Raw genomic sequence first — 57,671 nt, forward strand, 5'->3', positions numbered from 1 at the left:
AATCAAGGCTAGATACGCCGAGTGGGTAGAACACAACTGATACGATTCCGAGCAACGCCCCGACGATCGACCCGGCGTGCAGCGCACGGTAGCTGGCGGCGTCTTCGTACGGCTCGGTCGAGGTTTCGGGCTCGAGGGTGAGCGTGCTCATAGCGTCAGCGGGAATCGGAGGTTGGGGTGAGGGCAGGGGATCCCCTGCGTGGGGCCTGGGCCCTCCATTATAGCCTGGCGCTGGTTGGAAGGCGCTAGGCGATAGCCGCCCTCGGCCCCGCCATTTTCCAGGGCTTCGCAGTCGCTCGCGCCCAGCCCCTGCCAACCAGCGCCCCCGCACCGCGCAAAAAAGTGGCCGCCGGGGGGTCAGTCCGGCGGCCGAAGGGGTGCTCGCAAAGGAACGAGCAACGGGTGGACACTTGGCGACGCCGCTCGGCGTCGCGGTGTGGCGGATAGGATTGGCGGCGCGCCGCTCCCAGCCCCAGGTGGGTTCCCGGGGCAGGCGAGCGAACGCCGATAGCACGCGCCCGGGAGGAAGCCCGGCGGCGCCGGATCAGCAGGCAGCCAGCGGAGAGGTCGCTCTGCCGGCCGCCGCTAGGTGGGCGCCTGGAGCACGTAGAGCCGATGGGATGACAGGGCCTCTTAGAAGAGCCAACGAACAAAGGTGAAAAGGGTACGGCCGGCAGGCCGTCTACTTAAACGGTAGCTCACAAGCGGGCGGCGGGGACGGGAGTGTGGGAACAACGCTCCGCGTCGTCTACTCGGTGGCGGTCAGATCGAACACCAGCTGGGCGGGCGGGACCTTGGCGGCGATCTGCCCGAACGCCTCGAGCATCTGCGACTCCATGTCGGCGATGGTGCTGCCGCCCGGCACGCTGATAAACACGCCGCCGCCGGCAAAGGCGATCGCCCGCATCAGGTCGCGGTCGGCCCCGGCGCCGACGGCCATCGTGTGGATGGTGATGCCGCGGTTGATCGCCTCGACCGCCTCGTAGAAGGCGTACTTCTTGTGCTGGTCGTTGGTGGTGTAGTCGGCCGAGCCGTCGCCGTCGTAGTCGGTGTAGTCGGACCAGTTGAAGTCGCCCGGCAGGCTCCAGCCCGACTTCGACCGGTTGGCCTGGCCGTCGGTCATCAGGATCATGGTCGGGCGGGCCCCGTAGCGGCCGTGCCCCTCGTCGCTTGAGTCGCCGTCGGCTCCGACCAGCAGCTCGCGGCCCTTGAGCACGCCGTCGCCGATGGCGGTGTAGACGTCGTAGTGGCCGGCCTGGTGGCGGCGCTGGATGGCGTCGACCGCGGCGTAGTCGGATGAGATCGGGTCGTCGCTCAGGTCGATCGAGACCTCGCCGTCGTAGTGCGAGTCCTCCCACACCGCGTACGAGCCGTAGCTCACGACGCCGATCTCGTCACCGAAGTCGAGGTCGTCCAGGAAGCCTAGGAACAGCGAGGCGCCGTTCTTCACCGCCGTGAACGGGTAGTGCGACGTCCGCCACAGGTCCTCCGACACGGTCCACTTCATCTGGTTGTTCTGCTGGAGGAAGTCCATCAGCGTGCGGTACCCGTACTTCTTCTTGTACGGCCCGTTGAGGTTCTTCACGTAGCTGATGTAGTCGTTCCAGTCGTTCTTGCTGGTGTTGTTGCTCGGTTCGCTCTTGGGGAGCCCCGACGAGTACCGACCGGCCTGCGGGTACTTGTGGAGGTAGTCGCCGCTGGCGTCTTTGTCGTCGAGGCCGAGCTGGGAGCGGATGGTGTTGGTGTTGTTGCTGCTGATGTACGTGCCGGCGTAGGAGTCGATGTCGCCGAAGCCGGTGGACGGGAACTTGCTCTTGGAAGTGCCGGGCCACGTGGGGTCGGCCGCCTGGAGCTCGTCCCACATCTGGTCCAGGCCGGCTTCGATGTCGGCCTGCGAGAACGAGCCGATCGAGCGGAGCTCGGTGTCGTCGCTCATCGAGCCGGAGAAGTCGAGCACGAGCACGAGGTCGCGGGCCTCGACGAAAGCGGTGGCGGTAGTCTGCAGCTCGACGCTGTCCTTGCCGACGGCCCAGCCAAAGGCGAGCGGGAATTTGCCGTCGGGCGCCTCCTGGTCGCTGCCGTCGCGGCGGGCTACCACCTTGACCACGTTGAACGGCGACTCGCCCCACTGGATCGGCCAGGAGTCGGAGGCCTCGTTGTAGCCCCGCTTGCCGAAGAACACGTCGAGGTCGGGGTCGACGAACACGCCGTTCAACTCCGCGACCTCGGCCGCCATCTGGCGGGCCGCGGCGACCGCGATGCTGTTGGCGTCGATCGTGGCCGAGCCCTGCCCCTGGCCGGCGTCGTGGATGGCGGCGGTGATCTCCTGCGAGGCCGCCAGCGCGGCGGCGTCCACCGCGTTCTGCATCTGCGTCTGGGTCAGCACGATGCGGCCCGAGTCGATCGACATCGACACAAACGCGAACACCACGCACAGCAGGAAGCCGGTCAGGACGACAATCACGCCGCGTCGTTGGGGCGGGCGTTGGCTAGCAGTTCGGGCCATGGGGTAGTGCTCCGGTTGGGAAGGGCGTGTAGGAATAGGGCGGCTGTAGGGCGGGCTAGTCGGAGATCGTGGCGCGGCCGTTGCGGAAGAACACCGAGGCGGACATCGCGTAGTCGTTGGCCGGGTCGACCGCCATGTGGCTCACCTCCGAGTAGTCGATCGAAACCCGCACCTCGAACAGCCGCAGGTCGTTGGCGGGGTCCTCGATGTCGAAATCGGTCTCGGGGTACTCGGCGTCCTTGACCTCGACCGTGATGCTGTCACGCGGCAGGCCGTTGGACTCGAGGAAGGTCTTCACGTCCGAGACCAGCTTGGCGTTGGCGTCCTCGCCCTGGCCGAGCATGCCGTCGCGGTCCATCGAGGCGAACCGGGCGCCCTCGCGGGCGGCGGTCGCTAGCAGGTTCTGCGACTCGTAGCTGCGGTTGAGTTCGATCATCGCGAAGGTGATCGACAGCAGCACCGGCGCGACCACGGCGAATTCGACCGCCACCACACCGCGGCGGCTCTTGGATTTAGTTCGGTTACTCATGGCGGCGTCCCTGGGGGTAGGTGGGGCGGGGTGGTTTACTCGTGTCGCATGAACGCCTGGCCCTGCAGCACCACGCCGTTCATAAACGGCATGGGGACCAGGGCGACGTCGTTGTATTCAATCTTGGCGCGGACCAAGAACAGCTGCCGCGGCTCGGCGTCGCCCAGGTTGACGTCCGGCAGCGACTCGAAGCCCGACTGCTCGGCCGGCACGGCGCCGCCGGCGTCGAACGAAGAACCGTCCTTGACGAACACCTGCGCGTCGTTGGGGTCCATCGCGCTGCCGATGATCTGCCGCACCTGGTTTTCGACATCCGCGGATGAGCGGCCCTGGGTCGAACCGAGCCGGGCGCCCTCGCGGCAGGCGCTGCGGAGCACGTTGTTGATCATCTGCGCGTGGCCAAACTCGATCAGCGCGAAGATGAAGAACAGGAAGACCGGCAGCACGAACGCCGTCTCGACGATCGTGGTTCCGCGGCGGGCGGCCTGGGGGGGGCGGCGTTGATGCATGGCAACGATGCTCTAGGCGGTGTCCCCGCGGCAGCGGAGCAACCTATCGAGCAGGCAGGTTTGATGAGAGCAGAGAGAAGAGGAACGAACCAACTGGCCGTCTACCCAAACCATAGGTTGCGAAACAGCCAGTAGGGCGGGTAGGTGCACCCAGGGGGTGCAAAAAGTTGTAGAAACTGTGCGGGAACCCCCGGGCCGGGCCCGCCGCCGGGCTCCCAATCTGTCGCAGCCCAACCAATCGGTCCAAGCGGCCTCTGCCGTGGTGCTCCTGCTGAGCGTTGATTGCATCGCGAACGGCGCATAAAGAAGCCGCCCGGCATTCAATGGCAGTGCCGGGCGGCTGAGGGCGCTTCTAGGCAAGAAGCTGAGGGGACCCCGTTAGGCGACGGGCTCACCTTTAAAGCCTAGGTCCCAATTCGCACTTGGCGGGTGAAAAATGCGTGAAGCCGGGGGCTACGCCGGTAGCTCGGGCCCCTCCGAAGCGTGTCCGGCCTGATCAATACACCAGGATGGCGTCGATGGCGAGGCTCGTCTCGTCGCGGTTCGGGGCGCGGTCGAAGCGGAGCTCCGGCCGCATCACCAGCCCGTCGAGCGGACGGTAGTTGAGCCCGACAGTGGTCTCGTAGAACGAGGTCCCGTCGGTCTTCCACCACTCCGCCCGGGCGCCGACTCCCCAGCAGCGGCTGATGCCGTACAGCAGGTACTGGTTGACGCCGATCTGGTCGTCCCCCAGGCCCGTTCCGGTGAGGTCGTCGTAGTCGACGTAGTCGGACTGCAGCACGTAGGTCAGCCGCGGCGTGACCGCCACGTCGGCGACAATGCTGTGGGTGTAGCCGCTCCCGCCGCCGCTGCGGGCGCCGAGGTTGCCCGCGGTGGCCAGGTAGGCGAGCGTCACGCTTTGGAGCGGCCGGACCGACAGTCCGCCAACAAAGGTGCTGCCGTCGTTGGTCTGCTCGAAACCGGTGTCCCAGCCGAGGGTGTACCCGGCGTGGACCTCGAGGTCGTTCGGGTGGTGGGTGGGCCGGTAGGTCGCCAGCGCGCCGGTGTGGGTGAACGGCTCGCTGTTGAACATCGTCAGCGAGTGGCTGTAGAAGAAGTTGTCTGGCGCGGTCACGACCTCGTAGCCGACCGGCGTGAAGAAGTGGCCGAAGATGAGCGACCAATCGCCGTCGGCGAGCTCCCCGTAGAGCTGCGGCATCGCCCAGCCGTAGTAGCCGTGGTCGAGCGAGGCGTCCCACGACCCGAAGCCGGGCGTGCCGGCGCCGGGGTTGCCGAACGCCTGGGTCTTCTGTGCGTCGGTGCCGTACATCAGGTCGAAGCGGAAGCCCAAGTCCGGCCCGCAGGAACCGTCGGCATCGCGGCCGATCCAGAACCACTGCTGCTGCAGCCGGATGCCGCCAGGGACGTCGTTGAACGCTCCGAGGTCGCCGCGCGTCACCGACAACGGCGTCTGGTCGGTGTGGTAGCCGAGCTGGGTCCAGCCGCCGAAATCGATGGGGTTGCCGTGGATGGGCTGCTGAAGCATGCCAAATGGCAGGAAGGCGCCAAGCTGCAGCAGCTCAGACAAGCTCCCCGCAAGGAAGCTCGGGCTGCTCGAATAGCCATAGGGCGCACAGGCGTCGCCGCAGTAGAACGGGCCGTCGACCGTTGGGGCGTCCAACGGTGGGGCGTCGAGCCGCATGTCGTGCCCAACCGCGCCCGGGGGCAGGGACGCGCTGGGCGCGACCAGCTCTGGTTGACCCAGGCCGCCGGGGGCGGGCTGGCCGATTGGGATTTCCTCGAGCATGATCGGCGCCGAGGGGTCGGCCGACTGGTACTGGGCCGGCGCGACCGTGGCGGATCGACCGGCGAGCGGTTTGGGGGAGATGTCGAGCTGCGTCGCGAGCAGCGTCTGGCCGGTGTCGTGCCGCACCCGCGCCACGGCCCCGACGAGGCCCCGCAGGTCGAGCGCGGTTGTCGGTTCGACATACCGGGCAACCTGCCCGGCCGCGTCCCGCAGCACGTAGGGCGAGTCGCCCGGCTGGCCGGCCCTGTTGTGGTCGATGTAGTACTCGCCCGGCCCCAGCACCGGCGGGTGCGCGGCGACTCGGGCGGGGGGAGTGAGCTGTACCGCCGGCGCGGCCGGCTCGGCGGCGGCCGGAGCCGCGTCGCCCTGCCAGCGGCTAGGCGACCATGCCAGGGCCGGATCCGCCGCCAGCACGCCGCAAGCGCACAGCGCAACGGCGGTGGCAATGCCGCAGCGGAATGTCAGATTGCGGAGCCTACGGCCCATTGCATCGCGCCGCATGCACAGCGGCGCCGCCAAGAGCGAATTGGTTCAGGGCGGCTTCTAGCAAGCAGGGCCAGACGCGGCAAGAGAGAACGTCGCGGCGCCAGCAAGGCTAAGCGAGCGGCGGGCCTGCAAGAGCGGGCGCGGCGGAAGCGTTGACAGCATTCGAAGGCCTAGCGGCCCCGCTGCTGGGCGAACGCCGGGTAGAAGTGCGAGTAGTACATAAAACCCGTGGGGTGCCCGGTGGGCGACTGATTCGGCGAGCCCTGCGGATTGAAGGCCGGCTTGGCGGAGATCGAGCGGACCCGGCGGTCGATGGCCTGCGTTTCGAGCTGCAGCGACTGGTTAATCTGCTGCTGCTGCAGCTGGGGCCGCACCAGCGTGTTGTAGTTGTCGGCGGCACCCCCGTCTGACAGGTCCTCTCGGAACAGGTTGAGGTATGGGCTCACCACGGGGCCGCGCGAGGCCGAGGAGAACGGCTTTGAATTGGAACCACCACCGCCGAACGAATTGAAGGTGGCGGCACTGCGCGTGCTCAGCACAGGTCCGGACATTGGTCCAGCGATAGTCCCCCCAGTTGCCGGGTTGAACACACGCGATTGCGAATTTGCCAGCGTAGTCCGATTGATCGTATCCCCGGAGTACTGATTGCCGACGGATGAGACCTTGATCTGGTTCATCAGATTCTGGGTCTGGCCGGACAGCGGGGCCGGGCTCTGTGCAACAGCAGCGTCCGACGCGCCCATCGAGGCCAGCAGGCAAACTGGGAGTGACCAACGGACCATCATATCGCTCGCTTTCATTGCACTAGAATCACGCATCCCTAACGACCGGCGGCTGAGCGCCGGCGTTCATACCCAATGCTAATGTGCGTGGGGGGCTTAGACAAACTTTTCCCCGCTCGCAGCGGGCAGAACGGACCGCCCGCCGCGTCCTGGTCGGCGCCGTCAGCGGGATCGCTACAACCGATCGTCCGGGTCCCGCCGGCGGCCACAATTCGGACCTCCTGGCCGCAAGCCGGTGCTCGTCTTGCCCAATCACGGGTCGATCGGGTAACGTGAACGCCTGTCCACACCTCACCGCCAGGATTCTGACGCCATGGATGTCGCCGCCCTCTTGCGCCGGATGCAGGCCCGCCCCGACTACGCCGGCCAGATTGAGCACGTCGAGGTGCTCGCCGAGCGAACCGGACAGTTCGCCACGCCGGCCCGGCGGCTGCCGGAGCTGCTGCAGCAGCTGCTCACCGGCTGCGGGGTCGATCAGCTCTACTCGCACCAGGTCGAATCGCTCGAGGCAGCCCGCACAGGTCAGGACCTGGTCGTGGTGACCGGCACCGCCAGCGGCAAGACGCTGTGCTACAACTTGCCGATCTTGGAGTCCGTCCTCGCCGACCCCGACGCGCGGGCGCTGTACCTGTTCCCGACCAAGGCGCTCGCGCAGGACCAGCTCAAGAACCTGCTCGAGCTGCTGGCGGTCGAGCCCGAGGTCGGCGCCCGCATCAAGCCGGGCGTTTACGACGGCGACACGCCGACCTCGCAGCGGCGCCGCATCCGCGACGAGGCGTCGCTCGTGCTCTCCAACCCCGACATGCTGCACGCGTCGATCCTGCCGTACCACCCGAAGTGGGCCAACTTCTTCGCCGACCTCAAGTACATCGTCATCGACGAGGTCCACTCGTACCGCGGCATCCTGGGAGCGCACGTGTCGGCCGTGCTGCGGCGGCTGATGCGGATCTGCGACCACTACGGCGCGCGGCCCACGTTCCTGGCCGCCAGCGCCACGATCGCCAACCCGGGCGAGCTCACCTCGCGGCTCATCGGCCGCGACGTGCAGGTGGTCGACAACGACGGCGCGCCGCGCGGCCGCAAGCACTTTGTGATGTGGAACCCCACGCCGCTCGGCAAGGACGCGCTCGCCCGCCGCTCAACGGCCGACGACGCGGTGAACTGGATGGTCGAGTCGCTTCAGGCGGGCGGCCAGGCGCTCTCCTTCGCCCGCACGCGGCAGGCGACCGAGCTGATCTACCGCTACACCAAGCAGCAGCTCGCCGACCAGCACTCGCCCCTGGCGAACAAAGTCCGCGCGTACCGCGGCGGCTACCTGCCGATCGAACGCCGCCAGATCGAGCAGGACCTGTTCAGCGGCGAGCTCCGCGGCGTCGCGGCGACCAACGCGCTGGAGCTCGGCATCGACATCGGCTCGCTCGACGTCGCGATCCTGGCGGGCTACCCCGGAGCCATCGCCAACTGCTGGCAGCAGGCGGGCCGCAGCGGCCGGCGGCAGGACGAGTCGCTCGCCGTCTTGATCGCCGGCAACGACCCGGTCGACCAGTACCTGCTCCGCAACCCCGACTACTTCTTCGCCCAGAGCCCCGAGCAGGCGGTGGTCGACCCCGACAACCCCTACGTGCTCGCCAAGCACCTCAAGAGCGCCGCGTTCGAGCTGCCGCTCACCCCCGAGGACCTGGCCCTGTTCGGCCCGCTCGCCCAGCCGATCGCCGAGGTGCTCAGCGACGAGCGGCAGCTCACCGAGCTCGACGGGCAGTACTACTCGCCCGGCGGCCAGAACCCGTCGGTCGGCGTCAGCCTGCGGCACATGAGCGATAACACCTTCAGCATCGTGCTGCGGCACAAGCAGACGCGGCATCGCGACGCGCTGACTACCGGCGCTCCGCCGGTCGACGAGCAGGGCCACACCGTGATCGCCAACGTCGACTCGATCAGCGCGCCCGAATTGGTCTACCCCGAGGCGATCTACCTGCACAACGGCGAGACCTACCTCGTTCGCGAGCTTGACCTCAACGGCAAGGTGGCGTACGTCGAACGCCGCGAGACCGACTACTACACCCAGGCGGTGCTCGAGAGCAACGTGCGGATCACCAACCGCCGCGAGGAGTCGGCAGAGCTGGCCGCGGCCGAGGTCGGCTACGCGGAGGTCGACGTTTCTTGGCAGACGGTGGCGTTCAAGAAGATCCGTTTCGACACGCGGGAAAACATCGGCCTCGGGCCGGTCGACATCGCCGCGCAGAACCTCGAGACCACCGCGTTCTTTGTCTCGCCGAACGACGCCACCCGCGCCAAGCTCAAGGCGGCCGGCCTCCGCGCGTCCGAAGGGGTCGCCGGCCTGCGGAACCTGGCGGTCGTGGCGCTGCCGATGGTCGCGATGTGCGACAGCCGCGACCTGGGCGGCGTGGTCGACAGCAAGAACCTCGGCCGCTCGACCGCCATCCTCTACGACCGCTACCCGGGCGGCTTGGGCTACTCCGAGCGCGGCTTCCGCAACATCCGCCCGCTGCTAGAGCTCTGCCTCGACATGGTCGGCGGCTGCCCCTGCGAGGAGGGCTGCCCGAGCTGCGTCGGCATGCCCGAGTTCCGCCCCGCGCTGCACAGCGACCCCGACCTGAGCCGCTCGGCGCCGATGCCCAACAAACGGGCGACCATCCTGCTGCTCGAGCTGCTGACCGGCGCGCCGCTGCAGTTATGTGCGCCTTTAGAGGCCGAAGCAGCAAGTTAGCCTGCTGAACGGGTGCCGGGGGCGCTCCGCCACAGCGGAAGCCCCCGAGATGTACTGCCGGCGGTTTGCTAAACATCGGGGGCTTCCCTAGCGGGAGCGCCCCCGGCACCCAATCTTAATTCGCTGCCTTGTGGTGCCCCTCCCACAAACTTTGGGCAAGCCGGCAAAAAGCGTGGAAGCGTTGTTCGCTGGCAAACGCCCGCAGGGGCAGCGCGATCGGCATATGAGACTGATAGAACAGGAACAGGTAGTCGTCGTTCCACCGGACACGTTTGATCTTCTGCCACGAGATCCGCGTCTTGACCAGCGTCGTGTCCAGAGCGACTCCCCAGGTGTCGAGCGTGATCAGCGAGGGGTCGTCATCCAGCGTGATCACGTCCTGCTTGATGAGCGTGCGGACATTCGCTTTGATCATCCGGGCGGCGACCCGCGGGAACATCAGCGCACCGAGCAAAAAGCCCAACCCAAGGAGAATGTAGACGAATGCGACCGCTGTTTCTGCCAGCATCAGCAGACCCATCGCCAACGCCAGGACGCCGACAATCGTGAACATGATCCGCGGCCTACGGTGCACGGCGTTCATTTCGGGGCTGTTGCGGGCGTTGTATGCAGCCGCCGCGAGGTGGTCCTCTTCGAGCGTGTGCACACTCACCGTCTGCGGCGGACTGAGCTCGGCGCCGGCATCGGTCAACGTCTGCTCTGACGGTGTAGCGTAAGGGTTGGGATCGCTCATTTAACGTTCACGGGGTGAGCCGGTGGTATTGCAGGTCGGATCAGCTGGCGGCGGGCAGTGCTACTGGGGTAGTCTCGTCCTCGTGGTGCTCTTCCCACAACCGCTTCGCCAGCCGGCAGTAGCCGTCGAAGTGCTCCTCGCTGGTAAACGCCTTGCCCGGGATCACGATCGGCGTGCTCGGCTGCACGTACAGCAGCAGGTGATCGGCGGTCTGCACGACCCGCACCACCTTGGGCCAGCCGATCTGCGAGCGGATCATCGGCTCCTCGGTCACGACGCCCTCGGCCGAAACTACGCACCGCTGGTACTCGTCCTGCATTGAGATCACGCCGCTCTTGATGTACGCCCTGGTGCGGGCGCGGGTTTGCCGGCGGGCAAATTGCTGGTACGTGGCGGCGCGATACAAGAAAAAGAAGCCAACCCCGGTCGGCGCTGCGATCATCGAGCTGAAGTTGTTGTTGTTGAGCCGGGCCAGCCACAATGCCAGCAGGCAGGCCACGCCGCCGATCACGAGGTACAGCAAACGCCGCTTGTGGTGCAGCGCAGCGATCTCCGGAACACGCGACGCCGTCTGCTGCATCGCCGCGATAAGGTCATCCTCGACCAGCAGGTAGCGGATCTCCTGCGGCGGCTCGAGCTCAACCGCCGGGCCGGGCGTCCGCTCGGCCGGCGACGCGTAGGGGTTGGGCTCGCTCATCGCAATTCCCGGGGGGTGCTATCGCCGCCGATTCTAGCACAGCCGCCGTAGTGCGCGAGTTGAAAACGGGGACTGGCTCGAAGCGGAGTGGGTGCTGGGCCTCTCGGTCGGCGTCCGATCCGCCGTGCCTGTCCCTGTTTTCAACGGACCAGTAGCGTCCACCACTTGAAATGGGGACAGGCACACGACCGCCGCGACGCCGAATGCAGGGCGTCGGTTCGCTCGGCGGTCGAGAGCCAGTCCCCGTTTCAAGCTCCCGACCGGATGGGGTGCTTCGTAGCCGGTATACGCTCGACTCGCCCGGGGCGGTACAATTTCGCCATGCTCAGCGACTCGCTCCGCCAACGGCTCGAAGCCCTCAACCGCGACCGGCTGCCTGCTGTGCCGGCGCGGCCAAGGCCAGTAGCTGCTCCTCCGCAACGCGCGGCGGAGCTAACGACACTTCATAGTCCTAGGGTTGAGGGCAGCGCTGCGATCGAAGCCACCGAGTTCGGCGAGCACGCGCTGTACACGCTCCCAGTGGCTGAGCTCTGGCCCAAGGGGCCCGGACTCGTTGCGGGCCGATTGGAGCACCTGAGCCAACAGCCGCTCGAAGGCGAGCTCGGCGAGCTGGTCCAGGCGATGCCGGGCCGGGTCGCGCTGCTCGACCTGGAGACCTGCGGCCTGTCTGGGGCGGCGCTGTTCCTAGTCGGCCTGCTGCGGTGGGTCGACAATGAGCCGACGGTCGAGCTGCTGTTCGCCCGTAGCTACGCGGAGGAGGCCGCGGTGCTGGCCAGCCTGTGGCGCAGACTCAACGACATCGACGTGCTGGTCACCTTCAACGGCAAGAGTTTTGACTGGCCGATGGTGGTCGACCGCTCGCGGCGTTATCTGCTGCACAAGAAGCTCGAGCTGCCGACGCCCCGGCATGTCGACATGCTGCACCACGCGCGGCGGAAGTACAAAGCGGTGCTGCCCGACTGCAAGCTGCAGACCATCGAGAGCCAGGTCTGCCGCCGGCCCCGCGGGCCCGACATCCCCGGCAGCCAGATCCCCGCGGCGTACGACAACTATGTCCGCACCGGCCGCGACGACGAGATGCGCCAAGTGCGGCAGCACAACGCGCTCGACTTAGTGACGCTGCTCGACATCACAATGCGCGTGGCAAGCTAAATACTCCCTCCCCCCATGGGGGAGGGTCGGGGTGGGGGCGCCCCGGCTATGGGAAAAGCGGTGGGGAACCTTGTACCTGGCTCACCCCCACCTTAATCCTCCCCCACAGGGGGAAGAGGCAAGACGCTACTTCCCGCGCGCCACGGCCTGGTCTTCCAACCCCAGCCGCTTCATCTTCTTGTAGAGCGTGGTGCGGTTGATGCCGAGCTCGTCGGCGGTCTGGTTGCGATTCCAGTCGTTCTTCTCGAGCACCTCGCGGATGATCTGACGCTCGGGGCCCTCGAGGGCCTCCTTGAGCGTCTTGCCGCTGAAGCTGGCGGGAGCCGACAACCCGCGGCCGACCCGCATGTCGGGCGGCAGGTCGGGGGCGTCGATGGTCTCGCTCTTGCCGAGCAGCGCCGAACGCTCGACCACGTTCTGCAGCTCACGCACGTTGCCGGGCCAGCCGTAGCTCTGCATCACGGCGATCGCGTCGTCGGTGAAGCCGGTGATGTTGCGGCCCGAGTCCTCGCAGACCTCCTTGAGGAACTTGTGGGCCAGCACCGGGATGTCGCTGACGCGGCCGCGCAAGGGCGGCAGCTCGATGTTGATCACGTTGATGCGGTAGTACAGGTCCTGGCGGAACGAACCCTCGGCGACGTTCTTCGCCAGGTCCTCGTTGGTCGCCAAAATTACCCGCACGTCGACGTTGTGGGTCTCGCTGCCGCCGACCGGCTCGAAGGCCAGCTCCTGCAGCACCCGCAGCAGCTTGACCTGCATCGCCGGTGTGGCGGTGCCGATCTCGTCGAGGAAGATCGTGCCGCCGTCGGCCTGCAGGAACTTGCCGGACTTGTTCGCGGTCGCGCCCGTGAACGCGCCGGCGACGTGGCCGAACAGCTCGCTCTCCAGCAGGTTCTCGGGCAGGGCGCCGCACGCCACCTCGACAAACGGGCCGTTCGCGCGGCCGCTGCGGCGGTGGATCGCCCGGGCGATCAGGCTCTTGCCGGTGCCGCTCTCGCCGGTCACCAGCACCGTGGCGCGGGTGTCGGCGATGCTCTCGACCATGTCGAACACCTTGACCATCCGCGGGTCCGTGCCGACGACGCCGCTGAGGCCGTACTTCTTCTCGAGCTCGGCCTTCAGCGAGTTGTTCTCTTCGACCACCTTCCGCTGCGACAACGCCCGCTCGATCGACATCAGCAGCTCGTCGTCCATGAGCGGCTTGGTGAGGTAGTCGAACGCGCCGGCGCGGACCGCCTCGATCGCGGCGTCGGGCGTGCCGTAGCCGGTCAGCAGGATGACCTGCGTCTGCGGCCAGCGGCGGAGCGACTGCTCCAAGAGATCAAAGCCATCGCCGTCCCGCAGGCGGATGTCCGACAACAGCAGGTCGTAGTGGTCGCCGCCGAGCGCCTCGAGCGCGTCGCCGTAGCCGTCGGCCGTGTCGAGGTCCAGGCCCTGGTCTCGCAGCCAGTCGGCCATCGATTCAAGGACCTGACGGTCGTCGTCAACCAGGAGCAGCTTAGGGGCAGCGGGCATAGCGGGCGCACGGGGCAGGGCGTTTCAGGCGGGGGGCAGGCACACCGTGCCCACCCGTTCGCTGCAAAAGTAGGTCACGCCTGAGCCCGTGCGATGAGAAAAAGCGACAGCGTCGCCTCGGAGCAGCGCAGTCAGGGTGCCGGTTGCGCCGGTTGTGCCGCGAGTGAACTCCCTCCCCCTCCGGGGGAGAGCCGGGGTGGGGGTGAAGTGGAGAGAGCTCCCCCCAGCAGCACCGCCCTAGCCGGCGGGCTACGCCCCGCCGGATGCCCTGGTGGGCGGTTGCACGACAAGAGCACGTTCCCTGGCGCTCCCGGCGATGCGTATCGCGCCGGCTACTGACATCGCACGCTTGTTCCCTCCGGCATCCAGTGACAAATAAACTTGACACAATGCCGTGTAAGGTTTATTTTACATTGCCGTTGACCAAACTTCAGAAACGGAGGCGCCCCATGAACGCCGGCGAAAAAATTGCTTGGGCCGAATTGGTTATCAGTCTGACCGCGTTGGTCGCTGCGTTCGCGCTCTACCCCTGGCTGGGCGACGGGGCCGCGGGGGCGTTTGGTTTGCTCGGCCTGTTGGGGGGCTGCGTGATCTTCACGCGTGGCCGCGGGACGGCGGTGGTATTCGACGAGCGGGACACCGAGATCCACCAACGCGGGCTGCGGATCGGCGTCTTCACCGGCTGGATGGTCGGCTTCATGGGGCTGGTCGCCGTGGTGCTATGGTGCGTCTCGCGCACGCTGGCCACCGCCCCAGTAGTGTGGCTAGTGTGGCTTGTCTGGCTGCAGATCTCGCTTTGTTACGCGGTGAAAGGCCTCGTCGAGGTGCGTTGCTACCGCGGGGCAGAGCATGCCTCGTAAGTCCGAGCCCCACCTGCAAAACCGCGTGCGGGAGCTCCGCAGCGACGTCGCCGCGATGACGCAGCAGCAACTGGCCGACGCGGTCGGCGTAACGCGGCAGACCATCGTCGCGCTCGAGAAGGGCGCCTACACCCCGTCGCTGGCGCTAGCGATCCGCATCGCGCGGCTGTTCAACGAGCCCACCGACACGGTGTTCTACCTGGATGAGACGTAGGCGTTGGCAAAGCGAGCAGCCGATGGATTACATCCATCGGAAGCCCCGGTGTGCGGTTGCTCGGCAGGATCGCGTCCCCCTATTGAGACACCAATGGCGGAGCAACCAGCGGGGCGCCCCCACCCCGGCCCTCCCCCAAAGGGGGAGGGAGCTTAAGCTCGCGCTCTTGGGTGCGCCTTCAGGTACGCCGCCCGCAGGTTCGCGGTGCTGACGTGCGTGTAGATCTGGGTGGTGACCAGGCTCTTGTGGCCGAGCAGCTCCTGGACGCTGCGGATGTCGGCCCCGCGGTCCAGCAGGTGCGTCGCGAAGCTGTGCCGCAGCGTGTGGGGGCTGGTCCGCGTGTCGAGGCCGCACTGCTTGATGTACTTCTCGAGCATCCGCGCGACGCTGCGGGTGGTGATGCGGCGGCCGAACTTGTTGGTGAATACCGGCGCGGTCGGGCCGGGCGGGTCCTTCGGCGAGAGCTGCCGCGCGTCGAGCCACACGCCGAGCGCGTCCAGCGCGAACGATCCCAGCGGCGCGAAGCGTTCCTTCTTCCCCTTGCCGCGGACGCGGACCACGCCCTGCTCGCGGTCGAGGTCGCCGTCGGACATGCCGACCAGCTCGCTGACACGCAGCCCGGCCGAGTAGAGGGTCTCGAGGATGGCGCGGTCGCGCTTGCCGGCGGGCGTCTCGGCCGGCGGGGCGGTCAGCAGGCGGCCGACCTCTTCGCTCGACAGGAAGTGCGGCAGCTTGCGGCTCTTGCGTGGGTTGCGGAGCGGCGTCGCCGGGTTCTTGCTGACCCACTGCTCACGCTGGCCGTAGCGGAAGAAGCTGCGGATGCTCGACAGCTTCCTGGAGATCGAGGTCTTGGCGTAGCCGGCGTCGTGCATCGCCGAGACAAACCCGCGGAGCTCGAGCGTCGTGATCGAGGCCGGCTCCGGCGTCGCGCCGCTCTCGTCGGCCAGGTACTCGGCCAGGCTCGCCAGGTCCTCCCGGTAGCCCTTGATGGTGTGCTCCGACGCGCCCCGCTCGGACTCGAGGTGCCTGAGGAATTGTCCGGTCTGGCGTCGCATGGGCGTTGGCCGCGGGGCAGAAGGGGGAGTCGGCTTCCGTTGACGGTACCTATTGAATCGTCGGCAGAGCAAGCCCGATAGCACTATCTGGAGTAGCCCGGCCGGGTGGCACGCCCTTGCCGGGGCGTGCCACCCGAGCACCTACCCGCCCCGGAAAAGAAAAAAGGCCCGCCGGGCGGACCTTTTCTCTGTCGTCGATTGTTGGCGTCGTTTCGGCGCCGGCCGGTCAGTCGACCAGCGGGTTGGCGACCCGGTTCCGCTGCTTGCCGGTGCGCGACTCGCTGCGGATCTTGCGGCTCAGGACCGCGGCGTCGTACCACGAGAAGCTCAGCTCGGGGTTCGACGCCTGGCGTCCCAGCGCACGCAGCGCGGCCGCCTGTTGGGTGTCGTCGTACAGCAGGATGTAGCGCTCTTTGCCTTTGACGAGGGCGAGCACATTCACGTCGTCGTTCATATCGGGGGCCTCCATGCAGCCGCGGGCGGGGGGAGCGAAGCGTCGCGCGGGGTGGGCGATAGCACCGCGAGCAGAGCCGTCGGCCGTTAGGCGGGGGCAGGGTCCATTGCCCCGGGCGCAGCTGCTCGCCGGCTACTGCCGGACGCATCTAGAGGGGGACTATCGGCTCTCCGACCAGCGACGCACCACTCGGCTTTCTCCTCCGCCGCCACGCGCGGTCAGCATCTCTGCGATGTGCAGGTGCGCGCAGAACCGGATGAAGTCGTCACTCCGCTGAAGATAAGCCTGCCAACCGCCGAAGCGGGCGTCGTCCCGAAAGTCGACGTAACTAGCAAGCGCGGCGGTGAACTCGGGGTCGTGCCCGTGATAAACCTTCGTGTGCGTCATAACCGGACGGTCACTCGGCACACAAGCGGGCCGCACCGGCGACGGGCAGGGCGGCATGAAGCCCCGCGCGTCGGGCCAATCCGGTGGGAACATGCCGGCGGCGCCGGCTGTGTCGGCTGTTGCAGTCGTGCCCGGCGTTAGGGTTGTAGCCCCGTCTGGCAGCGGCGCCTCGTATGCTGTCACCTTGACGTCGTCTTCTGCGGCGTCGTCTTGTTGCGCGTCGGCGGGGTCGCTGGTCGGGGCCGGCGCAGTCGGTGTGAGCGAGGGGAACAGGCCGGGCGGCATCGGCGCCAGCTCGCCGGGCGTCGGCGGGCCGTGCAGCGGCAGGCTCTCGACTGGGCAGTCGGGCGTCTGGGTGGCGAGCTGCTCACGGGCGAGCGCCATCTCGGCCTCGAACACCAGCGACTCCGGGATGTACTCCTCCTCCGGCGTGCCCCAGGGCAGGCCGTAGCCGGCGGGGATCGGGTGGAAGCCGGCGTTGGCCGAGTACCACTCTACCCGCATGCCGCACCGCGGCGGGTAGTAGGGGTCGAAGTCGGTCACCGCGCCGACCACCACGGCGTCGACGCCGAGGTGCTGGGCGAGCCGCCGCGCGTCGGCGGCCGCTTCTTCGGGGTGGCGGAACAGGCCGAGCTGGATGATCGCGTTCTCGGTCACGCCGAGCGGCACGACCTCAAACCCGCGGACCGACTGCAGCTCGGCGAAGTACGCCATGGCGAACTGCACGCCGTCGACGGTCGGCTCGTCGCTGAGGTTGATGAACGGGGTCACCGCCACGCGGCTGAGCTGCGGGAACGGGTTGTGGACCAGCGGCTGGACCGACACCTCGGGCAGCAGGAACTGGCAGCCCGACGACAGCACGCAGGTGCACGCCAGCACAAGAGAGAGCAGGATTGCCGGGCCGCGGTTCATAAGAGTCGGTGATAGCTAGCGGCCCCCCTGCTAGCAAACCAGGCGCGTTGGCGATCTGGCTTCCTCGGTGTAATCGGCGCAGGCGGCACAGTCGCTTGAGCCGAAAAAGCAATCAATCCCGAACCGCGACTGTCAGGGGGCGACCAGCGGCGCCCGCTAGCCGACCGGACGCTCCCGGACGGTCGCGGTTCTGTACCTACTCCGCGGGACGAACCGTGAGCCCGAAGAGCGGCGCCAGATCAACGAGCTGGCTGGCGTCGACGGTCGCCTTCTTGAGCATCGGAGGTTCGAGCAACGCCCCGGCCAAGTGAGTGCCGCGGAGATCGAGGCCGGTCTGCTGGCAGCCTGCGAAGCGGGCGCCCCGCAGGTCGCACCCGCGGAACGTCACATTTGTCAGCACGACCTGCTGGAAGTCGGCCTCGCGGAGGTCGCACTTGTCGAAGACGCAGCTGCGCAGCTTGGCGCCCAGCACCGCGGCCAGGTTCAGCTTGCAGCCGGTGAAGCGGACCTCGCTCAGGTTGGCGTCGATCAACTGCAGGCCGGTGGCGCGGCACTTGACCAGGTCCGACTTAGAGACGCGCGTCTTCACCCACCGGCCATTGGCCAGGTTGCAGGCGTCGAGGCGGCACTCGTGCAGCTCGACCCCCTCGAGCCGTTTCGCGGTGAGGTCGCAGCGGGCAAGCAGGCACTCCTCCAGCGAGGCCTGCTTGAGCGGAGCGGCGCCCCAAGCATCATCCTCAAACCGCGCCGCCGAGTAGTCCTCGCCGCCGGTCAGGTCGGCCAGGCTGCCTGGTGCGAGCTCGTTAAAGGATTGAGTGGCGCCGCAGGTTGGCATGGTTGGGGTAGGCCAGAGAATTGTGCTGTCGTGGTGAGCGTCCGCTAAGTGCTCCTCACTCGCCGGCGCCAGGTTTGTGCAGTTGCCGCAAGGGCAATCGGACCTATCGATGTAGGCTCCGGCGCGGGAGTGAGAATGAATCCGTGAATAGGATTGCGACGAACGTCAGAGTTTCCGAACCATCCGGACGCGAGAATCTGTCCACGGCCGTTGGAGTCGAATGCAGTTTCCAAGTGGACCCCTGTGACTCCTACGATCTCTGAGTTGAGGTCCACCAATCGGCCACTACGAAGAGCGACAGCCGCCCAGATATCGGGGCCAGACTGCGGGTCCACAAGGAACCTACTGCCAAAAGCATCGCCATTCTCACCGATCGCAAGAAAGCGCGCGTTTGGGACGAGCATGGGCGAGATGCTGCCGCCCACACTAAGAAAACCATACTCTTCGTAGAGGTACCGCTTGGAGCCAGAAGGTCGTAACTCATATTCTCCCGTATACACCTGAGTCCAACCGACCGAATCGCCGGAATTATTGATATCGATTGCGACTGAATAGTCAGCGTGATCATGGGTTACCGCAGCCGCGGCTCCCAGCTCAGCGATTTCACCAGATTTCCAGATGAATTCGCGTTGAACAGCGCTCCGCACTTCTGAAAGGCCGACAGCGACCTCCGAGTCGTTGACTGCGAAGGGAACGGAGTACAACCCTCCGAGGGTCCCCAGTTCTGCAGCGGAGCCATCGGGAAATAGGAGTCTTGCGTGGGAGTCTTGCTCTACTGCAACCACGCCGTTGTTGTTAATTGACCAAGCGTAGCTCCTGTATTCAGAGTCGTTCAGAAGGAATTGCCACCCCGCTGAGACTTCCCATAGGAATGCGTGATCGCGTCCGATCGCATCTCGGCCAGAGCCAACGACCTGCCCTAGGTTGTTGATGCCGGTGACGTAAACCGAATCAGCGTCTGGGTGAGTAATCGGCGTCTCGCCGATGTCGTCGATCAAGAACGCCTCGGTGCGACCAGTCTGATTCACTTTCTGGGCGACGACCTGTCCACCGTCATTGATGGCGACCGGATAAACTCCGGCACCCAAGTCGGTCACCCGGTACTGCGCCGCGTGTGATGCGAAGCAGCAACTGGCAACTAGGAGACAAATTGGTGAAGAGCTCATTCTCATCGAATAGATATCCTTCGATAGCAAGCTATTGATTGCCGGTAGGGGCATTGGCTTGGCAGCTTAGTAAGCGAGCTTCGCCATGGAAATGCGGATTTGCTTGAGGGTGTCTCCAGACGGACCTAGTGACCGGTGGCGACCTCATTCCCTTTCGGGAAGTGGATCTCCACCGTGAACCTTGCGCGAAGGCTCGCAGGTTGCTAGCACACGGCGGGGACTGCCATGCCACGATCTGGCGGCGCTAAATCAACGCCCCGAACCCGCTCATCCCGATCGGCTCACGGCAATGAAAAGGTTCTCCATACTTAACGCCGATCGTCTTGCCCCAGTAGGCGGCCTCGTCGCGGAGCTGGTCTAAGAACGTCGGCGGCTCGGTGGGGCGGCCGGTGATGAACTGGCTCTCGTAGGCGCGGATGCTGGCGAGCTTCTGCTCCCAGTGGTCGCTGATGTCGAGGATGAAGGCCGGCGTGGCCGCTTGCTTGAGGTGCACGCAGTAGTAGTTGTAGATCCGCTCCGGGTGGTGGCGTTCGCCCTGTAACTCGATTTGGCCCGGCTGGTCGGTCTTGGAGAGCTTGGCCCAGAAGCGGGCGTCGTCGACGAGCTTGGTAGCGGCGGTGTGGTCGGGGTGGGCGTCGACCCAGTAGGGGGCGAACAGCCACCGCGGCCGCTGCTGGCGGATCACGCCGGCGAGCTTCGCGCGGTTCTCGAGGGTCGGCTCGAGGCTGCGGTTCGGCAGCCCGAGGTTCTCCCGCCAGGTGAGGCCGAGGATCTCGGTCGCCGCGGCGGTCTCCTGCTTGCGCAGCTCGGGCGTGCCGTGCGGGGTCGGCTCGCCACTGGTGAGGTCCAGCACGCCGACCTTCCAGCCGTCGGCCAGCATCTTGAGGATGGCGCCCCCCATGCCGAGCTCGGCGTCGTCGGGGTGCGGGGCAATGACCAGGACATCCAGCATGGCGGGCTCGGTGCGATTGGGTGACGTGCGGTAGGGGTCTATTGTTGCTGGCAGGCAATCGGAAGCAAGCAACGCAGCTCTGTAGGGTGCCGGGGGCGCTCCCGGCAGGGAAGCCCCCGACAGCCCGAGGGGACGGTTTGTGGTTCAAGCCGTCGATTGCTAGCGGTCCAGTAATTCCGCTGTCGCGGAGCGCCCCGGGCACCCTTGCCCCTGGCGCCCGTTAGGCTTGGTCTGGACCCGCCGTACCGTTTCTGCAAAATTCCCCGCCCGAAGGAACCCCACTATGCCAGCACGCACTCTGCTCATTCTGTTGCCGCTCGTGTTGTTGTCGCTCGCCGTCGGCTGTTCTTCCTGGAACGCCGAGAAGTGGGACCCATCGCGGCTGCGCGACCCGCGGGCGGCCGACATCGACCACCGCCTTTCCGCGCGGCCCGCCACGCCAGTGAGGCCGCCGTTTTCCAGCGATGCGCCCACCGATTAGTGGCGGATTTCGTTGTTGAAAAGAGCCTCTCGTCGGATCTAATGAGGGGAGCACGCCGCTGCACCTCCTCCCGGTGGGCTATCCCCGGTGGGGAGCCTCCTCGCAGGGAGAAAACTGCGCCGCGGGGTTTTGTCCTCTCCGTTGGATGTTTCGGACAAAACGCCATCCGGCCTCCCCGTTTGCGGCGATTTGTAAGTCGCTGCGTAGCAGTGGGTTATGGCGTGCTCAGCAGCTGAGCGGGTAAAACCCTGCGGGAGGGCCGGGACAAAACCCCAGACAAAACCGGCCCAACAATACGACGAAACGCAGATTCCAACCTCACGGACGCAACCAACGCGATGGCCAACCCCAACGACACTTTCACCAAGCTCTGCGACCACGCCCGGCAGACCGGGCTGCTGACCTCGACCATCGGCATCCTCAACTGGGACGAGGAGACCTACCTGCCGCGCGACGGTCGGGCGCACCGGGCGGAGCAGACGGCGCTCTTGGCGGGCATGGTGCACCAGCGGCAGACGGCGGCCGAGGTGGGCGGGTGGTTGGCCGAATTGAAAGAGAGCCCGCTGGCCGCGGACCCGCACTCGACCGAGGGGTGCGTAATCCGGCAGCTCGGCCGGCAGTACGACAAGAAGACCAAGCTGCCGCAGAAGCTGGTCGAGGAGCTGACCCGCACGGCCAGCCTGGCGCAGCAGGCGTGGGTCGACGCCCGCAAGGCCGACGACTTCACCGCGTTCCAGCCGTGGCTCGAGCGGACAATCGACCTCAAGCAGCAGGAGGCGGCCGCCGTCGGCGTGACCGACGTGGCGTACGACGCGCTCTTGGACGACTACGAGCCGGGCGAGAGCACCGCGAATGTCGCGCAGGTCCTTAGCGGCCTGCGCGAGCAGCTCACTCCACTCGTCGAGCAAATCGTCGAGAGCAAGCACAAGGCCCCGCGGGAAATCCTCAGCCGCAGCTACCCGGTCGACAAGCAGGCCGAGTTCGGCAAGCAGGCGGCGGCGGCGATCGGCTTCGACTTTAACGCCGGTCGGCTGGACGTCACCGCGCACCCGTTCTGCGGCGGCGGCGGCCCGCGCGACGTGCGGCTCACGACCCGCTACGACGCCAATGAGTTCGCCGGCGGGTTCTTCAGCATCCTGCACGAGGCGGGCCACGGCATCTACGAGCAGGGCCTGCCGGCCGACCAGTTCGGGCTGCCGACCGGCGAGGCGGTGTCGCTCGGGATCCACGAGTCGCAGTCCCGCATGTGGGAGAACCTGGTCGGCCGCAGCCGCGCGTACTGGGAGCACACGCTGCCCGAGCTGCAGGGCGCCTTCGAGTCGGCCCGCGGCGTGGGGCTCGACGAGTTCTACTTCGCCGTGAACGACTCGCGGCCGTCGCTGATCCGCACCGAGTCCGACGAGGCGACCTACAACCTGCACATCATCGTGCGGTTCGAGCTCGAGCAGGCATTGCTGTCGGGCGACCTGCCGGCCGCCGACCTGCCTTCGGCGTGGAACGAGAAGTACCAGCAGTACCTGGGGGTGACCCCACCGAGCAGCGCCGACGGCGCGATGCAGGACGTGCACTGGAGCGCGGGTTTGTATGGCTACTTCCCGACCTACGCGCTGGGCAATCTGTACGCGGCGCAGTTCTTCGATCAGGCCGAAGCCGACCTGGGCGACCTCGACGACCACTTCCGCCGGGGCGAGTTCACGCCGCTGCGTGACTGGCTCCGGCGGAACATCCACCAGCACGGTCAGCGTTACAGCGCGGCCGAGCTGGTCGAGCGGGTGACCGGCAAGCCGCTGTCGCACGAGCCGCTGATGCGGCGGCTCCGCGCGAAGTTTGCCGAGCTGTACGACTTGCCGTAAGCGTCGCATGCTAGCTAGGTGCGGAAGCGGGGCAATCCTTCCGGGTTGTAGGGCGGTTGGGCTGGGCCGCCCACGCAAGCGGGGCGGAAAGCAGCGAAAGCAGGGCTGCAAAAAAGTCAGAAGAGGTGCACAATAGCGGGCTCTCGGTCGTAAAGGTGACGCCCGGAACCCACTTTTATTGATTCTTGCGTCGTTAGTGAACCTAGGCCGACCAGCGGGTGGCCGGTTTCCGTGATTGGAAGCCTAGAGGCAGAGGTTCATTCGCCGCGCAATCGTCAACAGACCTCGCTCTCGAGATACACGGATGGCCCAAGCTGTTGCTTGCCCTCGCTGCTCTAGCCAACTGAATCTGCCGGAAGACCTGCCCGTTGGGGCGCAGCTCGGCTGCCCCACGTGCAACGCGGTCTTCTCGCCGGCGGCCGCGAAGCCGGTCCGGCCGGTCGAGGCACGAGTCATTGCGCCGGCGCCCACCCCCAGGCCACCGGCGCCCACGGCGGCGTCGCGGCCCACGCTGCGAGTTGCTGCCGGCACCGCCGCCAGCGATCAACCTGCCGCTGAGCAGCCGAACACGCCGCAGCCGACCGCCGTGCAGCCAAACACCGTGCAGCCAAACACCGTGCAGCCAAACCGCCAGGCGGCTGCCCCGCCGCGGTTGGCGTCCGAGCCGACCCGCCCGGAAGCAACGACCAAACCAACCGCCGAACCGACCAGAGGCGAGCAGGCGAAGCCCGAGCCGGCAAAACCAGCCGCCCCGTCCGCGGCGGCGCCGAAAGCAGCGACCCCCGCCAAAAAGCCGCCGAGCGACAACCAGCAGACCGTCGAGTTCCCGTTTGCGAGCCCGGCGCTCGACAGCCTGAGCGAGCTGCTCGAGTCAAACGCGTTCGAGAAGCCACAGCAGCCCCAATCAACGCAATCCGAGACGAAGCTGCCCGAACCAAAGCAGCCTGAAGCGAAGCAGCCTGAAGCGAAGCAGCCGACCGAACCCAAAGCGAGCACCGATAAGCCCACCGCGGAGAAGCCGTCCCTCGATAAGCCGGGCACGCTCTCGGACTGGATGCAGCGCGACACCGACCCGCCTACGGACGAGTCGAAGCCCCGTGCTGCGGAGGAAAGACAGACCGCCGAGAAGGAGCAGGCCGCGGAAGCGCAGGCCGAGAAGCCGGCCGGCGCGAAGACCGTGTCGGAGTCGTCCCGCAAGACGCAACCGTCGCTGGAGTCGCTGCTGAGTTCGTTCCGCGACAACCCGTCGGGCGCAGGACCGACCAAGCCGGCCGAGGCCAGCCAGCCCGAGCCCGCGCGGCCGACGCCCATGCCGCCCAAGACCGCCGATCCGAAGCCGGTTCAGCAGCCAGCGGCCCAGGCCCCGGCGCCAACGCCAAGCTCCACCAGTCAACCGACCGCGGCCTTTCTACGGCCGGCGCCGGCGCCGCCTCGCGGACCACAGCAGACGCCGTCCGCTCCGCGGCCCGCGGCGGGGCAGGGGCCCGCGCCACCAATCACTAAGCCGTCCGCCAACGAGCAGGCCGCCGAGCAAACGCGTTCGACTCCCAAGCCGACCGCGTTCGAAGACCTGTCCGTCGAGCAGCTTGCTGCGCAGGGCGGGCCGGCCACGCCGCCGCAGCCCCGCGCCGCAGAGCGACCCACCGACGCGCCGCGGCCGAGGCCGCTGACGGCGTCGGAACTCGGCCGCAGCAGCAACAGCTACGGGCGGTCCGGCAGTCGGGCCAAGTCGGCCGCGGTGGTGGTGGCGAGTGCGGCGGTCGGGCTGGGCCTGGGCTACCTCGGCCTGCTGTGGGTCGCCGGGCCGAGCGGCGACATGCTGGGCGTCGCTCGGGTGCTGCCCTCAGCCGTGCTGCCGGCTTCGTTCCAGGCAGACGAGCCGCAGCCGTTGACGACGCCGCAGAGTGAAGGCGCCATCGGTGACGCCGCCACGAGCGACGCGTCTGCCGATGCCCCCCAAGAGGATCCGAACATCGCCCCGGCTGGCTACGAGGCCACCGTGATCCCCCCCCGCCCCCGCGTGGCGTCGTTTGAACGTTCCTCGCAGCAGGACTCGCTGGGCGTCGAGCGGCTGGTTGGAGCGCCCGAGCCGTACCGCGTCGAGCAGCTCGCCGGCGTGCTGGTCGGCGCCGATGACGCGCGGCGCACGATGAGCGAGAAGAGCCTGGCGGTCACGCCCGAGGCCGCCCGGGAGCTTGGCAGCGCCTACGGCAAGCTGTGCCAAGTTGCCCAGGTGCTGACCTTCACGGACAACGCGTCGGGCAGTCGAGAGCTGACAGCGCTCGAGGCGAAAGAGCTGTTCATCCGATTGTTCGCCTACGGCCACGCCCGGAGCGACTCGTGCGCCATGGCGTCCCGGTGGTTGGCGTGGTCGCAGCGGGCGAACGGCGGGATCTTCTTCGCCGGCGACCTGATCGGGGCGAGCAAGGCGGGCGAGGTCTACGAGTACCGTCTAAGGCTCTCCCCTTCGGAGCTTGTGGCCGTGCTGAGCGACGAGCCGATCGACCCCAACCGGTTCCACCTCAAGAACCAGATGGGCGTCGTCGGGTGTGTGATCGAGGACCCGGCGGCCCGGGTGCAGGGCTACACGGGCAAAGCGGACCGGGCGGTGTGGGCCTGCCACACGATCCCGCTCACCAAGCCGCGGTTCGACTGACGGCAGGTTTACCGCCCTATTCGGCCGCCGCGTCGGCGGCCGGAATCGGCGGGGCCAGCCGCAGCGCCCTGGTGGCGCCGTACGCAATACGCCGTAAAATGACGGTTTCGTCATGTCGCTTTTCCCGCCACCAACGGGCCCGCACGGCTTGCCGCGGCGGGCCGTTTTCACTCTACGCTGCGAGTACTACCGATGCCGGTCGACCCCTACGCCCTGTGCCCCTGCGGCAGCGGTAAGAAGCTGAAATTCTGCTGCTCGGACCTGGTTGGCGAGATCGAGAAGATCCACCGGATGGTCGAGGGCGACCAGCCGCGGGCCGCGCTGCAGCACGTCGAAGCGTCGCTGAAGAAGTACCCGGGCCGGCCGTCCCTGCTGGACCTCAAGGCGATGCTCGAGCTGACGCTGCACAAGCTCGAGGACGCGGAGCAGACGGTCGCGCTGCTGCTCGAGAAGGACCCCAAGAACCCCGCGGCCCACGCCCAGCAGGCGATCCTCCGCTGCGCCAAGGGCGACGGCGCCGCCGGCGTCGAGCCGCTGCAGCGGGCGCTGGTGCTGATCGAGGACAGCATGCCGCGCCGCGTGCTCGAGGCGATCGGCGCGGTCGGTCACACGTTGCTGATGGAGGGCAACGTCGTGGCGGCCCGCGCGCACCTGTGGCTGTACCAGGGGGTCGCCGGCCGCGAGGACACGCGGGCGCTGGAGCTGCTGACTAGGCTCAACCAGGTGGCCGGCCTGCCGCTGCTGCTGCGCGACCACCTCTACATGCGGATGGCGCCCGACGGGCACCCCGGCGAGAACGACCACAACTACGCCCAGGCGCTTGCCGCCCGCGGTCAGTGGGGCCCGGCGTCGGTTATGTTCGACAAGCTGTGCGGCGAGTACCCCGACCAGGCGTCGTTCCACTACAACCGCGCGTTGGTGCACGGCTGGCTGGGCGAGCAGGACGTGTTCGCCAAGGCGCTGCGTGACTTCGCGGAGCGCGACGTGCCGCTGGAGGACGCGGTCGAGGCCGTGGCGATCGCCCAGCTCATCGACCCCGAGATCAAGGACGCCATGCTGGACGTGGTCCGGCTCGCGTACCCGATCCTCGACGAAGAAGAACTGCTGGCCCGGTTGGCCAAGGATCCGCGGGTCGCGACCATCGAACAGGACCTGAGCTCGCTCGCCGAGGAAGACTCCCCCCCACCCCGCGCCGCTTACTACCTGCTCGACCGCCCGCTCCCCGAGTCGGGCGCCGATCTCAAGCCCGAGGCCGCGCCGCGGATCGTCGGCACGCTGCTGCGGTTTGGCCGCCAGACAAATCGCGCTGAGCGGCTCGAGCTGACCCTGGTCCGCGACGACCGCTTCGGCGAGACCACCGCCGCGCTCGGCAAGATCATCGACGGCGTGGCCGGCGTGGCCGAGGAGGAGGTGATCGATCAGGTCGACGCGGTGCAGAACGCGCTGCGTTGGCAGTGGCACTTCCCCCGCGACACCCCGCCCAAGCTCCGCCGCCAGATGACCGAGGACGAGAGCGCCCGCGTGATCCTGGAAGACTGGCCCAAGCTCGCCAGCGGGGCCCTCGACGGCAAGACCCCCGAGGAGGCCGCCGCGGACCCCGGCATGCAGAAGCAGCTGGCGGCCGCCGTGCTGACCTTCGAGCAGGGCGCCCAGGCGCTCCGCAACGCAGAGGTGTTCGAGCAGCTGCGGGAGAAGCTCGGCCTGCCGGACATGGGGCCGATCAACGCGGACGAGGTCGACGTCGACCAGCTGCCGCTGGGGCGTGTGCCGCGGCTGGACCTCGCCAAGGTCGACGACGACGACCTCCAGAAGCTGTACCAGCGGGCCGTGATCTCCAACGCGACCCCGGCGCTCGGGCCGCTCGCGACCGAAGTCGTCGGCCGCCCCTCGTTGGAAGGGCGCATCAGTTTCGAGGAGGCCTACCGCCGGATGGTCACCCTGCAGACGACCGCCGAAGAATCGCTCAAACGCCTGGAGCAGGCCAAGGAGTGGACCCGCAGCAGGGGCGAGTCGACCGCGCGGTGGGAGCTGCTTGAACTCGAGATGTACATCGTCGAGGGCGAGTCGGGCCGGGCCAACGCGACCCTCGCCCGCCTCCGCGACGAGCACATGAACGAGCCGGGTGTCGCCGAGCACCTGTACCAGTTGTTCTACGAGCTGGGGGCGATCCCGCCCGAGGGCGGCGCGCCGATGGGTGGTGGGCCGATGCCCGCCGAGGAGGCCCCGCCGAGCGGCGGCATCTGGACGCCCGACGCCGACCAGCCAGCCGCCGGCAAGCAGAAGTTGTGGACTCCCTCGTAGCCCCGTCTCCGGCCTGACACGATGCCTACACAGACCGACGCCGCGATGATGGCCCTGGCCGTCCGACTCGCCGCCCGCGGCGAGGGAGCGGTGGAGCCCAATCCGATGGTCGGGTGCGTTCTTGCCCACGGCGACCAGGTGGTCGGCAAGGGGTGGCACCAGCAGTTCGGCGGACCCCACGCCGAGGTCAATGCGTTGGCCGCCGCCGGCGAGCGCGCCGCCGGGGCCACCGCCTACGTCACGCTCGAGCCGTGCTGCCACACCGGCAAGACGCCCCCCTGCACCGGGGCGCTCATCGCCGCCGGGGTTGCGCGGGTGGTGTTCGCCGTTCGTGATCCCTTTCCCCAGGTCAACGGCGGCGGCCTGCAGCAACTTACCGAAGCCGGCATCGAGTGCCACACCGGCGTCGGCGAGGAGGACGCGCGGCGGCTGCTCGCGCCGTACCTTAAGCTCACTCAGGCGGGCCGCCCGTGGGTCATCGCCAAGTGGGCCATGACCCTCGACGGCAAGCTCGCCACGTCGACCGGCAGCAGCCAGTGGATCAGCTCGCCCGAGTCGCGCGAGATCGTCCACCAGCTCCGTGGCCGGGTCGACGCGATCATCGTGGGGGCCGGCACCGCCCGCGACGATGACCCGCTGCTGACCGCGCGGCCCGCCGGCCCGCGGACCGCCGCCCGGGTCGTGCTGGGCGAGGTGGCGCCCGGCAGTCAGCTCGCCAGGACCATCGACCAGGCCCCGGTGATCAGCGTGGTGCCGAGCCAGGTCGCGCGCCACCGGGCGGCCGACGGAGTCGAGGTCCTCGCGCTGGGTGGCCGCAACCACACCGAACGGCTGGCGTCGTTGCTCGACGAGCTGGGCGCGCGTCGGATGACCAATGTGCTGATCGAGGGTGGCGCCAGGGGCCTTGGCGCCGCGTTCGACGGCGGACTGATCGACGAGGTCCACGCGTTCGTCGCCCCCAAGCTGTGCGGAGGCGCCGACGCGCCGAGCCCGATCGGCGGCCACGGACTGGCCGACATGACCAAGGCCCTCGCGCTCAGCGATGTGGCGTTCGACACGCCGGGCGGCGATGTCTACGTCCGCGGGCGGGTGGCCCGAGCTTAGCGCTCCAGCCGCAGCGTGGCCCAGCAGCTGGGGTCCTCGTCGGTCGGGAACTCGCGGCCGTTGGCGAAGGTCTGCACGCCGAGCTCGCGGTCGATCACCTCGTAGTGGAAGCCGAGCTGGTCGTGCTGGTCGGGGTCGTAACCGCCGAGGGCGCCCGCCGGGATGAACACCATCAGGTGATAGCCGTCTTCCTTGACGCGGCCGATCGCCTGCAGCTCGCGCGGCCGGACCGGGCGGGCGTTCTCCCGGGCGCGGTTGATCAGCAGCTGGTCGGCGGCCGCCTCGGCGGCGCCGCGGCCGCCGCCGGCCGACAGGAAGCCAAACCGGTGGCAGTACTTGCTCGCCCGGTGGATGTTGTGCGTGGCGCGGGTGTCGATCCAGACCTGCAGCCCATCGGACTCGTCGAGCCGCGACTCGCGGCACCACACCGCCTGACGCTTGCCGGTCACCGTGACGGTCAGCGCGAGGCCCTCGGGCGCCCAGGCCATCCGCACGTCGGCGAAGCGCCGCTCGGAGCTCGGCGTGCCGCGGTCGAGCGAGGCCAGGTCCGGCAGGCGGCAGGACTCGTCGAGCACCACGCCGGCCTGCGACCAGATCGGCGTGTGCCGCTTGATCGGCGCGGCAAACTGGAACAAGAAACGGGGCGCCAGCAGCGTGTTGAGTTCGTTCCCGGGGGCGGGCATCGGCGGCGCCTTGAGTGACTCGGTTGATGAAGGGTGGGTTTTGTCCGCTGTCGCATGGGGCCGGAGCACGCCGAAAGCGGCGGCGGACGCCCGTGCAACGCGTTTTAAGCTGTTATAGCAGGTTTTCTGCGTCCGTCGGAGGGACCCGGAGAGAGACAGTCCCCAGGGGTTTAGTCCGTTTTATCGCGCGGAGGGGACAAAACCCCCGCCGCGGTTTCTCCTTGATCGGGTCGCAGCCGACCCCCACTGCCCATCCCGCTGCTAGCGTCGGGCAGCCCGACCGCCACGAGCGGTCGCGGCGCCCGATCCCGGCGCCCAGTTCTGCTGCTCGGTCCCGAGGCGCCTATCCGCCCGCCTGGATCTCGGGGCAACCCTCCATTGGACCACGGTAGGTGGGATTTCGCCACTCAAAAGTCGCCAGATTCGAGCAGCGAATGTCGAGCAGAATCGAAGCCCGCCTCCCAAGCGAGGGAGTACCGAAGCAGCGTGTTCCTGTACCGCAGCGGCCGCTGATAGTATCCCTGGCTCTCCGAGCCAGGAACCCACAGCTCCGAGGGCCGGGGACAACTACCCGGGTGGCAGCGAACTTCGCCCGCGAGGAAGCCTGCCTGCTGGGAAGCCATGATCGGGCGAACGTCGGCAGCGCTTGCGACGAGAGGAGATCGACTCGCAAGCAGACGTCGACGCCGCAAGGCCTATTGGGCTGGCGCCCACCGAAGTTCGTTCGAACGAGTCCACCTGCTGGCCGGCCCTAACGCGAACGAAAGTCGCTGCTACCCGGGTGCGCAGCAGTTTCACGCCGGCGCGTCGTCAATTGGGCTCAAAGTTGCCGAGGATGGGCACACCGACGTTTCCAAGGAATTTGCGAAACTGCGCGAGGTGTCTTTTCTCGGCAGACACCTCCGTACTTAGCTTGAGCCTGCTACAGCGGACGGGTGGTCCAACCGCTGCACGGCGGCCGGAGTCAAATCTGAGCGAAGCGATGAGCACCGACGGCAGTTGCAGAGCCCCAAGAACTGCGCCGAATACAAACTACTCGGGTGTTCTCCAGTGCCACCCACCGGGGCCTTGCCAATCCCCCCGCCTTTGGCTGAGTTTGATCATTCAATGCTGCACACAATCCGCTGGTAGCGAACGAGCGGCGGTGAGCCATTGTCAGTAACTTCGAGAATGATGTGAACCTGTTTGCCGGGCTCGCTAGGGACGACGAAGCCGGTCTCTTGCTGCCCCGCATTGTTGATGTCCACCTGGGATTCCGCCGAGTCGGCTTCTGCATATTGCCACCAGCGATACGTCAATGCGTCTTCGTCCGGGTCGCTGGTTCCAGCAGCGCTTAGCGAAACGGCCTCGCCCGGACTGACCTGTAAGTCGGCGTCGTGAGCCAGTTTGATATCTGGCGGATGGTTGGCCTCGTCATAAGACTTCACGCACCAGTCGGCTCGCGCCGCGAAATCTCGCTGAATCGCATCGATCCAGCGCCATTGAGGTTTGAGGTAGGCAGTCAATTCCGGATCATTGGTGGTCTCGCGTTTTGCACGTCTGCGACCCCATGCCGAGCTGCCATACCAACGACCCTCGGGATACTCGTAGCCATGCTCCGCAACATGATCGAGCCATGTGTTTTCGCGGACTTTGGTAAATCGACCGCCCCAGCCGCCCCAGTCTGGTGATTCGTCGCTGCGCAGACCGGTCGGAATAACTTGCAGGAATGCCGGCGAGTCTCCTTCGGACCGGAAGCGTCCATCGTCGTGTGCTTTGTACATTTCTAGCAGCGGCCCATGACTGTGTAAGGCGTTCTCGTTCATCCACTTTGCGGAGAAATAGCGCTGCACCTGCTGAGGTACGGCCTTCCGCTGCCGTTCGTAGGCGAAGGCGATGAACTGATCAGAGACGATCGTCGGAATGTTGAATTTGCCCCAGCTTTGCCGAATGTATTTCTGGTAGGTGTCATCCTGCTCCCAGATAAAATAGAAGCGGATCTTCTTTGCCACCGCGGCCATCTTGCCCGGATGCTTCTCCTCGATCGTCTTCAGTGCACGTGCGATGGTGTTGGGTCCGCCCCACGCTTGCAACCAGATCGGTCGATTATCCGAGTCGTCGAGCAGAACTTTGGCGATCAACTGCGATCCCGCAGTTTCTTCGTCCATGTCGCCCTCCGATTTGACATTGCCGAGCACTGTGATGGATCTGAGATAGTCCGGCGTGGGAAAGTCGGGGTCGTGCTGGATAAGGTTGGGGTAGACTTCTTCATAAGCCTCCAGAAGCGGCTGAATCCATTCGTCGCCCGCCCACTTATGGCCCTGCCAGTGATACTGTGAACTCGATGTCACGATGCCCTCGACGTCGAATTCATTCGCGTACAACAGGAACCGCACCATTGAGCACTCGTCGTCGATCTCCCCGTCGGTCGTGACGATGACCCGGGGTTTGTCGGAGACCGCGTCAGCCTGCTGCGCGCACGCGAAGGTGGCCAGGCAGGCGAGGATTGTCGTGGGGAGCAGGAGCGTCCGATGTAGGGTGTTCAATTTCCGTGTGTCCAAAGTGTGCAGCCGTGGGATAAGCATTCAGCCGGTCGCTAGGAAATCACAGGTTCACAGGCTGGTAGCCAGTGACACCCGATGGTTTCACGGGCCGAAAGCAGATGCCGCGTCATTCTACTAATCCGTTGACGTACTCCTCGATGTTGGAATAGCCGTCATCGTCGCGGTCTCGTGCTGCGTCCGAAGCGTCGTCGGGGTTCAGGTCGTGTGCTTTCTCCCATTCGTCCGGCATGCCGTCTTCATCCGTGTCGGCCGGCGGCTCTGCTGACTTCAGCTCCGGCCAACCACCGACATCTTTTGGAGTCGTGATGATGCCGTTAGCCCCACACTGGGCCGTGCCGGTGCGAACTTCTTCGACGACGCGGGCGTCAATCGGGTCGCGATTGGGAAACGAGCAACCCGCGTGGGTGAGGACGGCTTCGTAAGCCTCCTCCGCTGACTGCTGCTCGATCGGCATTGCGTCCCACGGCTCGGCCAGTCTCTTAAACCGATCGCCCTTCACACCCAGCCAGTTGTCCGTGGCTACCTTGGGAAAGCCGTGGAAAAAGTTGCCTGCCACGTGCCAACTGCCTGAATCGCCCTCGCCCCTCGACGAAGGCTTCGCGATTTGATCCTTCACGTCATTACGCGTGGCCGGGCCGGGCTTGTAGTAGTTGGCTAGCATGTTGATCGTTGAGTGTTCGATGGGTGGATTTCTCCGGTCGCCTCTTTGACGGGCCTCGCCGCCGTAGCAGCTTTCGTAGCCCCAGTTGTAGATCACGTTGTTGCGGTAGTCGTTGTAGCCGCAGCCCGACGCCCAACGCGGATTGCGACTGTCGTTGTGGGCAATCAAGTTGTGGTGGTACGTGCCGTAGTTGTTGCCCCAAATACCGCCAAACCGGTGTCCGGTGTTGCCTTTTGCACACGCTTCGGAAATCAAGCACCACTGGATCGTGACGTGTTGGTTGTGGTACATCGACAACACTTCGTCACTGCTCCAGCTTGTGGAGACGTGATCGAGGATGATGTTCTCTTTGTAACGACTGAAAATCGCGTCGACTTCGCGGGAAACCGGGTCGGGGCGCACGCGGATGTAACGAATGACGACATCGTTGGCGTTGAGCGCAAGGTCACCTTTGAGGCAAATGCCGTCACCGGGAGCCGTCTGGCCGGCGATCGTGATGTTGTCGTTCTTGATGCTGAACCGTTTGCCCTCGCTATCGATCGTTCCGGCAACCCGAAACACGACGATCCGCGGCCCTTCGGCTTCGATCGCAGTGCGGAAACTCCCCGGACCGGACTCCTTTAAGTTGGTTACCGCAATCACCCGTCCGCCGCGACCGCCAGTGGTTCGAGCGCCATACCCTTCCGCACCGGGGAAGGCCGGGAGCTCTCCGCAAAACGCCAATTCGGTTGCCGCAATGGCGAGGACAACAGTGAAGAAGCTGAAGCAGATCGCAGGCACTGGGGTTCGTCCCGCTATCGAAGGGGACTCACGCATCGCATCGGCCGAGTGCTCGTAGTTCGTTGCTCTCATGGCGTCACATACTCAACAGGACAGCAGGTTCGTGAGATCAGCAGTTAATGCAACTTGTTCCAAGCGGTGATTCTCCCTGCCTGTGGTACAGCCTTCAACGTGAATCGATGTTTAATGAGGTTGGTTTTGAGACGCGCCCTACTTTGTCGCGACGCCCATTGCCGCTGCGAGCTCTTCTCGCAGTGTGCGGTAGAAGCCCGCCCCGCACTATTGGACAAGTCGGACCGTGTCGCCAGAGATTGCCAATCCAACTGATAGGAGGAACTCTTCGACCGTAATCTGCCGGGCACCAAACTCGCATCGGTTGTCATACCTCGGTCAGATTCTGAACTCCGGAGAATGCAGAAGTTGCATCGCCCGCGGCACCGGAGAGGGTCGGCAAACTCGCTGAGGTTGTCACAACCGCGGTGAGTTTCGGAACCCCTGCTCCTGCACTGGCTTCCTCATTTTTCGCTGCCGGTTGCCACGGCGTCCGCCGCTACTCCTCAATGCAGAACAGCCGCCGTTCTCCGCGGATGAAGAGCTGGTTGTCGACCGGCGCGGGCGTGGCGTCGATGGTCTCGCCGATGCTGTTGGTGGCGACCTCTTGGTACTCGTCGGCGTCCTTGATGACGATGGTCGTGCCGTCGCGGTCGGACAGGTACACGTAGCCGTTGGCCGCGACCGGCGAGGCGTAGGTCGTTCGCAGGCGGGTCCGCTGAGAGGCGTAGTGGGGCTCGCCTGTCGCGGCGTCCAGGCAGGTGAGGATGCCCGTCTTCTCCTTGTAGTAGTACAGCCGGCCGCCCGAGAGCAGCGGCGAGGCGATGTCCGGGGTGTCGCTGTCCTTGGTCCACAGCACTTGGGGGGAGCCCTCGATGTCGCCCTGGCCGTCGAGCTTGAAGGCCCCCAGGAACGCGCCCCGGAAGCCGCTCATCACGAACGCCGTATCGCCCAGCGCGACGGCCGAGGCCGCCGGTCGCCGGGTCTGGCCGGCGCAACGCCACAGCTCCTCGCCGGTCTCGAGGTCGTAGGCGCGGGCGTAGTTCTGACCGTTCATCACCACCTGCTGACGGCCGTCGTGCTCGACAATCAAGGGGGTGGCCCAGTTGGTGGGCTCGTCGCGCTCGACCTGCCAGAGGATCTCTCCGGTCAGCTTGTCCAGCGCGTACAGGGACGACGGGCCCTCGTGGTCCCACGGCACGATGATCTTGTCGCCGGCGAGGGTGGGAGAGCTCCCCTCGCCGAACTCGAAGAGGGTCTTCATGTCGCCGAAGTCCCGATCCCACACGGGCTGGCCGTCCATCGTGAAGCAGTACAGCCCCTGGGAGCCGAAGTGCGCGTACACGTGCTGGCCGTCGGTCGTCGGCGACGCCGAGGCGTAGTTGTTCGTGTTGTGCGTGCCCTCGTGCGGGGCGCCGGTCGTGGCGGTCTTCTGCCACACGACATCGCCCGACTCGCGGTCGATGCACATCAAGAGGAAGTCGAGCGCGTCGCTCTCGCCATTCTCAGCGGGGACGCTGGTGACGACGTAGACGCGGTCCTCCCAAACGATGGGGGACCCAGAGCCCCGGCCCGGGATTTCGACCTTCCATTTGACGTTCTCGGTTTCCGACCAGGTCGTCGGCGGGGTGGCGGACTTCGAGACGCCATTGCCACCTTCCCCCCGCCAGTGCGGCCAGTTCTCGGCGGAGGCGTGCGGAGCAACCAATCCGAGAATCACCGCGGCGAGCGGCAGGTGGCGAGACGTCATCGGCAAATTCCTGTGAGGTGGTGACTTGTGAGGTAGTGACCTGTGAGGTGGCCACTCGTGTCGAGGGCGGAAGGTGAGGAGCACCGCTACTAGAGGGGGCATGGTAGTTTCTGCCGCTGCGTGACGGCCTACCCACCTTGCAACCCCGCACTCGGCCGTGAGGGACGACGTTTCTTGCGGAGAATCCTAGAAATCTGGCGCCGATCGGCTGGCAGGCGACTGGCAGGCGACTGGGCTGGTGTGGGCGTACACGCTGGCCTGGTTCCTGATCAACGACCGGCTGCAGCTGCTGGCTTACCGGGTGTTCAGCGCGGACCACATTCGTTGGCTGGCCCGCCCGCGCCGCGGTTGAGGTCGGGCCTCACGGGCGTCGGCGTCGGGCGGCGGCGGCGGTCAGCAGCAGCGACGCGAGCACGCCGGCCGCCGGCTCGGGGGCCCTGCTGCCAGCGGGGCTCTCGGCGAGCGACCGGCCGTAGTTGGCCGCCCACACCGCGTAGTCCGCGCTCGAGTAGGTCGTGCCGAGGCCGTCCCGCCAGGTGGTGTAGTCGGCGGCGTCGACGAGCCCGTCGGCGTTGAAGTCGCCCGGCAGCGATTCAAGGTAGCTCGAGAGGGTGACGAGGTCGTTCGCGTAGTCGTAGTCCACAATAAACGACCCGCCCCCGACGACAGAGAGCCGCTCTCCCGCCGTCGCGTTGGCAAACTGCCCGGTGAGGCTCGTGGCGGTCAGGATCTCGAAGACGTCCTGCGGCTGCGGGAGGAAGCCGCCGGTCAGCTCGACAGACAGGTCGCCCGTCAGCGACGCCGTGCCCTCCACCCGCAGCCGGCTCAGGGAGTCGGCGCTGTCGAGGTCGATCGCCAGCGTGGCTTCCGACTGGTGCAGGTAGTTGCCGGTGATGGTCAGCACCTGATCGTCGGTGGGCAGGCCCTGGCCGGAGAGGACGGTCTCGAGTTCGGCCGCGGTCAGGTTTTCGGGGCTGAGGACGAAGCCGTCGATCACGGTGCCCACCTCCCGGCCGTAGATCGCGAACGGCTGGCTGCCGGCGGCCAGCGTGTAGTCGATGCCGGCGACCAGCGGGCCGGTGACGCCGCTCGCCGGCGTCACCGAGGTCGAGACCAGGGTCCAGTCGGCCACGTCGGCGTTGTTGTCGAGGGTTTGCACCGGCGTGTAGTTGGTGGGGCTGGCCGCCAGGCTGCCCGGCGACACCGAAGTGTAGAAGCTGTTGTTTCCGCCGGGTTGGGTCGATGGGTCGCCCACGATCGGCGAGAGGGTCGGCTCGGCGACCTTGGCGTACAGGCGCCACGCGCCCGCCTCGGAGATGGCCACCGTGGTTGACGCGGCCCCGTTCACGCTGGCCGACGATAGGCTCTCGCCGCTCACCAGCACGATGCCGCCGTCGTTGAGGTCGGCGCCGCTGTAAGAACCGCCGGCGCCGGTCCCGTGGGCGGCGTTGTCGAACACGGCCCAGTCGCTCCCGAGCGTCATGTTCTCGGCCTGGATGCCGACCGCCGGCCGGCCACTTCCCGACACCCCCTGCGGACGCACCACGGCGCCTGCGCCCGCGGTGACGGCGCCAACAAGGGTCCCGGCGCCGTCCAGCGACTGGCCGCCGCCGAGCGACACCCCACCGGCCACGGCCGACGCGTCGAGCACGCCGTTGGCGCCAACCGAGATGGTCTGGCTGGCGCCAATCCCGCCGCTCGGGAGGGCCAGGGTTCCATCCTCGACAAGGGTCGGACCGCTGTAGGCGCTCGCGCTGGCAAGCGTGAGGCTCCCGGAGCCCTGCTTCGTCAGTCCGCCGACGCCCGAGACCGCGCCAGTGACCACCGTCGCGTGGTCGGCGGTGTCAAATGTCGCGCCGCCAGCGGCAAGCGTCGTGGCAACCGCAATGCCACCATCGTCCGCCGCGCGGAAGGCGCCGCCGTCGAACAACAATGACGCGCCACCCCCGCCGTTCTCAATCGAGCCGGTCTGGATCACGCCGCCGGCGCCCACAACCAGCGCGCCCGAAGAGCCGGACGCGCCAACCTGCAGCCGGCCGGAGGAGAGCGTCCCGCCGCTGACCGCCAGCGTGCCGGTCGAGGTCGCGGTGTCGAACACGTCGAGCGTGCCGCCGGTCATCACCAGCGTCCCGCGGACGTTCACCCGGCGGGCGAACGCGTGGCCCCCCGAGTGGACGACCGTGCCTCCCACGGTGGCGGTGTCGGCGAAGGTCGGCGTCGCGCCGGCCCAGTTGGCGGCCGCGGTCCATTCGCCCATTGAGGCCGAGACGGCTCCGCCGTCGGCGCCGAGCTCGTTCAGGTAGCCCTCGAGCGCGGTGTAGCCATCGCCGCGGAGGCCTTTCCAGTCGGCCGGGTCGGCGGGGTCGAGGCCGTTGGCGGTTTCCCAGTTGTCGGGGATGGCGTCGTGGTCGGTGTCGGTCAGCCGCGCGCGTGGGTTGAGGTAGGCCGGGTCGGAGCCGAAGCCGGGGAACAGGTCGGTCTCGCGCTGGATTACGCCGCCCAGGGTCCCGTAGCTGGCGACCTCCGCCATCAGCCGCGAATCGACCGCGTCGCGGACGATGTGCGGTCCGGCGTTGGCCATCACGTGCTGCACCGCCTGCTGCGCGGTGAGGGCGGCGGTGGTCGGGAACGCGTGCGGCGAGGCCACGACGTCGGCGCCGGGGTAGCTGGTGACCAGCGAGCCGTCGAGCACGCCGTTGCGGTTGTCGTCGACCCAGTTGTCGTCGGCATAGATATGGAACGAGCTGGTGCCGCTGCTGAACGGGGCGCTGCCGTTGACCGGGCCCTCGATGAAGTAGTTGCCCACGACGTTGGCGTTCGAAGTGCCCGCCGTGTCGCCCATGATGTAGGCGGCCGACTCCCACCCGTACACGACGTTGTTGATAAACTCGTTGTCGTTGCGGACCTTGGGGTTGCGGGTCACGTTGTCCGCCCACAGCGACTTGATGACGCTGACGCCGCCGCCCGGCTGCATCAGCCCGCCGGTGCTGTGGCCCAGGCGGTCGAGTCCCTGGGCGACGATCGAGTTCTGGATGGTGATGTCGTCGATCACGTAGCCGCTGTCGGGGTTGATGTCGAACGTGCCGTCGACCCCCCAGGTGATGGACATGTGGTCGAAGATCATGTTCTGGCCGCGGGCGATGCTGGCCGCGTCGTCGCGGATGCCGGGGTCGCCCTTGCGGACCGCCCAGTGGCGGCTGATGAGGTTGTTGGCGTTGTGGAAGGCGACCCGATCGCTGTAAACCGTGATCCCGCCCGGCGCCGTTTGGCCGGCGATGGTGATGTTGCTGGCGACCGTCATCACCGACTCGAGGTTGATGATCCCGCCGACGTCGAACACCACAAATCGGTTCGACTGGCTTAACGCGTCGCGCAGCGAGCCGGGGCCCGAGTCGTCCAGGTTGGTGACGTGATACAGGCTTGCGGCGGACAGGTTGGTCCGCGCGCCGGTGGCGTACTGGCCGAAGCCCTCCGCCTCGGGGAACGCAAGGAGCTGGGCCTGCGCGGCGGTGGGCAGCAACGCCGACAACGAGAGTAGAAGTAGAAAACGCATGGAGAATACTATCGTACGCGAAGAGGGGTGCCTGAGTTCCGGACGCCGTTCCGCGGTTCTGAAGCCGCGTGGCGGATGACGAAAGCAGGGAGCGAACCCAAGCAGGCCCGCCCAGCCTTCAGCACTCATTGTAACTGTGGCCGGGCAAACCGGCTTGCCGAACGCCGCGATTCAGGGCCAGTCTGTGGGGATTCGTGGCGCCAGACGACTCGCCAGGGGGTCGGTGGTTGCAGCGGGAACGCTCGCCAATGCAACGGCGTCGTCCTCTACTCGCGACCCGCGTCGGCGAACAGCAGCCGGTCGACCACCCGCTCGGCGTACTCGCCGTCGGAGTCCGCGCGTGACGCGTTGAGCAGAACCACCACCGCCGCCTTCCGGTCGGGGAAGCGCTGGAGCATCAGCGCGAAGCCCTGCGTCGTGCCGCTGTGCCACACCCGCCGCTCGCCGCGGTAGTCGCCAACGAACCAGCCGTAGCCGTACGACTCTTCTCCGCGGTCCGACTGCACCTGCGGCGAGGTCGCCGCCCGCAGCGACTCCGGCGACAGCACCCGGCGGCTGTCGAGCGCCTGCACCCAGTGCGCGAGGTCGTTGAGCGACGAATAAACCGAGCCGTCGCCCCGCACGGCGCTGGTGACGCTCTGGTCCGCGAGCCGCCATTGGCCGCCTGCCCGCTCGTGGCCGTACGCCCGCTCGCTGATCTGGTTCATCCCCTTCAGGTAGTTAATCGTGTGGGGCATGCCGGCCGGCCCGAACACCTCGGTCCGCAAGAAGTCGTGCAGCTGTCGGCCCGAGCTCTGCTCGACGATCAAGCCGAGCAGCGTGTAGCCCGAGTTCGAATAAGCGAACCGCGACCCGGCCGCAAACTTCGGCTGGTCGGCGTCCGCGAGCATCGCCAGCACGTTGTAGTCGCTGACCTGCAGCGTCGTGCCGGCGGGGACCAGCGACTCGTAGTCCGGCAATCCGGAGGTGTGCGTCAACAGATGCCGCACCGTGATCCCTTGCCAGTACTCGGGGCCACTATAGAAAAACTGGTCCAGCGTGTCGGTCAGCTTGACCTGGCCGCGGTCGACCAGCGTCAGCACGGCCGTAGCGGTGAACTGCTTGGAGACCGACGCCATGCGGAAGCACGTGGCCGGCGTGACCGGTTCCGGCGAGTCGACACGGCGCCTGCCCCAGCAGTGCTGGAACGTCACCCGTCCGCCGTCGATCGCCACGACAGCGGCGCCGACGTGCGGCGGGAGCAGGGCCTCGATCTCGTGGGCGGCCGCGTCCTGCGACGACTCGGCGTTGGCGGGCAGGTGATTGAACATGATGAGCCCAGAGAGCATCGCTAGGCGCAAGGCGGCGCGGGCTGGCGGGGGTGGGGTGCGCATACAGAGTGCGAGTCGAAGTTCTGGTTGGCGGCCTGGGTGGGTTTGCAGCTTACCAGATGCGGCCGCTCTAGGGATTGCGCAGGTCGCCGTGGGCGTTGGTGGCATCAATCCGCGACCGCAGGTCCTCAATCGCCGGCGGGGTCGACAACGGCGACGGGCGGCCTGGCGGGAGGAAGCGGATCTCGCCGCCGAGATCGTCGTCGGGTTCACGGAGCGTCAACGTTGCCTGAGGTGGGTTCCGGAATTTGGTGCACACGATCCCCGAGAAGGCCGCAAGCGGGAACCGGTGCTCGCGGCCGTTGTTGCGGATCAGGATCGTATCGCCGCAGTCCCAAACCTCGTCGACCAGCCGGAGCACCGTTTGCTTCAGGACCATCACCCCAAATACCGCCATGAATAGGGGGATGCCGACAAACACCGCCACCACGAAGGTCTGGCGGGTGGCGATCCCCGCCCCCACACCGATCAGCATGACAACGCCGACCAGAGCAGTCCCGACCGTGGGGAACACCCGTTTGTAGAGGGGCGTGGACTTCGCAGAGATCTGGTGCATGCGGCGTCGCGGCGACGGGAGTTCTTGCTAATCCGCGCCCGGGCTATCCCCGGTGCTACGCGGTCCCTTGAGTATAGTCGCCGAGCGTCCGCGTCAAGAATCGCTCGCCCACCTACCGGCTCTGCAGATCCACCGCGTACACCTGCGAAGCACCGTGCATGTTCGCGCGGAACACGATCCAGCGGCCGTCGGGCGTGAAGTGGGCGTTCGGTTCGAGCTCGTAGTCGTGTTCCTTAAGGTTCACCAATCGCGTCGAATTCAGGCGGTCGCCGTCTGGCTCGAACAGGTAGATCCAGTGCCCGTCGGGCGAGTGCGCGACGCTGTGGGCGGAGCCGCCGTCGCCGCAGAAGAGCTTCTGGTCGGGCGAGATGTTGTAGTGCACCGACCACTCGTGCCGCTCGTGCTGGTAGCGGGTCTCCTCGCCGGTCGCCAGGTCGTAGCGGGTGAGGTAGAAGGTCTCGCCGCGGGGGATCTGCAGGTCGAACCACACGGCCCGGCCGTCGGGACTCCAGAACTCGTGGCCGGCGATCTCGCGCTCGACGGTCCGCTCGTGGATCGGGGTGTGCTGGCCGGTTGCGAGGTCGAGCAGCCAGATCCGCTGCACCTTGTGCCACGGCCCCTCGTGGCAGTAGGTCAGCAGGTCGGGGTTGGTCGGCGAGAACTGCTGGTGGTTCAGCCAGTCGTGCGATTCTTGCACGACCCGCGTGTCGCCGGTTGCTAGGTCGATGGTGAATTGCTGGTTGGGCAGCCGCGCCTCGTAGATGATGTTGAAGTACTCGCTCTTCTTGGGGTGCCTGCGGAGCAGCTCGCGGATCCCGTCGGCGTACACGCCGAGCAGACGCGACCCGTCGGCGCTCACGGTGCGGACCGAGCCCGGCAGGTCCTCGGGCAGCTCGCAGACGGTCCGCTCGGCGCCGGAGTCGACGTGCACCGCCATCACCCGGCGGCCAGCCTGGTAGTAGGCCTCGCGGGTTACGGGCGAGAGGATCTCGCCGCCGATGCGTTCCGACTCGCTGGTGAGCCGGCGGGTCTCGAACGTGCCGAGGTCCATCACGCGTAGCTGCAAGACCTCGCCCTCGTGCTCGGCCGCGTAGAACACCATTTGGTCGCCCTGACCGTCTGCTCCCGCTAGGAACGGGCGGTTGTGGAAGTAGAAGCTGCGGGCCGAGTCAAACCCGCGGGAGAGCCTGACCACGCGGTAGCCGGTGTCCGGGTCGGTCCACTCGAGCGGCGGCTCTTCGGCGGTGGCAAAGTAACCGATCCCAGTGAGGACCGCGGCTGCGAACAACAGGCGTTTGATGTTCATGATTCTCGTACGCACAAGAGAAGAGGGGGCCGCGACCGATCGACGCGGGCTGATTATAGCGGGCCTAGCCGCCCGCCGCTGGGACGGCCACGTGCTGCGGCTCCCCGAGCCCGGACGGGCCGTCAGCCGCTGGCCCGCCGCACCCGGGGCCTGTTTTGCAAGATCGAGGCCGTGGCGTGCATACTCCGCGGCTGGGTAAGATGGAGCACGCTCGCGGGACGCCTTGGCAGCGTCTCGCACCGCCCGCCCGCCATTGGCGACGCAGGGCTCCAGCTCATCGATGGTGCGTGCTCGCACTTGCTCTGCCGCGTACCGACTCCGATTGGCCTCCGATTCGGGGCGGCCGCTGCGAAGGGGTGGTCGGCGTGCTGATCTGAGCGCAAACAGGAACACACGAACCGAGAGGCGGCTCGCTATGGGGAATCGCACGTTTTCATTGATCGCCGCGCTGTGCGGACTCTCTGCCGCAATCCACGCGGCCAGCGCCCAGAGCTACCGTGTCGAGCGGGTGGCGTCGGGCCTGCAGCAGCCGCTGTACGTCGACCAGGCGCCGGGCGACCCCGACAACATCATCTACTACATGACCCGCGTCACCACGGGCGGGGTCAACGCCGGCAGCGGCACGCACGGCAGCCTGTGGCGCTACGACATGGACACCCAGGCGTCGACCGAGGTGCTGAACCTCAGCCACCGCGACCTGACCCTCGACCTCGGCCCGCAGGGGCTGGCGTTCCACCCCGACTTCAACAACCCGGGGACCGACGGCTTCCAGAAGGTGTATGTCTCGTCGGCGGCGACCGGCGGGCCGGTGAACTACGTCGAGGAGTACGAGCTCAGCGGGCCGGGCGGAACCGTGCCGACCGGCCGCGGCGGGATCCCGCTCGTGAATCGCACGCTGCTCGAATACAACAACGTGTTCGGCGACAACAACCACGTGATCGACTGGATCGGCTTCGACCCGCGTGCGTACTCCGCGGCCCCGGGTTCGCCGGAACGCAACTACTTGTACATCTCGGCCGGCGACGGCTCGAACGGCCGCCCCGCCGACCAACGCCCGGAGCAGAAGTCGACGATCGCGCAGGGCAAGCTGCTGCGGATCGACATCGACCCCGCCAAGCCCGACTTCTACCCGGCCGACCCCGCCAAGAACTTCGCCATCCCCGACACCAACCCGATCCCACTGTGGAACGCGGCGAACCCGGGCAACGAGCTGCTCGGCACCACGCTCAACTACACCGGCCCGACCGAGTCGGTCAGCTACTCGCCGGCGCTGCAGGAGATCTACTTCACCGGCACCCGCAACACGTTCCGGATGAGCATGGACAAGCTGACCGGCGACTTCTGGTCCGGCGACGTCGGCGAGTTCGCCCGCGAGGAGATCAACTTCCTGCCGGCCGACCCGTACGACGGCACGCAGGCGCCGTACGACTTTGGCTTCCCGCAGCGCGAGGGGACCGGCGTGTTCGTCAACCGCTCCAACGGCGACACCAGCATCCAGTGGGACCTGGCCGGCGGCGGCGCGATCGTCCAGGACAGCATCAACCCGATCCGCGAGGGCGCCCACGCGATCATCAACTCCGGCTCGACCGCCGGCGACGTCGAGATCCGCGACCGGCCCCGCGGCGCCTACATCGGCGGCTACGTCTACCGCGGCCCAATCGAGGAGCTGCAGGGCAAGTACTTCTACGCGGACTTCACCCAGGGCAACATCTTCTCGCTCGACTTTGATGCGACCACGCCGGTCGCCGACTTCAGCGGCGACAACTTCAACCTGGTCCCGGACGAATCGGGGACCAACGTCGCGTCGCTCGGCACGCGGGAGGTGGTGCTGAACCGCAACCTCAACTCGCTGTGGCACACGCTGATGGTCGACCCGAACGACCCGACCTACACGGCGGACCTCGGGGCCGACTTCGGCATCGGCCGCATCGTCTCGTTCGGCGAGGACAACGACGGCAACCTCTATATCGTCGACATGGGCGGCCAACGCGGCAACTCCGGGTTCAACAACGACTACCCGGCGGGCTCCACCGGCCAGATCTTCCGCCTCGTGCCCAACCTGCTGGTCTACGCCTCGGTGGATCGCGTCACCGGCGCCATCACCTTCAGCAACGAAACAGGCGAGCCGCTCGACGTCCTCGGCTACGAGCTCTCGTCGGTCGCGGGGTCGCTCGACGACAACTTCTTGACGGGCGTCACCGGCGTCCTCGACAGCAGCGGCAACGGCGAGGTCGACGCCGCGAACGCCTGGCAGGTCACGTCGGCCCCCGGCGACAGCACGCGGTTCGCCGAGGAGTCGACCGGCACGGCGGCCACGCTGGCGATCGACCAGGCGTTTGCGATCAGCACGCAGGACGGCTGGACCCAGTCGATCTACGAGGACGTGAAGCTCGACGTGACGCTCGGCAACGGCTCGACCATTGCCGCGTTGGTCCGCTACACGGGGAACAGCGGGTCGCCGTTCGACCGGGGCGACCTCAACTTCGACGGCGTGCTCGACGCGGCCGACTGGGTCGCGTACCGGCAGAACTTCTTCGGCGTCTTCGCGGGCGCGTCGGCCGCCGAGTCGTACGGCCTCGGCGACCTCGACGGCGACGGCGACAACGACTACGACGACTTCCTGCTGTTCAAGGCCGACTACATCGCCGCCAACGGCGCCGCGGCCTTCGAGGCCCTCGGCCAGATCCCCGAGCCGGCCGCCGCGCTGCTGCTCACGCTGGCCGCCGCCGCGGGCGCCGTGCGGACCAACCGCCGCCGGCGCAGCGGCGCCGTCGCAGCGGGCCGCCCGCGATTGGGAGCCAAGCTGGCCGTGACGCTCGTGGCGGCTACGGCTGCGCTGGCCGCGGACGCCGCCCGGGCCGACCTGCAGCACCTCTACAGCTTCAACAACGGCCTGAACGACAGCATCGGCGGCGCCGACGGCCAGGCGTTCGGCGCCGCGGCGGTCAACGGCCAGGGGCAGCTCGACCTGCCGGGCGGGTTCGGCGACTACGTCGGCTTCGACCCGCAGGAGATCCAGATCTCCTCCTACACCGACCTCACGTTCGAGACCTGGTTCACCGTCGACACGCACCAGACCTGGGCCCGGCTGTTCGACTACGGCAGCCGCGACGTCACGCCCGAGGGCTACCTGTACTTCGCGCCACAGAGCGGCCAGGGCGGCAACCCCGCACTGGCCAGGTACGCCACGAACGACGTCCGCACCGAGATCACCTACGCGACGCCGTCCGAGGGGCAGCAGCACCACTTGGCGATGATCGTCGACGACAACGCCAACGGCGGCGCCGACCTGTTCACCGTCTACTTCGACGGCGTGTTGATCGACTCGGTCAGCCACAACCACCCGCTGAGCGGCGTGATCGAGACCTACGCCTTCCTCGGCAAGTCGACCTTCCCCGGCGACGTCGACCCGTACTTCAACGGCTCGATCGACGAGTTCCGCATCTACGACCACGCGCTCTCGCAGCAGGAGGTGCTCGACAGCATCGCCGCGGGCACGACCCAGGAAAGCGCGCTCACCATCTATGTCAATACCTACACCGGCGCCATCACCATGGCCTCCGCCGAGACGCTGCCGGTCGACATCGACTACTACGCGATTAGCAGCGCGGCCGGGGCGTTGAGCACCGCTTCCTGGAACAGCCTGCAGGACCAGGGCGGCGCGGTGGTCGGCACGGGCGAGGGCTGGGAAGAGATTGACCAGTCGAACGCGACCAAGCTGGGCGAGCTGCGGCTGCTCGGGCAGTCGTCGGTCGTCGCCGGCGCGCCGCTCGCCATCGGCGCGGCTTACGACCCGGCCGTGCTCGGCCTGGGGACCGACGGTGACCTCACCTTCGAGTACGGCCTGGCCGGCGTGTCGACCGTTGCGGGCGAGGTGGTCTACCTCGACTTCCTGCCGGGCGATTTCAATGGCGACCTCCAAGTCGACGCCGCCGACTACACCCTCTGGCGGGACGGCCTGGCCGCCGCCGACCACACCGGCCCGGACGGCCACCCGGATGGCGTCGTCGACGCACTCGACTACCAGGTCTGGACCAGCCACTACGGCGCCTCGGCAGTCGGCGGCGCCCCAGCGGCCGTGCCCGAGCCCGCCGCGTTGGTCCTGCTGGTGAGCGTCCTCACCGCCGCGACGGTGGCCCGGCGGTAGGTCGGGGCGCTACAATCGAGGCTGGAGTCCTGTTCGTCCTCGCGGGCGACCCACCCAGCACCGATTGAACGACCGATGCCGAAACACACTCTGTTGCCGCTGCTGCTCGCAGTTTGCCGTCTGACGTCCACCGCCCACGCCGCCGACGAGTACCTCGGCCGCACCATCGCCCGGACGATGCACTACACCGGTGCGCCGTGGCTGGTGCGGGACTCGCGGGAACGGGAGGAAGAGCCGGAAAAGCTGGTCGCCGCGCTCGGCCTAGAACCGGGCCAGCAGGTGTGCGACCTCGGCTGCGGCAATGGGTTCTACGCGCTGAAGATGGCCGAGAAGATCCTGCGCGGCGGGGTGGTGTGGGCGGTCGATATCCAACCGGAGATGCTCGACCTCTTGCGCGAGCGGGCCGAGGCGCGGCAGGTGACAAACGTGAAGCCGGTCCTCGGCGACGGCGACGACCCCAAGCTGCCGGCCGGCCAGATCGACCTGCTGCTGTTGGTGGACGTCTACCACGAGATCTACGAGCCCGCAGCCATGCTGACAAAGATCCACGCGTCGCTCGCCGCGCGCGGCCGGGTGGCCCTGGTCGAGTTCCGCGCCGAAGACCCGAATGTGCCGATCAAGCCGCTGCACAAGATGACGCAGGCCCAGTGCGTCAAGGAGTTCAGGGCCAATAACTTCAAGCTGGTCGGCCAGTACGACAAGCTGCCGTGGCAGCACGTGCTGTTCTTCGCGAGGGAGGACTCGCCGCTAGACGCAGAGAAGCTGAAACCGTGGACGGCGTCGGAGTAGACACCAAGAGGTCCCTCCCTTCACGGGTCAACCCCAGAGAGCCTAAGCGACTTTTTCGACGCGGTCGCCTACGCGGATGGTTCCAGGCGACACGATCATGCCCAGCAGACCCCGCAGGTGATGGCGTTTGCCCTCATCGCCGTTCACGAACCGTTGGGCCTCGACGCCGTAGCGCTGGACGAACTTCTTGCAGCCGGTGTGCGGGGTGGCGCTGATTTGGATCTCGACCTCCCCGCCGATCCTGAGGCGGCTGCCGGCGGGCAGGTGGTCCTCGCTCAGGTCAAAGTCCACGATCAGGTTATCGCCCGCCAGGCCCATCGCCTCGTGGTCGCCGCCGGAGATCGCGCGGAGGATGCGGGCGTTCATGATCGACACCTGCGTGTCGGGGTCGGAGGCGCCGTTGGGGAGTTGCTGCCAGTGGTTAGTGAGCCAGCGGTCGCCTACGATGCCGGTTTCTTGAGAGAGCTCGGCATGGTCAACGGAGCGGCGTTCGTTCTCGGCGGGGCGGACGAAGATCGCCTGCAGGGCGCCGACAGCACGCGGCGAGGCCGTGACGTCGGGCAAAAGCCCTTCCAGTTCCTGTCGGCTGAGGTGGCGGGGCGACGTTTCGGCTGCCATGCGGGCGACTCCCTAGGGTTGGGTGTAGAGCGCCGTGAGGACACGGGCTCTCCAGGCGAGGTTCACCAGGGAACTAGCCCAGCCTTAGGCCTAGTACTTTTTGCGTCTCGACACTGGGATCACAAAGGCCATCTTTGTCCAATGTCGCCTCAGAATGTTGCATCTCAATGAACCAAGGCTCACACTCCGAGTCGACGAATCGGATCAGGTCAGTCATGCATCGCTCATACATGTGGCGGGATTCGACTCGGAAGCGAAGATGATACTTTCCACTGCGTGTTCGAGCGACATCTGATTGTGGCCCATTCAGAGCGAGATAGTCGGTCGTTTCAGCCGGCGAGCGAATTGCCGAATTCAAGCGGATATCGAGCGTGCCGCCACTCGGAGCGCCATAGGAACTGCCTTCGCGGAACAGAGTGACTACGTCGATCGTTTGCTTGTTGATGCGAACCCACATGCGGGTTTTTGTCTTTGAGAATCCGCGTTCTTTCAACGCCACAGTGAAATCTCGACACGCATCGTTAAATGCTTTCTGCGTGAGCTTGGTTAGAGGGTTTGTTGCCATGCAAAGTCGCTAGAAGGCGCCCTTCGACGGGAGATCGATGCGTTAGGCCCATCCAGGATATGCGCTTGGGAGTTGGGCGTTCCAGGATCGCAGCTCTGAGGTGATTTAGGTACTGCCCACGCCGGCCCGGGTACCCGCGGCGCCCCCACCCTAGCCCTCCCCCAGAGGGGGAGGGGACCAAGACCTAAGCCCGTTGGCACGCCTCAAGGTGCTCGCGCAAGAAGCCCTCGAGGTCGCCGCGCTGCAGGTCGTCTGGCTCGACGAAGCGGAGGCGCACCGTATCGCGTTCGTCGTGGTCGGTGGTTAGTTCTTGCTCGACGCCGAGGTCGGTGACCCTGCCCAGCTGGAACGCGCCCTTGGGGCCATTGAGCGCGAGCTCGACGTTGGCCAGCCGCTTGGTGACCACGGTCGCCCACGGGTCGGGGCGGTCGCCGGCCATGCGGTGCACCAGCACCTTGTTGTTCCACAGGAACTGCCCCTTGGGGGTCGCCTCCTCGAGCATCTCGAAGACCTCCTCCAGCAGCTCGGTCGACCACTTCGGCTTCTTGCCCGGCGGGAAGCCCTTGCGGGCGAGGTGCCACTTCTGGCCCATCACCTTCCACGGCATGATGGCGTCGGGGTCGGCGGAGCTCCGCTCGGTGAACGCCTTGAAGCCCTCGGCCGCTCGTTTGACAAACCCCCAGAAGGCGGGCGTGTCGATTTCTTCGAAGCTGTGCACGTGGACCTGCACCTCCTGCCAGGGGCCGCGGAGGTTCTTGCACTTGACCCGCGGGCCGTTGCCGTAGGCGGGGATCTCGTCGATCTCGTTGAGCGATTTCAGGTCGAGGTCGACCGTGAGCTGGTCGCGCTGGAAGGTCTTCTTGGCGGTGCGGAACTTGAGGTTGAGCAGCCAGCGGTGCGAGGTCAACGCGTGCAGGAACCAGCCGGCGGTCTTCTTCTCGCCAGTGACCTCGACGATCGAGCGGTGGTTCCAGTTGGTCGGCGACCACTCGATGCCGAGCTCGTCGCCGAGGTCCTGGATGTAGCTCTCGACCCGGCGGAGGATCTCGCCGTCCCACATGACGGGGTCGCCGGCCTGGGAGACGCGGTTCTCGCAGTGCCACGCCTGGCCGTCCTCCTCCCACGGCATCGCGACGTCCTGCCCAAACTCGTCGAGGTCGACATCGCCCAACTTCTCTTTGTCGAACGCGGCCTGGTTGAACGCCTTGCGTTTCTTGTAAGGGCCAGCCGCGAGCACCGGGGCGAGGGCCTCGGCGGTGTGCGAGTGCAGAGAATCCCCCTCCCCGGCAGGGGGAGGGGTTAGGGGAGGGGGTTCTGGCCCGGTACCCGCTTCGCCCCCTCCCTTCAGTTCCTTAGAAGAACGGGCTCCCCCCTCGGGGGAGGGAGATTTGGAGCTCGCTGCGCTCGCCTGATGACTGGCCACGACCATCTCCGGCGTGCCGGCCGCGACGATCCGGCCGCCGTGCTTGCCCGCCTCGGGGCCGACGTCGATGATCCAGTCGGCGGTCTTGATGACGTCGAGGTTGTGCTCGATGACCAGCACGGTGTTGCCCAGGTCGACCAGCCGGTTCAGCACGTCGAGCAGCTTGGCGAGGTCGTCGAAGTGCAGGCCGGTGGTCGGCTCGTCCAACAGGTACAGTGTCTGCCCGGTGTCGGGCCGGGCGAGCTCGGCGGCCAGCTTGACGCGCTGGGCCTCGCCGCCGGAGAGCGTCGGGGCGCTCTGGCCGAGCGTGACGTAGTCGAGGCCGACGTCGCACAGGGTCTGCAGCACGCGGCGGACCTTGGGGATGTTGTCGAACAGCTCGAGGGCCTCGCCGCAGGACAACTCGAGCACGTCGGCGATGCTGCGGCCGCGGTACTTCACGGCCAGCGTGTCGGGGTTGTAGCGGTGGCCGTTGCAGGTCTCGCACTTGATCCACACGTCTGGCAGGAAGTGCATCTCGACGCACACCTCGCCGGCGCCGTCGCAGGCGTCGCAGCGGCCGCCGGCAACGTTGAAGCTGAACTGCCGCGCCGAGTACCCACGCAGCTTGGCGTCGGGCAGCTGGGCGAACAGCTGGCGGATCAGGTCGAACGCGCCGGTGTAGGTCGCCGGGTTCGACGAAGGCGAGTTGCCCAGCGGCGTCTGGTCGACGCGGATCACCTTGTTGATGTGCTCTACGCCGCGGATGTCGTCGTGGGCGCCGGCCACCGTGCCCGCGCGGTGCAGCGTGCGGGCGAGCTGGTTGTAGAGGATCTCGTTGATCAGCGAGCTCTTGCCCGAGCCCGACACACCGGTCACGGCGACAAACGCGCCCAGCGGGATCTGGGCGTCGACGTGCTTGAGGTTGTTGTGCCGGGCGCCGAGGATCTGCAGGAAGGGGGAGGGGGGCAGAGGGAGGGGGGAATCGCTGCCTTCGGTCCCGCCCTGCTTGGCCGCATTCCGCTTCCCGCCTTCCGCCGCGGCGTCGATCCGCCGGTTGGACGGGATGGCAATGTTCTTCTTACCGCTCAGGTACGGGCCGGTGACGCTCTTGCGCTTCTTGCTGACCGCTTCGGGCGACCCCTGGGCGACGATCTCGCCGCCGAAGCGGCCGGCGGCGGGGCCGAAGTCGACCAGGCCGTCGGCGCTCTCGACCACCTCCTTGTCGTGCTCGACGATCAGCAGGGTGTTGCCGAGGTCGCGCAGTTTGTGCAGCGCGCCGATCAGCCGCGTGTTGTCCCGCGGGTGCAGGCCGATGGTCGGCTCGTCGAGCACGTACAGCACGCCGACCAGCCCGCTGCCGACCTGGCTCGCCAGCCGGATCCGCTGCGACTCGCCGCCGGAGAGCGTCGGCGCGCCGCGGCCGACCGTCAGGTACTCGAGGCCGACCTCCACCAAGAACGTCAGCCGGTTGGCGATCTCGCGGACCAGCTCGCCGGCGATCTTGGTCTCGCGGGCGTCGAGGTTCCAGGCCTGGATTTCCTCGAGCAGCTCGCCGAGCGGCAGGCGGCAGATTTGTTCGATGGTGAGCGAGCGGAACTGCGCGGCCGAGGCGTCGTCGCGGAGGCGGCTGCCGCCGCAGTCGCTGCACTCGATCTCGGCGACCAGGTGCTCGAGCTGCGTCCGCAGCCGGACCGACAGACGCGACGCTTCTTCGAGCGCCGGGTACAGGCCCTTGAATTGGAAGGACAACCCGCTCCCCCCTTGCGGGAGGGCGACGTCAATCCACTCCTCGCCGGTCCCGTACAGCACCACACGCCGCTGCTTGGCGCTTAGTCGGTCGTACGGGGTGTCGATCGGCACGCCGGTGTGGTGGCTGAGCGCCTGCAGCATGGCCATCGACAACTCGTTCGAGACGTCGGGCCAGACCAGCAGCGCGCCGCGTTCGAGGGTCAGGTCGGCGTCGCGGAGCAGGGCGGCCGGGTCGGCGCCGGTCTGGGTGCCGAGGCCCTCGCACGACTGGCACCAGCCCAGCGAGCTGTTGAACGAGAAGTTGTGCGGCGTGAGCGGCGTGAAGCTGCGGCCGCAGCCCTCGCACGCCAGGTGCTGGCTATGCGTGCGGGTCTGCCAGCGTGTTTCGGGCTGCTTATCGTCGGGGTAGACCACCTGCAGCACGCCGTGGCCGATGCTCAGCGCTCCCTCGACCGCCTCGGCGATGCGTGCGCGGGACTTCTGCTGGATGCTGAGCCGGTCGACCACCACCGCGACGTCGTGGTGCTTGCGGCGGTCGATCTTGGGCGCCTTCTCGAGCTCCGTGATCTTGCCGTCGATGCGGACCCGCAGGTAGCCTTCTTCCTGCAGCTTCTTCCACATGTCCGCGTACGACTCGCCGACGCCGACCTCGACCGGGGCCAGCAGGAACAGCTTGGTCCCCTCCGGTTCGGTCAGCAGCTTGTCGACAATCTGGTCGGAGGTCTGCGTGCCGACCGGCAGGTCGCACTCGGGGCAGTAGAGCTGCGCCAGCCGCGCGTACAGCACCCGCAGGTAGTCGTAGATCTCGGTGACGGTGCCGACGGTCGAGCGCGGGGTGTGGCCAGTGCTCCGCTGCTCGATCGCGATCGCCGGCGACAGGCCCTCGATGTGATCGAGCGCCGGCTTCTGCATCTGGCCGACGAACTGCCGCGCGTAGCTCGACAGGCTCTCGACGTACCGCCGCTGGCCCTCGGCGTAGATGGTGTCCATCGCCAAGCTGCTCTTGCCGCTGCCCGAGGGGCCGCAGAACACGGTCATCTCCTCCCGCGGGATCTTCAGGTCGACGCCGCGTAGGTTGTGCTGCCGCGCGCCGCGGACCTCGATGTACTTGGCCTGCTTGACCGCCTTGCGGGCCTGCTTCTTGGCTGTGGACGCGTGGCCGCCGTTCAGCAGCGGGGCCAACGCCTTGGCGGTGGGGGACACAAAATCCCCCTCCCCCAAGGGGGGAGGGGTTAGGGGAGGGGGTGAAGCGGGTACACGGTTCGAACCCCCTCCCCTAGCCCCTCCCCCTGCCGGGGAGGGGGATTTGTTGTTCTTGCCGCTTGCCTCGAAGTCAGCGACGATTTGCTCGGGCGTGCCCGCCGCCACGATCCGGCCGCCGCCGGCGCCGCCGTCGGGTCCGATGTCGATGACCCAGTCGGCGGTCTTGATGACGTCCAGGTTGTGCTCGATCACCACCACGGTGTTGCCGAGTTCGACAAAGTTGTGCAGCACCTTCAGCAGCATCTCGATGTCGGCGAAGTGCAGGCCGGTGGTCGGCTCGTCGAGCATGTAGAGCGTCTTGCCGGTCGACTTTTTGACCAGCTCGCGGGCCAGCTTGATCCGCTGGGCCTCGCCGCCGGACAGCGTCGGCGAGGGCTGGCCGACCTTCAGGTAGTCGAGGCCGACGTCGTGCAGGGTCTGCAGCTTGTGGCTGATCTGCGGGATGGCGTCGAAGTGGGCGAGGGCCTGCTGCAGGTCCATCTCCAGCACATCGGCGATGCTGGCGCCCTTGTACTCGACCTGCAGGGTCTCTCGGTTGAAGCGGTGGCCGTTGCACACCGGGCACGTGACCCAGACGTCCGCCAGGAAGTCCATCTCGAGCTTGTTGCTGCCGTTCCCCTCGCACGCCTGGCAGCGGCCCGACGCGACGTTGAAGCTGAAGCGGCCCGGCTTGTAGCCGCGGCGCTTCGACTCGGGGAGCTGCGCGAACAGGTTGCGGATGTCGTCGAACACCTTGATGTAGGTGCCCGGGTTCGAGCGCGGCGTGCGGCCGATCGGCGACTGGTCGATCGAGATCACCTTGTCGAGGTGCTCGATCCCCTCGATCGCGTCGTGCTCGCCGGGGTCGCCCTTGCCGTTCATCAGGTCGCGGCGGAGGGCCTCCATGAGGATGTCGTTGACCAGCGAGCTCTTGCCCGAGCCCGAAGCGCCGGTGATGCAGACAAACGCGCCGAGCGGGATCTCGACATCGATGTTCTTGAGGTTGTTGTGCCGCGCGCCGCGGACACGCAAATACTCCCTCCCCCCTTGGGGGAGGGCCGGGGTGGGGGCGCCCTGCGAGTCCGGCTCGCCATTACAGGAAGGGTCGCCCTTGGTGGACGATTTACCGCCTCCCCTCAGTTCCCTGGAAGAACGGGCTCCCCCTGCCGGGGAGGGGGATTCGATTTCGTCGGAGCTGATCCGCCGTTGCTTCGGCACCTCGATCTTCCGCCGCCCGCCGAGGAACGCGCCGGTCTGGCTCTTTTCGGACTTGGCGACCTTCTCCCAGTCGCCCACCGCCACGACCTCGCCGCCGCGCACACCGGGGCCGGGGCCGAAGTCGATCAGCAGGTCCGCCGCCCGCATGGTGTCCTCGTCGTGCTCGACGACCACCACCGTGTTGCCCATGTCGCGGAGCTGGCGGAGGGTGCCGAGCAGGCGGTCGTTGTCCCGGGGGTGCAGGCCGATCGACGGCTCGTCGAGGATGTACAGCACGCCGACCAGGCCGCAGCCGATCTGACCGGCCAGCCGGATCCGCTGCGACTCGCCGCCCGACAGGGTCGGCGCCGTGCGGTCGAGCGACAGGTACTCCAGGCCGACGTTGGCCAGGAAGCCCAAGCGGCCGCGGATCTCCTTGAGCACCTCCTCGGCGATGTACGCCTGGGCGTCGGTCTGGTTGAGCTCGCTGAAGAACCGCTGGGCGTCGCTGATGGGCAGTTGACAGAGTTCCGGCAGGCTCCGCTTCGGCTTCTCGGCGAAGTGTTTGTCGGCCGTCTCGAGGGTGACGGCGCACGCCTGCGGGTTGAGCCGCGCGCCGTTGCAGTCGGGGCACTCGATGATCCGCATGTACTGCTCGTACTTGGCGATCTGCGCCTTACTCTTGCTCGAGCTGTACTTGTCGAGCAGCTGGGGGATGACGCCGTCGAACTCGCCGCCGTACTTCTGCGACGACTTGCCCGCCCGCCAGGTGTAGGTGATGTGCTCCTCGCCCGTGCCCCACAGCCAGAGGTTCTGCTGATCTTCGGTGAGCTCGCCCCAGGGGGTCTCGAGCAGGGTCCCTTCTTCGATCTCGAGCAGCCGCTCCATCGTGTCCGCGACGCCTTGGTAGATGTGGCGTTTCCAGCGGCCGAGGTCCTTCCACGTGCCGACCAGCTCGATCGCCCCCTTGGCGAACGACTTCTCTGGGTCGGGCACGAGCCGCTGGGGGTCGAACGAGAAGAACTCGCCGATGCCGTCGCAGGTCTCGCACATGCCCTGCGGGCTGTTGAAGCTGAACAGCTGCGGGGTCGGCTGGTCGAAGCTGAGTCCGCAGTCGGTGCAGGCGAAGTGGGCGCTGATGGCGATGTCGCCCTGCACGGCGGCCGACTGCGTCTTGCCGGCGCGTTTTCGTTTGGCCGCCGGCTTGGCGGGCGCGTCGTCGTCGCCTTGGTCGACGGCGATGATCAGGTCGCCCTTGCCGAGCTTGAGCGCGGAGTCGACCGCCTCGCCCAGCCGGCCGCGGACCGAGGGACCGGCCACCAGCCGGTCGACCACCACCTCGATGTTGTGCCGCATCTGCCGGTCGAGGGCCGGCGCGTCGGAGAGCTGGACCACCTCGCCGTCGACCCGGGCGCGGACGAAGCCGCGCTTCTGCAGGTCCTCGAACAGGTCGCGGAACTCGCCCTTCTGCCGCCGCGCCATAGGCGCCAGCACCGCGAAGCGGGTCTTGTTCTCCAGCAGCATGATGCGGCCGATAATCTCTTCCCGCGTCTGCGCGGCGATCGGCTTGCTGCACGACGGGCAGTGGCCCGTGCCGACCCGCGCGTACAGCACCCGCAGGAAGTCGTAGATCTCGGTGATGGTGCCGACGGTCGACCGCGGGTTGTTGCCCGACGATTTCTGCGAGATCGAGATCGACGGGCTCAGGCCGCTGATGTGGTCGACGTCCGGCTTGGGCATCTGGCCCAGGAACTGCCGCGCAAAGGTCGACAGGCTCTCGACGTACCGCCGCTGGCCCTCGGCGAACAGCGTGTCGAAGGCCAGCGAGCTCTTGCCGCTGCCGGACACGCCGGTCAGGCAGATCAGCTGGTTGCGTGGCAGGCGGACGTCGACGTCGCGAAGGTTGTGTTCGCGGGCGCCGCGGATAATGATGTCAGAGGCGGGCATGCTTATCCTGCCGGCCGCTTGGGCCGGGTTGTTAGTCGCAGCGGGGCCGCGCCGCCAGCCGTGGCGGCGCGAACCGCGTATTGTAGGACACTTGTACAGCTATGAGAAGCTTCACAATCTGCCAGGTCGCTCTGATGCTGATGACCTGCTGTCTGCACGCTGCAACGGTGCTAGCTCAGCCCGCCCAGGGCACGAAGCCGCAGACCGACCGCTGGGCCGCCGCCATGGAGGAATTTGCCCTGCAGGACGAGCGGAGCCCCTACCCCGAGGGGGGCGTCGTGCTGACCGGCAGCAGCAGCGCCCGGTTGTGGGGGGTGGAGCAGGCGTTTCCTGAGCTGGACCCGCCGATCCTGAACCGCGGCTTCGGCGGCTCGACCTACCGCGACCTGGTGCGGCACGCCGAACTTCTCGTGCTGAAGCACCGGCCCCGGCTGGTGATCCTCTATTCCGGCGACAACGACATCGCCGGCGGCCGCTCGATCGAGTCGATCCAGGGTGAGTTCGAGGAGCTGACCGACCGGATCCGCGCCGAACTGCCCGAGGCGACCATCGCCGTAATCCCGGCCAAGCCAAGCCCCTCGCGCTGGGAGCTGGTGGACAAGTACCACGCCCTCAATGCCGAGATCAAGAATGTTTGCGGCCAGCACGAGGGCATGGTGTACGTGGACATCTGGCCGGCGATGCTGGGTGACGACGGCAGGCCCCGCCCCGAGCTGTTCCGCGACGACAACCTGCACATGACCCCGGCCGGCTACACGATCTGGAACGACGCCGTGCGCGAACTTGTGCAGGCCGAGCAGGAATAGGCTGGCGCCCCTCGAGGGGGTCCGTTTCCTGCTTTTTTAGGACGATCTTCACACGGTCTTCAAGATTGGTGCGTAGTCTATCCGGCCTTGTGCGTCTTGGCACGCCTGCCCGGACGCGGCTTACCCAGGCGCCTCTCGCCACACCAATTGACTGAGGAGACTGTCTCATGAGGGCGACCACGTACTTGCTATGCGCAGCGGCGACGCTGTGTGCTCTGTCATCGCAGGCTGCTTACAACCTGCAGGTTACTGAAATCTACTCCGGCCACAGCGTCGAAGCCGACGTGACGGCCGACTGGTTCGAGCTGACCAACTACGGCGACATGGCGTGGGACAGCGCCGTCGACGGGCCGCTCTTCTACGACGACGACTCGGAGGACCCGACGGCCGCCGACCCGCTGCTGGGCGTCACTTCGATCGCCCCCGGTCAGTCGGCCATCTTTGTGCAGGGCAGCGAAGACGCCGTTATCGCCGAGTTCCTGGCGGTGTTCTCGAACGTCGCCGGTTTGTCGGTCGGCCGGTTCGACGGCTCTGGCCTGGGTGGCGGTGGTGACGGCGTCACAATCTTCACCGGCGAAGTGAGCTTCCCGGACTTCATCGTTGGCGACCGGATCGAATTCGAAGCCTACCCAGACTACGACGCGGCGGTCGCGGGCGGGGTGATCGACGGCTCGACCTGGGACGTCGTCAACCAGCGTTGGAGCGTTGCCGGCGAGTTCGGCGCGCTGGCCAGCGCCGGCGGGGGCGCCTTCCCGATCATCGGATCGCCCGGCACGGCGGCGCCGGAGCCGACCGCGATGGCGATCTCGTTCGCCGGCCTGATGGGGCTCTCGACCTTCCGCCGCCGGCGGTAGGGCACCGCCAGGCGACAAACCGACAAGCACAAACTGCCGCCGGGGCGATTGCCCCGGCGGCTGTTTTCGTGCTTAGGCAGGTTCTCACTAGCAAGCGGCGTTGGCGGCTAAGCCCGCTGCCGCCGGGCGACGCCACCCACCGCCAGGGCGAGCAGGGCGATTGCAGCCGGCTCTGGCGTCTGGGTCGCGGACTGCAACGGGGCGGCGGCCGCGGCGAACACGCCGCCGTTGGGAGCGGCCCCGTTGGGAGCGCCGTAGTCGCCGCTCCACAACGTGTAGTCGGCCGCGTCGACCAGGAAGTCGTGGTTGTGGTCGGCCGCCGGGTGGGCCGACTCGGAGCCGGTCTGACCCTGCGTGTCCCGCCACACGGTGTAGTCGGCGGCGTCGACGTAGCCGTCGCCGTTGTAGTCGCCGGTCACGTAGTTCGGCCCGCCCAGCGTGTTGGC

The 57,671-nt window shown here is 67.2% G+C and carries 40 protein-coding genes (2 of these 40 running past the window's edge); 13 read left to right on the forward strand and 27 right to left on the reverse strand.

Annotated features, from left to right (window positions below; genetic code table 11):
- The 6 genes from Pla123a_RS00490 to Pla123a_RS00515 form a co-directional block, all read right to left on the reverse strand.
- Nucleotides 1–151, reverse strand: partial view of a hypothetical protein gene (locus tag Pla123a_RS00490; RefSeq protein ID WP_146583567.1) — the start only. The gene continues 584 nt to the left of window position 1, outside the view; the window shows 151 of its 735 coding nt (coding positions 1–151); the start codon lies at nt 149–151; its stop codon lies off the left edge, out of view.
- A gap of 597 nt (nt 152–748) precedes the next feature.
- Nucleotides 749–2,506 carry a vWA domain-containing protein gene (locus Pla123a_RS00495; protein ID WP_146583568.1) on the reverse strand — a complete coding sequence of 586 codons (1,758 nt, stop codon included), beginning with the start codon at nt 2,504–2,506 and terminating at the stop codon, nt 749–751.
- Between the two features lie 55 nt (nt 2,507–2,561).
- Nucleotides 2,562–3,035 carry a TadE/TadG family type IV pilus assembly protein gene (locus Pla123a_RS00500; protein WP_146583569.1) on the reverse strand — a complete coding sequence of 158 codons (474 nt, stop codon included), beginning with the start codon at nt 3,033–3,035 and terminating at the stop codon, nt 2,562–2,564.
- 35 nt (nt 3,036–3,070) lie between these two features.
- Entirely contained in the window at nt 3,071–3,544 is a 474-nt protein-coding gene (locus tag Pla123a_RS00505) for a TadE/TadG family type IV pilus assembly protein (RefSeq protein WP_146583570.1), read from the reverse strand.
- A 496-nt stretch (nt 3,545–4,040) separates the two neighbouring features.
- Nucleotides 4,041–5,831: an outer membrane beta-barrel protein gene (locus Pla123a_RS00510; protein ID WP_146583571.1), complete on the reverse strand. Its 1,791-nt coding sequence runs from the start codon at nt 5,829–5,831 to the stop codon at nt 4,041–4,043.
- Nucleotides 5,832–5,986: 155 nt separating this feature from the next.
- The gene (locus Pla123a_RS00515; RefSeq protein ID WP_146583572.1) at nt 5,987–6,367 is read right to left on the reverse strand and encodes a hypothetical protein; all 381 of its coding nucleotides are present in this window, start codon (nt 6,365–6,367) and stop codon (nt 5,987–5,989) included.
- Nucleotides 6,368–6,911: 544 nt separating this feature from the next.
- On the opposite strand from Pla123a_RS00515, the gene Pla123a_RS00520 reads away from it, so the two are divergent.
- Nucleotides 6,912–9,326, forward strand: coding sequence for a DEAD/DEAH box helicase (locus Pla123a_RS00520; RefSeq protein ID WP_146583573.1), 2,415 nt, complete (start codon nt 6,912–6,914; stop codon nt 9,324–9,326).
- Nucleotides 9,327–9,441: 115 nt separating this feature from the next.
- Here the strand turns inward: Pla123a_RS00520 and Pla123a_RS00525 are convergent, their stop codons facing one another.
- Entirely contained in the window at nt 9,442–10,059 is a 618-nt protein-coding gene (locus Pla123a_RS00525) for a YcxB family protein (protein WP_146583574.1), read from the reverse strand.
- Nucleotides 10,060–10,099: 40 nt separating this feature from the next.
- Nucleotides 10,100–10,756 carry a YcxB family protein gene (locus Pla123a_RS00530; RefSeq protein WP_146583575.1) on the reverse strand — a complete coding sequence of 219 codons (657 nt, stop codon included), beginning with the start codon at nt 10,754–10,756 and terminating at the stop codon, nt 10,100–10,102.
- A gap of 321 nt (nt 10,757–11,077) precedes the next feature.
- Between Pla123a_RS00530 and Pla123a_RS00535 the strand changes: the two genes are divergently transcribed.
- On the forward strand, nt 11,078–11,908 hold the full coding sequence (locus Pla123a_RS00535; RefSeq protein WP_197527554.1) for a ribonuclease H-like domain-containing protein: 831 nt from the start codon (nt 11,078–11,080) through the stop codon (nt 11,906–11,908).
- 126 nt (nt 11,909–12,034) lie between these two features.
- Here the strand turns inward: Pla123a_RS00535 and Pla123a_RS00540 are convergent, their stop codons facing one another.
- A complete protein-coding gene (locus Pla123a_RS00540; protein ID WP_146583577.1) occupies nt 12,035–13,423 on the reverse strand; it encodes a sigma-54-dependent transcriptional regulator in 1,389 nt (462 codons plus the stop codon).
- Nucleotides 13,424–13,872: 449 nt separating this feature from the next.
- On the opposite strand from Pla123a_RS00540, the gene Pla123a_RS00545 reads away from it, so the two are divergent.
- Together Pla123a_RS00545 and Pla123a_RS00550 are read left to right on the forward strand one after the other, a co-directional pair.
- Nucleotides 13,873–14,283 (forward strand): hypothetical protein, encoded by a 411-nt coding sequence (locus Pla123a_RS00545; protein WP_146583578.1) that lies wholly within the window; start codon nt 13,873–13,875, stop codon nt 14,281–14,283.
- Nucleotides 14,273–14,497, forward strand: a complete 225-nt coding sequence (locus Pla123a_RS00550; protein ID WP_146583579.1) for a helix-turn-helix transcriptional regulator — start codon at nt 14,273–14,275, stop codon at nt 14,495–14,497. Before Pla123a_RS00545 ends, Pla123a_RS00550 begins: the two co-directional genes overlap by 11 nt.
- Nucleotides 14,498–14,649: 152 nt before the next feature.
- Here Pla123a_RS00550 and xerC read toward each other — a convergent pair whose 3' ends face one another.
- The 6 genes from xerC to bshB1 form a co-directional block, all read right to left on the reverse strand.
- Nucleotides 14,650–15,552, reverse strand: a complete 903-nt coding sequence (gene xerC / locus Pla123a_RS00555; protein ID WP_146583580.1) for a tyrosine recombinase XerC — start codon at nt 15,550–15,552, stop codon at nt 14,650–14,652.
- A 226-nt stretch (nt 15,553–15,778) separates the two neighbouring features.
- Nucleotides 15,779–16,006: a hypothetical protein gene (locus Pla123a_RS00560; RefSeq protein ID WP_197527555.1), complete on the reverse strand. Its 228-nt coding sequence runs from the start codon at nt 16,004–16,006 to the stop codon at nt 15,779–15,781.
- A gap of 159 nt (nt 16,007–16,165) precedes the next feature.
- Nucleotides 16,166–17,305 carry a hypothetical protein gene (locus tag Pla123a_RS00565; RefSeq protein ID WP_231956289.1) on the reverse strand — a complete coding sequence of 380 codons (1,140 nt, stop codon included), beginning with the start codon at nt 17,303–17,305 and terminating at the stop codon, nt 16,166–16,168.
- A 196-nt stretch (nt 17,306–17,501) separates the two neighbouring features.
- A complete protein-coding gene (locus Pla123a_RS00570) occupies nt 17,502–18,140 on the reverse strand; it encodes a pentapeptide repeat-containing protein (protein ID WP_146583581.1) in 639 nt (212 codons plus the stop codon).
- Between the two features lie 44 nt (nt 18,141–18,184).
- Nucleotides 18,185–19,312, reverse strand: coding sequence for a hypothetical protein (locus Pla123a_RS00575; RefSeq protein ID WP_197527556.1), 1,128 nt, complete (start codon nt 19,310–19,312; stop codon nt 18,185–18,187).
- 238 nt (nt 19,313–19,550) lie between these two features.
- On the reverse strand, nt 19,551–20,258 hold the full coding sequence (gene bshB1 / locus Pla123a_RS00580) for a bacillithiol biosynthesis deacetylase BshB1 (RefSeq protein WP_146583583.1): 708 nt from the start codon (nt 20,256–20,258) through the stop codon (nt 19,551–19,553).
- 283 nt (nt 20,259–20,541) lie between these two features.
- Between bshB1 and Pla123a_RS00585 the strand changes: the two genes are divergently transcribed.
- The 5 genes from Pla123a_RS00585 to ribD all read left to right on the forward strand — a co-directional run bounded on the left by Pla123a_RS00585 (nt 20,542) and on the right by ribD (nt 28,653).
- Nucleotides 20,542–20,739: a hypothetical protein gene (locus Pla123a_RS00585; RefSeq protein ID WP_146583584.1), complete on the forward strand. Its 198-nt coding sequence runs from the start codon at nt 20,542–20,544 to the stop codon at nt 20,737–20,739.
- Between the two features lie 338 nt (nt 20,740–21,077).
- A complete protein-coding gene (locus Pla123a_RS00590) occupies nt 21,078–22,592 on the forward strand; it encodes a carboxypeptidase M32 (protein WP_146583585.1) in 1,515 nt (504 codons plus the stop codon).
- Between the two features lie 304 nt (nt 22,593–22,896).
- A complete protein-coding gene (locus Pla123a_RS00595; RefSeq protein ID WP_146583586.1) occupies nt 22,897–25,248 on the forward strand; it encodes a hypothetical protein in 2,352 nt (783 codons plus the stop codon).
- Nucleotides 25,249–25,440: 192 nt separating this feature from the next.
- The gene (locus Pla123a_RS00600; protein WP_146583587.1) at nt 25,441–27,549 is read left to right on the forward strand and encodes a tetratricopeptide repeat protein; all 2,109 of its coding nucleotides are present in this window, start codon (nt 25,441–25,443) and stop codon (nt 27,547–27,549) included.
- A gap of 21 nt (nt 27,550–27,570) precedes the next feature.
- On the forward strand, nt 27,571–28,653 hold the full coding sequence (gene ribD, locus Pla123a_RS00605) for a bifunctional diaminohydroxyphosphoribosylaminopyrimidine deaminase/5-amino-6-(5-phosphoribosylamino)uracil reductase RibD (RefSeq protein ID WP_197527557.1): 1,083 nt from the start codon (nt 27,571–27,573) through the stop codon (nt 28,651–28,653).
- Here ribD and Pla123a_RS00610 read toward each other — a convergent pair.
- The 8 genes from Pla123a_RS00610 to Pla123a_RS00645 form a co-directional block, all read right to left on the reverse strand.
- Nucleotides 28,650–29,336 carry a hypothetical protein gene (locus Pla123a_RS00610; RefSeq protein WP_231956290.1) on the reverse strand — a complete coding sequence of 229 codons (687 nt, stop codon included), beginning with the start codon at nt 29,334–29,336 and terminating at the stop codon, nt 28,650–28,652. The two genes, ribD and Pla123a_RS00610, sit on opposite strands and share 4 nt — an antisense overlap.
- Nucleotides 29,337–30,436: 1,100 nt before the next feature.
- Nucleotides 30,437–31,861, reverse strand: a complete 1,425-nt coding sequence (locus Pla123a_RS00615) for a nucleoside hydrolase-like domain-containing protein (RefSeq protein ID WP_231956291.1) — start codon at nt 31,859–31,861, stop codon at nt 30,437–30,439.
- A 124-nt stretch (nt 31,862–31,985) separates the two neighbouring features.
- A complete protein-coding gene (locus Pla123a_RS00620; protein WP_197527558.1) occupies nt 31,986–33,320 on the reverse strand; it encodes a pectate lyase family protein in 1,335 nt (444 codons plus the stop codon).
- Between the two features lie 550 nt (nt 33,321–33,870).
- On the reverse strand, nt 33,871–35,121 hold the full coding sequence (locus Pla123a_RS00625; RefSeq protein WP_146583589.1) for an outer membrane protein assembly factor BamB family protein: 1,251 nt from the start codon (nt 35,119–35,121) through the stop codon (nt 33,871–33,873).
- A 361-nt stretch (nt 35,122–35,482) separates the two neighbouring features.
- Nucleotides 35,483–38,674, reverse strand: coding sequence for an autotransporter-associated beta strand repeat-containing protein (locus Pla123a_RS00630; protein WP_146583590.1), 3,192 nt, complete (start codon nt 38,672–38,674; stop codon nt 35,483–35,485).
- 266 nt (nt 38,675–38,940) lie between these two features.
- Nucleotides 38,941–40,002, reverse strand: a complete 1,062-nt coding sequence (locus Pla123a_RS00635; protein WP_197527559.1) for a serine hydrolase domain-containing protein — start codon at nt 40,000–40,002, stop codon at nt 38,941–38,943.
- A gap of 112 nt (nt 40,003–40,114) precedes the next feature.
- On the reverse strand, nt 40,115–40,600 hold the full coding sequence (locus Pla123a_RS00640) for a hypothetical protein (protein ID WP_146583592.1): 486 nt from the start codon (nt 40,598–40,600) through the stop codon (nt 40,115–40,117).
- Between the two features lie 112 nt (nt 40,601–40,712).
- Entirely contained in the window at nt 40,713–41,906 is a 1,194-nt protein-coding gene (locus Pla123a_RS00645) for an oligogalacturonate lyase family protein (protein ID WP_146583593.1), read from the reverse strand.
- 415 nt (nt 41,907–42,321) lie between these two features.
- Here Pla123a_RS00645 and Pla123a_RS00650 point away from each other — a divergent pair, with 415 nt between their 5' ends.
- Together Pla123a_RS00650 and Pla123a_RS00655 are read left to right on the forward strand one after the other, a co-directional pair.
- Nucleotides 42,322–46,053: a LamG domain-containing protein gene (locus tag Pla123a_RS00650; protein ID WP_197527560.1), complete on the forward strand. Its 3,732-nt coding sequence runs from the start codon at nt 42,322–42,324 to the stop codon at nt 46,051–46,053.
- A gap of 75 nt (nt 46,054–46,128) precedes the next feature.
- The gene (locus tag Pla123a_RS00655; protein WP_146583595.1) at nt 46,129–46,842 is read left to right on the forward strand and encodes a class I SAM-dependent methyltransferase; all 714 of its coding nucleotides are present in this window, start codon (nt 46,129–46,131) and stop codon (nt 46,840–46,842) included.
- Between the two features lie 42 nt (nt 46,843–46,884).
- Here Pla123a_RS00655 and Pla123a_RS00660 read toward each other — a convergent pair whose 3' ends face one another.
- The 3 genes from Pla123a_RS00660 to uvrA all read right to left on the reverse strand — a co-directional run bounded on the left by Pla123a_RS00660 (nt 46,885) and on the right by uvrA (nt 55,565).
- Nucleotides 46,885–47,460, reverse strand: a complete 576-nt coding sequence (locus tag Pla123a_RS00660) for an MOSC domain-containing protein (protein WP_146583596.1) — start codon at nt 47,458–47,460, stop codon at nt 46,885–46,887.
- A 73-nt stretch (nt 47,461–47,533) separates the two neighbouring features.
- On the reverse strand, nt 47,534–48,025 hold the full coding sequence (locus Pla123a_RS00665) for a DUF4304 domain-containing protein (RefSeq protein ID WP_146583597.1): 492 nt from the start codon (nt 48,023–48,025) through the stop codon (nt 47,534–47,536).
- A 184-nt stretch (nt 48,026–48,209) separates the two neighbouring features.
- Nucleotides 48,210–55,565 (reverse strand): excinuclease ABC subunit UvrA, encoded by a 7,356-nt coding sequence (gene uvrA, locus Pla123a_RS00670; protein WP_146583598.1) that lies wholly within the window; start codon nt 55,563–55,565, stop codon nt 48,210–48,212.
- Nucleotides 55,566–55,666: 101 nt separating this feature from the next.
- Here uvrA and Pla123a_RS00675 point away from each other — a divergent pair, with 101 nt between their 5' ends.
- Nucleotides 55,667–56,371, forward strand: coding sequence for a GDSL-type esterase/lipase family protein (locus Pla123a_RS00675; RefSeq protein WP_146583599.1), 705 nt, complete (start codon nt 55,667–55,669; stop codon nt 56,369–56,371).
- Nucleotides 56,372–56,538: 167 nt separating this feature from the next.
- Complete coding sequence (locus Pla123a_RS00680) at nt 56,539–57,225, forward strand: hypothetical protein (protein ID WP_146583600.1); 687 nt, start codon at nt 56,539–56,541, stop codon at nt 57,223–57,225.
- 107 nt (nt 57,226–57,332) lie between these two features.
- On the opposite strand, the gene Pla123a_RS00685 is transcribed toward Pla123a_RS00680, so the two are convergent.
- On the reverse strand, nt 57,333–57,671 hold the 3' portion of the coding sequence (locus Pla123a_RS00685; RefSeq protein ID WP_146583601.1) for a hypothetical protein. It continues 993 nt past the right edge of the window; only the last 339 of its 1,332 coding nucleotides appear in the window; the start codon falls outside the window, past its right edge — the gene reads right to left on this strand; it ends in the stop codon at nt 57,333–57,335.

Source organism: Posidoniimonas polymericola, from assembly GCF_007859935.1.
GTDB lineage: Bacteria > Planctomycetota > Planctomycetia > Pirellulales > Lacipirellulaceae > Posidoniimonas > Posidoniimonas polymericola.

What these genes read in the sequence shown, in the direction of transcription:
- Pla123a_RS00510 (WP_146583571.1), bottom strand. Translation starts at nt 5,831, where the DNA reads ATGCGGCGCGATGCAATGGGCCGTAGGCTCCGCAATCTGACATTCCGC.
- Pla123a_RS00495 (WP_146583568.1), bottom strand. Translation starts at nt 2,506, where the DNA reads ATGGCCCGAACTGCTAGCCAACGCCCGCCCCAACGACGCGGCGTGATT.
- Pla123a_RS00530 (WP_146583575.1), bottom strand. Translation starts at nt 10,756, where the DNA reads ATGAGCGAGCCCAACCCCTACGCGTCGCCGGCCGAGCGGACGCCCGGC.
- xerC (WP_146583580.1), bottom strand. Translation starts at nt 15,552, where the DNA reads ATGCGACGCCAGACCGGACAATTCCTCAGGCACCTCGAGTCCGAGCGG.
- Pla123a_RS00650 (WP_197527560.1), top strand. Translation starts at nt 42,322, where the DNA reads ATGGGGAATCGCACGTTTTCATTGATCGCCGCGCTGTGCGGACTCTCT.
- Pla123a_RS00550 (WP_146583579.1), top strand. Translation starts at nt 14,273, where the DNA reads ATGCCTCGTAAGTCCGAGCCCCACCTGCAAAACCGCGTGCGGGAGCTC.
- Pla123a_RS00600 (WP_146583587.1), top strand. Translation starts at nt 25,441, where the DNA reads ATGCCGGTCGACCCCTACGCCCTGTGCCCCTGCGGCAGCGGTAAGAAG.
- Pla123a_RS00560 (WP_197527555.1), bottom strand. Translation starts at nt 16,006, where the DNA reads ATGAACGACGACGTGAATGTGCTCGCCCTCGTCAAAGGCAAAGAGCGC.
- Pla123a_RS00585 (WP_146583584.1), top strand. Translation starts at nt 20,542, where the DNA reads ATGCCAGCACGCACTCTGCTCATTCTGTTGCCGCTCGTGTTGTTGTCG.
- Pla123a_RS00590 (WP_146583585.1), top strand. Translation starts at nt 21,078, where the DNA reads ATGGCCAACCCCAACGACACTTTCACCAAGCTCTGCGACCACGCCCGG.
- Pla123a_RS00540 (WP_146583577.1), bottom strand. Translation starts at nt 13,423, where the DNA reads ATGCCCGCTGCCCCTAAGCTGCTCCTGGTTGACGACGACCGTCAGGTC.
- Pla123a_RS00610 (WP_231956290.1), bottom strand. Translation starts at nt 29,336, where the DNA reads ATGCCCGCCCCCGGGAACGAACTCAACACGCTGCTGGCGCCCCGTTTC.
- Pla123a_RS00635 (WP_197527559.1), bottom strand. Translation starts at nt 40,002, where the DNA reads ATGCTCTCTGGGCTCATCATGTTCAATCACCTGCCCGCCAACGCCGAG.
- Pla123a_RS00520 (WP_146583573.1), top strand. Translation starts at nt 6,912, where the DNA reads ATGGATGTCGCCGCCCTCTTGCGCCGGATGCAGGCCCGCCCCGACTAC.
- Pla123a_RS00660 (WP_146583596.1), bottom strand. Translation starts at nt 47,460, where the DNA reads ATGGCAGCCGAAACGTCGCCCCGCCACCTCAGCCGACAGGAACTGGAA.
- Pla123a_RS00665 (WP_146583597.1), bottom strand. Translation starts at nt 48,025, where the DNA reads ATGGCAACAAACCCTCTAACCAAGCTCACGCAGAAAGCATTTAACGAT.
- Pla123a_RS00645 (WP_146583593.1), bottom strand. Translation starts at nt 41,906, where the DNA reads ATGAACATCAAACGCCTGTTGTTCGCAGCCGCGGTCCTCACTGGGATC.
- Pla123a_RS00515 (WP_146583572.1), bottom strand. Translation starts at nt 6,367, where the DNA reads ATGTCCGGACCTGTGCTGAGCACGCGCAGTGCCGCCACCTTCAATTCG.
- ribD (WP_197527557.1), top strand. Translation starts at nt 27,571, where the DNA reads ATGCCTACACAGACCGACGCCGCGATGATGGCCCTGGCCGTCCGACTC.
- Pla123a_RS00525 (WP_146583574.1), bottom strand. Translation starts at nt 10,059, where the DNA reads ATGAGCGATCCCAACCCTTACGCTACACCGTCAGAGCAGACGTTGACC.
- Pla123a_RS00505 (WP_146583570.1), bottom strand. Translation starts at nt 3,544, where the DNA reads ATGCATCAACGCCGCCCCCCCCAGGCCGCCCGCCGCGGAACCACGATC.
- Pla123a_RS00640 (WP_146583592.1), bottom strand. Translation starts at nt 40,600, where the DNA reads ATGCACCAGATCTCTGCGAAGTCCACGCCCCTCTACAAACGGGTGTTC.
- Pla123a_RS00630 (WP_146583590.1), bottom strand. Translation starts at nt 38,674, where the DNA reads ATGCGTTTTCTACTTCTACTCTCGTTGTCGGCGTTGCTGCCCACCGCC.
- Pla123a_RS00655 (WP_146583595.1), top strand. Translation starts at nt 46,129, where the DNA reads ATGCCGAAACACACTCTGTTGCCGCTGCTGCTCGCAGTTTGCCGTCTG.
- Pla123a_RS00500 (WP_146583569.1), bottom strand. Translation starts at nt 3,035, where the DNA reads ATGAGTAACCGAACTAAATCCAAGAGCCGCCGCGGTGTGGTGGCGGTC.
- uvrA (WP_146583598.1), bottom strand. Translation starts at nt 55,565, where the DNA reads ATGCCCGCCTCTGACATCATTATCCGCGGCGCCCGCGAACACAACCTT.
- bshB1 (WP_146583583.1), bottom strand. Translation starts at nt 20,258, where the DNA reads ATGCTGGATGTCCTGGTCATTGCCCCGCACCCCGACGACGCCGAGCTC.
- Pla123a_RS00575 (WP_197527556.1), bottom strand. Translation starts at nt 19,312, where the DNA reads ATGAGAATGAGCTCTTCACCAATTTGTCTCCTAGTTGCCAGTTGCTGC.
- Pla123a_RS00565 (WP_231956289.1), bottom strand. Translation starts at nt 17,305, where the DNA reads ATGAACCGCGGCCCGGCAATCCTGCTCTCTCTTGTGCTGGCGTGCACC.
- Pla123a_RS00675 (WP_146583599.1), top strand. Translation starts at nt 55,667, where the DNA reads ATGAGAAGCTTCACAATCTGCCAGGTCGCTCTGATGCTGATGACCTGC.
- Pla123a_RS00570 (WP_146583581.1), bottom strand. Translation starts at nt 18,140, where the DNA reads ATGCCAACCTGCGGCGCCACTCAATCCTTTAACGAGCTCGCACCAGGC.
- Pla123a_RS00545 (WP_146583578.1), top strand. Translation starts at nt 13,873, where the DNA reads ATGAACGCCGGCGAAAAAATTGCTTGGGCCGAATTGGTTATCAGTCTG.
- Pla123a_RS00535 (WP_197527554.1), top strand. Translation starts at nt 11,078, where the DNA reads ATGCTCAGCGACTCGCTCCGCCAACGGCTCGAAGCCCTCAACCGCGAC.
- Pla123a_RS00680 (WP_146583600.1), top strand. Translation starts at nt 56,539, where the DNA reads ATGAGGGCGACCACGTACTTGCTATGCGCAGCGGCGACGCTGTGTGCT.
- Pla123a_RS00595 (WP_146583586.1), top strand. Translation starts at nt 22,897, where the DNA reads ATGGCCCAAGCTGTTGCTTGCCCTCGCTGCTCTAGCCAACTGAATCTG.
- Pla123a_RS00625 (WP_146583589.1), bottom strand. Translation starts at nt 35,121, where the DNA reads ATGACGTCTCGCCACCTGCCGCTCGCCGCGGTGATTCTCGGATTGGTT.